Origin of the sequence: Kluyvera genomosp. 3 (assembly GCF_011765685.1) — a bacterium.
Lineage (GTDB): Bacteria > Pseudomonadota > Gammaproteobacteria > Enterobacterales > Enterobacteriaceae > Kluyvera > Kluyvera georgiana_A.
Map to the genome: position 1 here is coordinate 4274635 of NZ_CP050321.1, position 57671 is coordinate 4332305.

Genomic DNA, 57671 nt, shown 5'->3' on the forward strand with positions numbered 1-57671 from the left:
ATATTCAGCTGCACCTTGCCGCGTTTGGTGTAGTAAAGGTTGTAGTAATCAGACCCGTTGGTTGTATCGCCATCGTCTTCCCGATTGCCGTCATAACCCGACATCCTTTTCCACGTCGTTTCATCCAGCGTATAAAACGAGGAAGTCGAGTAGCGGTATCCCAGCAGTTGCAGGTTGGTACCAAGCGGATTGAGTGATTTCGCGTACAGCACGCGCAGCGATTGCCCCTGATGCTCACTGTCATCAGCCAGGGTGCTGTAAGCCTGAGTCATATCCAGCGAAATGGCCCCCCAGTCGCCCATGTTGGCCCCCGCCCCCAGCGCCGCGGCTTTATAATGCTCGGCAAACTGCGTACCGCCGTATAAGGTCAAACCGTGGGGCAGCCCCCACATCAACGTCGCCTGGCCGAATTTTACGTCCTCTTTCTGACTGCTATCGCCGCGATATTCCGCCAGCGAGGCGGCGTATTTTAATCGGCCCTCTCGTTGCAGCACCGGAACGGCGGAGTACGGCACGCTATAGCTGCTGGTGCTGCCATCGGATTCTTTCACCTCAACGATTAAATCGCCGCTGGCGGCCGTCGGGTAGAGATCGTTAATGGTAAAGGCGCCCGGCGGGACATAGCGCTGGTTAATGACATAGCCGTTCTGGCGAATGGTGACCTGCGCATTACTGCTGGCGATGCCGTGAATGGTTGGCGCAAACCCTTTCATACTGTCAGGCAACATGTTGTCGTCGGAAGCTATCTGCACGCCGCGAAACGGCAGGCTGTCAAACACGCCGCCGGGGGTATAGCTATCCCCCGCCGTCAGTTCGCTTTTCAGCGCCACAACATCCCGTTCCAGATAGGTGCTGATATGTTGCCAGTCGCTCTTGTTATCCTGGCTGCTGCTGTTGTAGTTCCAGGTGGAATCGTCACGGAGACGCCAGGCCCCCAGGTTTAGCCCACCGTTCAGTCCCAGAAAATAGTTATTTTCCGCCGAGCCATTACCGCTCTTATCGCTACTGTTGGCCCCGGTAAAGGTGTAGTTCAGCAGCAGCGCATTCACCCCTTCATCCCAGTTTTGCGGAGGAATGTAGCCCCTGGCGTTATTGACCATTGCCGCCTGCGGGATGCTGATGTTCAGCCGCTGCTGGGCAAAATCAAAACTCACCGAAGCCGCGGGAATGGCGGCTGCAATATCGATACAGTCGGTTGGCCCGGCCTTCGCCAACGTCACCAGAGCGGCGACGTTCACCCCCATATCCCGCAGCATCGCGGGGGTCAGACAAGCGCTTAACCCGCTGTTATCGCTGGCCGTTTGCCCCGGTTTGCGCGGGTTGAAGGTGATATCCCGGCTCGCCTGCCGTGTTTTATTCAGATAGATATCAACACGGTAAATACCAGGGGCCTGATTGTTATGGTTGAACGTTGAGAGATCGGCCACCGCCGATGGATCGTCGGAAAGAAAAGCGGGGTTAAAATAGTTTTCCGCCCAACCTTTTGGCGCCGCCAACGCGCTGGCTAACGCCAGGGCCAGGCTCGTCAACGCAGGTCTGGCGGTATTGTGCAAAGAGCGCTTCATGGCGTACATCCGGCGATATATCAATCTGGCAGGCAGGTTTGCGCTGGCGTCGTGGCGCCAAAATCATTGACCGTCTGAAAAACGGTGCGTCCCGCTGGCGCGTTCAGCGTCAATTGCCCTTTCGGCGACACCATGTTGTTTGCCAGCTTCTTGCCGCCGACATACAGTTCCACCAGCGACACATAGTACGGAGAGGGATTGCTAATGGTTAATCGGCCATTGTCGTTATGGCAGCGCAGCGTTGCGGGCGCTTGCACCGACGACATGGGAAGCCCGTCAGGACGGACAAACAGCTTGATCACGCTCTGGGTGGCAATCTGCAGCGAATTGCCGGAGCGGCTATTTTTGTCCACCGAAGGGATGGCCTTGCTGTTCAGGTAAAAGACGCTCTCCCGATCTGTTGGCAGCGCCGGGCCTACGTACATAATCCGCAGCAAATTCTCGCTCTTCGGCGGCATGACAAACAGCGGCGGCGTAATGATAAAATCGGGTGAACGTAGCCCTTCGCCGTTAGACACCCACGACTGAATCAAAAAGACGTTATTGGCGGCAGAGTTTATGACGGACAGAGACGCTTGCTTCGCGCCTGCCGGGTAGATTACGCGGGTCGATCCCAGCGCGATCCCCCCCGCCTGCGCCATCTGGGCGACACTCAAGGTGGCCAATAGCAGCAAGCACCGCATCATCTGTCTTGTTTGTTTACTCATGTTTTACGTACCCGGATAACGACGACGCTCTCTTTCGCGCCCCACACGCGAAAGAGAGCCAGAGAAGATCAGGAATAGACCATGCTGAATGTGGCAGTCGCGCTGACATTGCCCGCCGTCGCTTCACCGGTCGCGATATAGTCCACACTCAGTGGAATAACGTTTTCGCCGTTGTTCAGCACCACGCTGGAGGAGGTATCCCCCACGTTGAGCACCTGCCCATCCGGGCCATATAGCTGCAGCGCAACGTTGGTTGCCGAACCCGCGCCCGCCGTATTCGCCAGCGTGCCCGCCAGGTTAGCGTCCTGCTGGCCGTTAAAGATCACCGCCGCGTTCTGTTTAACGGAGGTATCGCAATCTTCCAGCTTGATCGTAAAGTTCTCCTTCTGGTTGGCTACCATGCCCGCGGTGGTCAACTTCGCGGCGCGAACCTGGCTCAACTGCACGGTCTGATTGATTGAATCAGCGGAAACAGAACAGGCGGCATCAACAACCTGACCAATAAAATTAACGGTGCCACCGGACACGGCGGTATTGGTATCGGTGAGTTGCGCAGCCGAAGCCGACATCGTTCCCCCCATGGCAATCGCGATAGCCGCCATGGCAAATAAATGCTTTTTCATAGATTTCCTTTTAAATTAACCAAAAATGGAATCAAAACACCCTGATAAAATTAAATTGAAAAACGAACCTGAAATTAAAAACAATAGCTCGTAAAGACTTAATTAAAAGACCAGGCTAATTTCATTAAACACAATGATGATGACGTATTTTAATTATTAATTAAGTCTAATAAAGGATGCAATAAACATCCTTTATCTTTAAAGGACCAAACACAACCAACTGTATTAAAAGGAAAAACAGAAAGACAAACGGCCTATGGAGCATGGCCTATTGATTTATCTAAAAAACCATGATAAGTGACCTGTCGGTATATTTCTTATTTTTGAAAAACACTCTCAACATATTAACAACAATCATTCACTAATAAGCTACAGGTAATTTCTTGAGACCAACGAGACGACCATTATCGATCTGGATATACTCCCCCTTTTTTAATTCAGACAAAATTTTCAATACCCGACTGCGAGAGATCCCGGTGCGACGTTGAATAAAGGACAGCACATTGATGTTCTTCCGGTACCCTTGCGGATAGGCCCATACCTCAATCAACAACGCGCGCACCTTCAGGTAAGAGTCAACGCCAACCAGCTCACGGTCGCGCGCGCACATGACCATTAAACGAAAGGCCAGAAAGCGGGCCACATCGTGCCAAAGGTCGCATTCATCCGCGATTCTGATAAAGTCAGACAGCAGCACGGTGCGCCCACTGCACTCGGTTTCGGCAATAAGATAGTGTTCAGGTCGGGTTGTCACATCGTAAGTAATGCCATAACAATCGACTAATCCCATCACCGAAGGCGCAAAACCGGAACTAATGTGCATATTGTCATCACGTCGGCAGTACGAGAGAATCCCCTCCTCCAATAATACAATCCGATAACCTTGTTCTGAATCGAAAAACAGCTCTTCACCCGTTTGCAAAATAAATGGTTGACCAAATGGCAGCAGCGATGAAAAAAGAGTATCGATCGCCGCATGGGGTTTAGCCTGCTGAGAAAAAATAAATGAATGCAATGCATTCTCATTACCAGAAAAGTCTAAATTCATTATTATTTCATACATATAGATGATGATTGGTCATTGAACAATATCGAGTCATTAGATCGGCTTCAATTAATAATACATAACGTAATACTTTAGAAATTATGATTAGCAACAGCACAAAAAACGTATAAATACCAAATTAAGCATATTCTTAAAACAAAAATAAAAAACAAATACAAAAATACACTTAATTTTTTTAACAAAGAAAAAAACACGCTACTGCAACCACCAAAAATGAGAGGCCGGAACCGTCAGTATCCGGCCTGTTGCATCATACGAACACCAATCCACAGAACTCAATATCAGCGGAAATAACGTGGCGCGGCATAATATTCGACCATTTTTTCAGCTAACCATCCGCCATCTTCACCGTTGGAATGGATCGTCGTAATACTAATCGTCGAACCTCCGCCCCAAAGTACAGAAAAAACGTGATAGTCAGGCAGGTTCAGCGCCTGCATTTGCCCCCAATCATAGCCACCATCCTGACGAAGAAAATCGCCCACCGTCGCCACGCCGTACGTCGCACTGTTGACCGCCGTATTCAGCAAGCCGGACGTTATCGCGCTGATATCACTGCCTATTCGCTTATCGCCCATAAAGAACGTACCGCCGGAGGCAAAGTGCGCCGCCGCAATTCTGCTGGTACCTTCCGCCGCCGTCGGCATATGTCCGCCTGGAATTTGCCAAAGCATTGCGGGTCTGCCGAGATCCCGCGCCGCCTGCTTGACCATCCCCAGATAGTTAAGCCAGCAGTTAGCATTCCAGCCATAATGCGCCAGCGCATCAGAGCTGAAACAATCACGTTCGAATTTATCAAAGGCGATAAAATCCGGGGCGTATTCACCGCGGTAAACGCCAAGTTCGTTGATAAAGGCCGCCATTGCCGCGCCAATGGAAGCAGGATTGGCATTGGCCTTCAGCACCCAATCCGCCGTACCAGTCGCCCAGACGTTGGTCTGCCAGCCGAATGCCACGTCCGGTGCAAAGTGGCGGACGATATAGTTAATCGCCTGTACGTAACCATAAATATCATTGCTAAAGGTTGGCAGCTGTGGCGCGATAAAACCGGGTATCGCTGGCAACGCATTCACTGCCGCCGCCAACTGCACGTTCACCTGCATGCTGTTCGCCTGGCGAACAGCGGTATAGCCATACGGCTCTTGCTGCATCGCGCCCAGTAAATCCGGGTTGAGTACGAAAGTCGCCGGAACCGCGTGCTCGCTATCCTTGTATGACTGCGCGGCCAGGCACTGAGTAATAAAGTTGCCAAAGTGGTTACGTAGCCGCTGGCTGTTTTGCAAATCGGCCAGTGCGCTGCCGCCGCTGGCGTTCGCGGTGTACACCACCATCACCGGCATAATCGGCCGCCCCGCCTCTTTTTCAATCTCGCGAACCAACGCAACCGTTTTATGGACCGGCAGAGAATCGTAGTCCAGGAAACCATCGCCGTTCCGGTCGACCTCTGCCGCCGGAATCGGGTCACCGCCACCGTCAAAACCATCGTATTTAAACAGGGCGCTAAACGGCACATCGCGATACAGCGATACCGTCTCCGGCGCATTCACCGTCACCCCGCCGTGCGCCAGATAGTCCGGCCAGCCTTTCACTCGCAGCGGCACCCCCTGAACAAACTCCAGCGTGATGTGGTTGATGCTTTGCCATACGCGGATCGGCGCGTCTTGTTCACAGCGCCACGGCGTTCCCTCGATGAAAACATCCGCGACCTGCAGCGAATACTGGCCCGGCTGTAAGCGCATCGGCAGCGTTTGCGGCTGGCTATCGCTGGCCAGCGTGAATACATACTGGTACTGACTATTAAAAAGTCGATAACGCTGCGGCGCGGCGCCCTTCGGTAGGCCCAGAACCGTCATCTGGACATCGACAAACTCACGGCTGTCCACGGCAGCTTGCTGGAACGCGACCTCCACCGTGTTCACCTGCCCGGCAATCGGGGTAAACACCGTGGGGGATTCAGGCGTGGTTATCGACTGATTGTTAATGACAGTCGGTTGCAGGCAAATAGCATAGTCATGATCCGCCAGCAGCTGCGTCACCCACTCCGTCTGGTTAACGCCCATCGTCAGCGTCTGTTCGCATACGCCGGCAGGCGACCAAAGCTCCACCACCATCTCGGCGCCGGTTAAGCCAACGGCATTGAAATTCAACGCCGCTGTCGCAAACTCGACAGGCGGCAGATATTCAATCGCGCATTCCTGAATGTCATCGCTGGCGGCAAGCGTCAGGGAAAACTGCGCTCGCTGCGGTGAAATCCGCATTTCATCGTCACATAGCGTCAGTACGTTAATGCCATAAATACCCGCCGCGAGATCGCCAATCGTCAACGTCTGCCCCCACTCGCCCACCAGACGCTGAACCTGAGCATCGGGGAACTGCAGGTCAATCGTCGGTTTAAGCGACGTATTTGTCGCGACTGCCGGGAAGCGCAGTGCCAGTTGCCCCTGACGGGTAGGATCGTGCGCCAGGGTGGCCGTCAGTTCGCTAATCGTGACCGGGGTTTGTGTGGCAGCGAGATAAAACTGCAATTCCGCGCTCGCGCCAGCCGCCAGCGGCAGCTCGCCGTGATGATGAATCACGATGGTGTTTTTTTCTATCGGCCAGCCACCATCACTACTCAGCGTCACCGGCTGGTTTCCCAGCATACTGCCGCTAAACGGGCTGTACTGATCGGGATGGCCCGCAGCGGTAAAAGCCAGCTGTAGCTGGTTCAAATCTATCGGCTGCGAATAGCGGTTGGTCAGCGTCAACGTGACGCGCTGGTACCAGCTCTGGGGATTCAGCCTACTGACGCTCAGCGCCGGAGCCTCGCCTTCTGCCGCTTCAGAAGAGGGCGTATCCGGCGCAACGTCGGGGATAACCGGCTCTGGCTCCTGTTCCATGTCATCGGCAGGGACAATATCGTCCTGCGCGGCAGCAGCCAGCGTGAGCGTAAAGTCGGAAATGGCGACCGGCACCCGCGTCGCCGCAAAACTAAAGAAGAATGTACCGCTCTGCCCCGGCGCTAACAGCAGCGCGCGGCTGTGATGAATGACGATCTCATTCACATCCAGCATGCCCTGCATCTGGCTGCTTAGGGTCAGCGGCATATCGCCTTTCAGCGTGCCGCCAAAATTGCCCCACGGATCCTGATGGCCGTTGCCGGTAAAACGAATCGCCGCCTGATTCATATCCACGGCGTCACTGCCATTATTCGTAAAGGTTAAGGTGATCTTCTGATACCAGTTGTTTTCATCAATACTGCTGTGCTTTATGGAGACGCTCATAAACGAGATTCCTCATTCCCTGGTGGAAAAAAGCCCCGGATACCGGGGCTTGTGCCATGCGTTATGCTGCTGCCCTATTAGTAAGCGCCAAGGTCAGTCCATGCACCGCCGTTACCGCAGTTCAGGTCCGGCTGGTCGCCAACTGACCACCATTTCACCTGGTAGTTATGGCCTTTCCAGCTAACGATTTCGAAAGCGCCCCAACTTGCGCCATACACCGTAGTGGCATCCCACAGCGCGTAAGGGGTGGTTTCGTCCGCTGCCGGCGTCTCATCGGCCGCGGGGGTCGTCTCATCTTCCGGCTCAACCGGCGGCACGATCTCGTCTTCCTCTTCTTTCGGTTCGGGCTGTACCTGAGACAGTGCAGGAACCACGGTCAGCACAAAGCGCTGCTGTGTGGACGGTTCGTTGTAGCAATCGCGAACAAACAGCGTGAACTGCATCTCGGTTTTTTCACTCACTTCCGGCACAACAAACTCAATCACTTCCGTTGTTTTATTCGCTACCGCGATATCGGAAGGCACGCCCCAGCTATAGGACAGCGCATCGTCATCTTCATCAGAAGAGCCTGCGCCAGACAGTTGTACGGTTGAACCACCCACAACCAGCAGTTCAATGGCCGCTTTCGGCGCATGGTTGATGTCGGTAACCGCGTCGTCTTTCTCCTCCTGCTCAACGTTGATGCCCTCAAAGTAGAATGGCTCCATATCGATGGTTTCAGACTCCATCTCATAACCCAGCCCTTCGCGCACCGCGTTAACCAACACGCCGTTGTCCTGGTCGATGGTCCAGGTGAACACACCGCCCAGCCCCAGCTTCGCGGCATATTCGCCTTTCGCTTTCACGGTACGCGGGGTGTCCAGAGACATAAACAGTTTGGATTCCGGGTTAAACAAGTAGTCGGCATCCGCCACCTGGTCGGTGTACACGTTGAAACCGTTACGGCCTTTCTGATTTTCCAGATCCAGGTAGTTATAAATCACGTCATACCATTCGCTGGTGCCGGATTCGAAAGATCCGGTGGTGGTTTCATACTCACCATTTGGCAGCAGTTTGCCCGGATTGTAGGAGCCTTTCAGCGGCGACAGAGACTCTATTTCCACATTACGCGCATTGCGGGTATAGCCGGCGTAACCAATATTGATGCGATCGGCAGGGAAACCTTCGGCCAGCAGATGATCGACAATCGTTTCCACAGACCAGCCGCCTTCAACCAACGCTTTACGATTGGTGTGGTGGCCCAGCGTTTCCGCCCACGGAGTGCCGAAGAAGTCATAGGTCATCAGGTTGATGCCGTACAGGCCAGCGGCCATCAGATCTTTCACTTTGGCGTAATCAAAAATCGTGGTCACTGCGGAAGCCGCGATAGAAATCTTCACGTTGCTCAGACCCGCGGAATCCAGTTGCTTACGCAGTTCACCGATCAGCAGCGCGTAGTTTGCGCCATCCTCTTCACCAAATGGGTTACCGGCGCCTTCGTTATTCGGGTATTCCCAGTCAATATCCACTTCGCTGAACATCGGGAATTGTTTGAACAGTTTCACCACGCCTTTAGCAAAAATCTTGCGTGAGGAATCTGAAGCAGCCGTTTCATGGAAGCCGTTACTCATGCTCCAGCCACCGATGCTCATCGACAGCGCCAGCGTATGGCCCTGTGCTTTCGCCTTTGCCTGTAAATCTCGCAGCGCGCCCAGCATCCCTTTCGAATTCGCTTGAGTCACCGTCATTGGGTCAACATCCCAACCGCTGACATCAAAGCCCAGATTCACATAAGACTGAAAATCGCCCCATGGATCGAGGAAGGTTGGTTCGTATTTCACTTTGCCGCAGGCCGCCGCGGCTTCCGCAACGACGTCGCGCTGCAGTTTGTCATTTTTCTTAAAACCGGTAATGCCGACAAAACCCAAAATCAGTTTGTCATAAGCAGTTGGCGAAACATTGGTTAAATCATAGCCGCGGCCACGATCTTCCGGAATATCATTCCCCTGTAAACGGCTATCGTACTGCGACCAGTCGGTGTAATAACCGAATACCTTCGGTTTAGACGCGGATGCTTTATATTTGTTGTATACCGGCTTTGCCACTCGTGCAGAGGTATAACTTAATTTACTGTCATCTTTTGCGGGATTAAAACCATCTGCTGCATTGCTGGTTTCAGTAAGCGTATCGTTCTTGATCAGTTTGCTCGTAGCCATTTTAAATTTCCTTTTAAGTCTGAAAAAATATCGCAGTTCATGCTGCGGAGCCCATCATCCCGCTGGCGATAAAAAATGGCTAATCACTAAACATCATATTTATAACACACTCCCGAGAAATGGTTGGTGATGACGCCAATGAGCCATAAACAAACATCATCTTAAATATCATTTACCTGGATATTAAATATCATTTAATTCACTACAGATAATGTGATGCATATCTCACGCAAAGATGACATTACAATAAACATGATGAGTATTAATAGCTTAGGGTGATTCCCATACCCTATATTCGGCAGCAACCCATTAAAGTGTAATAACTAAAGGACGACGTTATGAAAACTTATCTCATTAATGAAAGTTGTATTTACAATGAAGGGAAGTATGAACTGAGAACCAGCACAAACTCACAGGCCATCAAAATGACGGCGATGCGAGCGAAATGCCTCAGCTTCATTATTGAAAATGCGCATCAGGAAATCATTGAGCGTCAAAAAATAGCGGAGGAGCTATGGGGGGCTCGCAGTCAATTTGTGAATGATGCAAACCTGACGCAAATTCTGTATTTAATTCGCCGGGATTTAAAAACGCTGGGCATTAACGACCTGTTTATCACTATCCCACGTCAGGGTTTGCAGATTAATAAAGATATCGCGATCAGCATCATCGACCCGACGGCGAAAAAGAATAAAAAGCAGTTCTTCAGAAAAACGCTGGCCGCGTTAACCACCGTGTTTTCGGTGACGTTAGGCAGTGTAATGTACATGCATATTCATTAATTCAAAGGAATGAAAAATGAACCCAATTATCGATGGTATCCTGGTGATGGAAGGCAACTATAGCAACAATGGAAAAGATAAAGGAGGACTCACTCACTGGGGCATTACGGAGGCAGTAGCCCGGGCACATGGCTACTCCGGCAGCATGCAGGATCTGTCGCGTATTGAAGCGTATGCGATCCTGGAAAGCGACTACTGGATTAAACCTGGGTTTGAACACATTGCCCAGATCTCCTACCCCATCTCTTTTGAACTCTGCGATGCCGCGGTCAATATCGGTACACACTATCCGTGCACCTGGCTTCAGCGCTGGTTAAACGTATTTAATCGCGAAGAAAAAAAATATAATAATATCAAGGTAGACGGACGCATTGGCCCTCAAACGCTTGCCGCACTGGAGCATTTTTTGTCGTGGCGAGGAAAAGAAGGAGAAAGCACGTTGGTAAAAGCATTAAACTGCAGCCAGGGAGCCTGGTATTTAGACATCACCGAGAAACGCAAGGAAAATGAAGAGTTTATTTATGGCTGGATAAAAAACAGAATCACATAAATAGGCTATCAGGCTGAAGATAAAAGACTCAGGGACGAGTCTCTTATCGACTCAGCACAGTACAGCGGTTAACGCACGTTAACGTCATTGATATATTTCTTCACTCGCTCACCCAAAATTTTGAGTATTGGCGCAGCGAATACGCCACCTAAACCGGCGGCAAGCAATACCATATTAAAACTAAAGCCTTGTTCAATGGCAATGGCGCTCAGTAAAAAACTGGTAAAACAAGAGATTACCACCTGAACCAAACAGTGCGTAATACATTGATAAGCGTCCTTCTCAGACTGCTTTTCCTTGCGAATAAAATAGCTGACAAAGCCCCCCCAGGCGCCAATGGCGACAACGGTCAGTAGAATTTCAATTTCCAGTAAAACGACTTCGGTAGTCGGTAAATGATTGGGAATAGCCATATTAAACTCCTGTATAAATATGATGAGGTATTTATTCACAGAAGTGTAAGCAGCCTCCAGGAGAAACAATAATCATCAGGCATCATTTCACCTGATACGTACCGTATGGGCCGCCTTAACGGCGGAATGAGGAGAGCGTATGCAGCATCGAAACAACATCAGTAATGACGGCAAGATTTTTACTGTTTTTTTTCCATGACGCATAGACCTGAATAGAGCGGAAGGTGAGCTCCGGCGGCGGCTGCACAAACTTAATATCGTACTTACGCTGATTCTTATAAAACAGCGCCATTTTTAAAGGCATGATCGCGATTAACGAGGTACGTTCAACGGTACTCACCAGACTGTTAACGGAGTCGCTACAATAGCCCACCTCGCGCTGACCTTTATAAGGAGAATCATCTCTCAGTAAACCATTATCTTCACCCATCATCGGGTTACTGATATTCATCTTATAGAGCGCATGGCGCGATGAATAGAAATGATGCAACGTCAGCTGCGAGAGTTGACTAAACATATGATTAGCAGCACAGATACAAACAAAGCTCTTAAAGCTATCAATCATCTGATTATCAATACCGGGAACGCTAATGGGTTCCTGACTGATGACCAAATCACATTCGGCGGTAAAGAGCTGTTCAATCACCCGCTCACGACTCATATTGTGGGAAGAGAAATGATTGATTAACACACGCTCAAATACAGCGTTGTTATAAAGCTGCGAGAAATAGTAACTTTCAATCGTATCGCTGCCCAAAACGGTTATCTGAGCAGACTCTTCTTTACTGACTGGAGAATGAAACGTGCCGTTAATCAACTCCATCACCTGGCGAAAATGGTGATGAATCTCTATCGCCTTAGCGGTAGGCAGGAGGCCCTCTTTACCTCTGACAAAGAGTTCCTCTTGATAATGATTTTGCAGGCGCCGCAGCGCCAGAGAAACTGCGGCAGGCGTAATACTTAATCGTTTGGCGGCTTTTGTCGCATTGCCAGCGGAAATCACGGCATCCAGTATTTTGATTAAATTATAATCAAAATCTTTATTGGCGCCTTTTCCCCCATCCACTGTTAGCCCTTAAATATTAGAAAAGCAATAGACTCGTAATACTTCGAGCTATCTGTGTATCGACTGCAAACAGCTCCCCTCTATTCAGGCCGCCGCCCCAGAAGATGCTGTTGTATATTTATCATGCAGTACAAATCTTCCAGCCCCATAATAGCCCCATCCCTGGCCGCGAAAAGGGTCGGCTCTATCGCATTTTGACCTACAATACAAATCATTTATGCTCACAATAACTCAATTTCCTGTCGTAGCAAATATGCAGACGTGCAGAGATCTGTACCCATCGGTAACAATGGCAGTTAGCGGTATCTATTTTGTGGATTCTAAACGGGAACGGATAAACACGCACAAGGAGGTGAGTCGGTGATTAACATAAAAAAGCCTGGGCGCGAAAACCCAGGCTACAAATAAAACGGAGAATCAGTCGTCAATTAACGGGTTAAATCGTCAAAGAACTTTTTCACGCCGTCAAAGAAGCTTTTCGAACGCGGACTGTTGTTTTCACCGGTTGGGCCGCCGAAGCTTTCCTGCAGGTCTTTCAACAACTGCTTCTGCTTCTCGTTCAGACCGACCGGGGTTTCTACCACCACGCGACACAGCAGGTCGCCCTGCGCGCCGCCGCGAACGGACTTCACGCCCTTGCCGCGCATGCGGAACAGTTTGCCGGTTTGCGTTTCACCCGGAATTTTCAGCTTCACGCGACCGTCGAGCGTCGGCACTTCAATCTCACCGCCCAGCGCCGCCATGGAGAAGTTGATCGGCACTTCGCAGTACAGGTTATTACCTTCACGCTCAAAGATAGCGTGCTGTTTCACCTGTACCTGAACGTACAGATCGCCTGCCGGTGCGCCGTGCTCGCCGGCTTCGCCTTCACCGCTCAGGCGAATACGATCGCCGGTGTCCACGCCTGCCGGAATTTTAACAGACAGGGTTTTAGTCTTCTCAACGCGACCGTGACCGTGACATTTGTTGCACGGATCTTTAATCAGCGTACCACGGCCCTGACAGTGCGGACAGGTCTGCTGTACGGCGAAGAAGCCCTGGCGCATCTGCACCTGGCCGGAACCGTGACAGGTTGGACAGGTTTGAGGCTGTGAACCCGCCTTCGCGCCGCTGCCGTGGCAGACATCGCACTCTTCCAGCGTCGGGATGCGGATCTCTTTGGTCACACCGCGAACCGCTTCTTCCAGCGTCAGATCCATGTTGTAGCGCAGGTCTGCGCCACGAGATGCGCGCTGGCGACCGCGACCACCGCCGAAGATATCGCCGAATACGTCACCAAAGATATCGCTGAAGTCCGCGCCGCCGCCGAAACCACCGGCTCCGCCGCCCATACCGCCCTGTTCAAAGGCCGCATGGCCATACTGATCGTAGGCCGCACGCTTTTGCGCGTCGGTCAGGATTTCGTACGCTTCTTTGATCTCTTTAAACTTGGCTTCGGCCTCTTTATCACCCTGGTTGCGGTCCGGGTGGTATTTCATGGCCAGGCGTTTGTACGCCTTTTTGATTTCGCGCTCTTCCGCTGTTTTGGAGACGCCCAAAATCTCGTAATAGTCTTGCTTTGCCATTGGTATTGTTCAGCCCCTTAACATGCGAGCACGGGCGGAGAGGAAACCTCTTCGCCCGTGCCGATTAATTACCCTGCATCAGGGCGATTATTTTTTGTCTTTCACTTCTTCGAACTCTGCGTCAACAACATCGTCGTCTTTCGCATTGTTCGCGGAAGCATCAGCGCCTGCTGCGCCAGCCTGCTGCTGTGCGTGCTGCTGCTGAGCGATTTCCATCAGTTTCTGGGAAACCTGCGCCAGCGCCTGCATTTTCGCTTCGATGTCCGCTTTGTCTTCGCCTTTCAGAGACGTTTCCAGCGCGGTCAGCGCAGACTCGATAGCGGTTTTGTCGTCAGCCGGCAGCTGCTCGCCTGCTTCTTCAACCTGCTTACGAGTGCTGTGCAGCAGATGGTCGCCCTGGTTACGGGTCTGAACCAGCTCTTCGAACTTACGGTCAGATTCTGCGTTCGCTTCTGCATCGCGAACCATCTTCTGAATTTCTTCCTCGTTCAGACCGGAAGATGCCTTGATGGTGATCTTCTGCTCTTTACCGCTGTTTTTGTCTTTCGCGGAAACGTGCAGGATACCGTCAGCATCGATATCGAAGGTGACTTCGATCTGCGGCATGCCGCGCGGTGCCGGGCTGATACCGTCCAGGTTGAACTGACCCAGTGATTTGTTATCGGATGCACGTTTACGCTCACCCTGAATCACGTGGATGGTTACCGCAGACTGGTTGTCTTCAGCGGTAGAGAACACCTGGCTGTGCTTAGTTGGGATGGTGGTGTTTTTGTTGATGAGCGCAGTCATCACACCGCCCATGGTTTCGATACCCAGAGACAGCGGGGTAACGTCCAGCAGCAGCACGTCTTTTACTTCACCGGTCAGAACGCCGCCCTGAACCGCTGCGCCGATAGCAACAGCTTCGTCCGGGTTAACGTCTTTACGCGGCTCTTTACCGAAGAACTCAGCAACTTTCTTCTGCACCATAGGCATACGAGTCTGACCACCGACCAGGATAACGTCCTGGATATCGGATACGGACAAGCCAGCATCCTGCAGCGCAACTTTCAGCGGCTCGATAGAACGGTTCACCAGGTCTTCCACCAGGCTTTCCAGTTTCGCACGGGTCACTTTGATGTTCATGTGTTTCGGACCGGTCGCGTCTGCGGTGATGTACGGCAGGTTCACGTCGGTCTGCTGAGCGGAAGACAGTTCGATCTTCGCTTTCTCAGCGGCTTCTTTCAGGCGCTGCATCGCCAGCGGGTCGTTACGCAGGTCGATGCCCTGATCTTTCTTAAACTCGTCAACGAGGTAGTTGATCAGGCGGGTATCGAAGTCTTCACCACCCAGGTGGGTATCACCGTTGGTTGCCAGAACTTCAAAGGTTTTTTCGCCATCAACTTCGTCGATTTCGATAATAGAGATATCGAAAGTACCACCACCGAGGTCGTAAACCGCGATAGTACGGTTGCCGACTTCTTTATCCAGACCATAAGCCAGCGCGGCTGCGGTTGGTTCGTTGATGATACGTTTGACTTCCAGACCTGCGATACGGCCAGCATCTTTGGTTGCCTGACGCTGAGCATCGTTGAAGTAAGCAGGTACGGTGATAACCGCTTCAGTTACCGGCTCACCCAGGTAATCTTCAGCCGTTTTCTTCATTTTTTTCAGCACTTCAGCAGAGATCTGCGGCGGTGCAGTTTTGGTGCCTTTCACATCAAGCCATGCGTCGCCATTGTCTGCGGCAACGATTTTGTACGGCATGATAGAAACGTCACGCTGAACTTCTTCATCCTGGAAGCGGCGACCAATCAGGCGTTTAATCGCAAACAGGGTGTTTTGCGGGTTTGTCACTGCCTGACGTTTAGCCGGCTGACCAACCAGAGTTTCACCATCCTGGGTATAAGCAATGATAGAAGGCGTGGTGCGGTCGCCTTCGGCGTTCTCCAGAACGCGAGCGGTAGTGCCATCCATAATCGCTACACAAGAGTTGGTAGTACCCAGGTCGATACCAATAATTTTACCCATCTAAACGTCTCCACTAAAAATTCAGTCAACATGTGGTTGTGAATCTGTAATAAGGGCGAAACCTACGGTTTCAACTGCCCTGAATCGTTTTTTTTCAGACTCACTCACTGCGGTTGACTACAAGATGGGGTCGCAACGTCATCCATCAAGGGGCAAAATTAAAAATTTTTCATTCAGTGCGGTTTTATTTCCGACGCTTCGCTAAACGCATTCACGGTACAAATATAAAAACATCAATTTATTCAGTTAATTGCTGTCATAAGTTGTCATAATTCAGCGCTGAAAACCGAACCGACGAGGAATAAAATTTACCGCAGCATTTTGCTCACTAAAATGGCCCCTCCGGTAAGGAATACAATGAAAACCCTTTTAAACGTCTCAGTCAGTCTGGCGTTTGGTCTGCTGCTGGCCAGTTCCGCCTACGCCAACGACCACAAAACGCTGGGCGTTATCGCCCTGCCCCGCAACGAAACTAACGATCTCACCCTGAAGCTCCCGGTATGTCGAGTCGTGAAGCGCATCAAACTCAGCGTGGATCGCGGCGACGCACAGCTGAGCGGCGCTTCGGTGTACTTTAAGGCCGCCCGCAGCAGCAGCCAAAGCCTCAACGTTCCATCTTCACTCAAAGAAGGCCAGACGACGGACTGGATCAACTTCAACAGCGACAATGACAACAAACGCTGCGTGTCCAAAATCAGTTTCTCAGGCCATACCGTCAACTCTTCCGACATGGCATCGCTGAAAATCATCGGCGACGATTAATCTTGCTCCGCTAACATAAGTCACGAACGTAAATGAAAGTCTCCTATCTGAACGATGAAGATCTCGTGTTCCTCCAGCACTGTAGCGAAGAACAGCTTGCGCGCTTAGCTGTGCTGATGACCCACAATGAAAAAGGCAAACGTCGCCTGTCGAGCGCGCTGCTGCACAATGAGCTGTACATGTCGATGGAGGGCCATCCGGAGCAGCACCGTCGCAACTGGCAGTTGATCGCCGGCGAGTTTCAGCACTTTGGCGGCGATAGCATCGCCAACCAGATCCGCGGCCACGGCAAGCTGTACCGTGAAATCCTGCGCGATGTCGCCAAACGTCTGGGGCTGAAAGCCGACAAAACGATGCCGACCGCGGCCATTGAGAAACAGCTGCTGGAACAGTTTGTTCGCCATGCGTGGAAGCGGATGAACGACGAACAGAAAGCCCGCTTTCATGCGGCAATCCAGCTGAAGGTCATGGAAGTGGAAGCTTTGCTGCCGCAGCTTATCGATCACCATCGTCTGGATCACGGCATTGAACACCTGCTGGACAGCCAGCTCAGCCATATTTTGCATAAACATGCCGCCGTCAGCGTCATCGGCCACGGTTTGATGCGCGGCGCCGGTCTTGGCGGCCCAGTTGGCGCCGCGGTAAACGGGGTGAAAGCCGTCAGCGGTAGCGCCTATCGCGTCACCATTCCTGCTGTGCTGCGCATTGCCTGCCTGCGTCGAATGATTGCCCGCGCGGCGTTACAACGTGCCGGATGAGTTAAAGGGGGAAAATAGTTCATTTTCCCCTGATCAGATCATAGACAGCCCGTTTACTCCTGATTATGATGCCGCGCCCCCAGCAGTGGGGAGATTATTTCACCATTCAATGATGATTTGAGGAATTATGGGCAACACTAAGTTGGCTAACCCGGCACCGCTGGGCCTGATGGGCTTCGGCATGACCACCATTCTGCTTAACCTGCATAACGCCGGTTTCTTCGCCTTTGACGGCATTATTCTCGCTATGGGTATTTTTTACGGCGGTATCGCGCAGATTTTCGCGGGCCTGCTGGAATACAAGAAAGGGAATACTTTCGGTCTGACCGCTTTCACCTCTTACGGCTCTTTCTGGCTGACTCTGGTCGCCATTCTGCTGCTGCCGAAGATGGGTCTGTCCGACGCACCTAACGCGCAGTTCCTCGGCGCTTACCTGGGCCTGTGGGGCGTGTTCACGCTGTTCATGTTCTTCGGTACCCTGAAAGCCGCACGCATGCTGCAGTTCGTGTTCCTGAGCCTGACCGTGCTGTTCGCGCTGCTGGCGATTGGCAACATCAACGGCAACGAAGCAATTATTCACGTAGCGGGTTGGGTTGGCCTGGTTTGTGGCGCGAGCGCTATTTACCTGGCAATGGGTGAAGTGCTGAACGAACAGTTCGGTCGCACCGTACTGCCGATTGGTGAAAAACACTGATCCTCGCCTCATCCTGAAAAACGCCGGGCCTGTCCGGCGTTTTTTTTACCCATAAACTACCGATACTGGGATTATCGCTTCCTGATAATTTGCGCTATTTTCAATAACTTCTCATGATAAAAAGGATTATTGATGATGCGCCTCACCTCAGCTTGCCCCTTGATTCTGGCCTGTGGAGCCTTGATGCCCGTTGGTGCCAGTGCGCTACCAACGCCTGAAGTCAGAAGCGTTGACTGGGATAAGGAAAATACCGTACGCGTCGGGGATAGCATCAATACCGTGTATCGGATTACGATGTCAGAGGGATCACGTAATCATCTTTGGTTAAACGTTGATTGCCAAACCCATGAAAAAACGCTGCTGTATATGAACCTGCACACGGTAACCGGGAGCAATATCCGCGCCTACGGCGGTAACTCTTTCGCCCGCTATATTCCCGGCGTCCCTTTCGAGCCCGATGCCGATAGCCTGCTCAGCACCAACCCTGCACTCGATGTCTGCAAACAAAACGTCGCGCCGCCTCGTTGGGTAGGACTCACTGCCGCAGATAAGAACGGCGACCAGCCGTTTATCGACCTGAATAACAGCCATCGCGAAGGCAATATGCTCAATCTGCGCGTAGGCACGGATTACGCTCAGGTTCATCGCGAAAAGAAATATGACGCGCCCTACGACTTTAAAATCAGCCAGATGCAGGTTAATTGCGATAACCAGCAGGCGCGCATTGAACGAACGTTCTCTCTGAATGCCAACGTTGTGACTGACAACACCACAACCACGGATTCCGCCTTCACTTCCCTCCCCGCCACGCTTACCGCCCCCGTGAAGAAACTGTGTGCTCTACAGGATCTCAACGCGTTTACCGGCAGCGGCGCGTGGGTAGCCCGGCAGAAAACCGAAGCTGATGCGCCGCTGGCGATCCCCGATTTCGAGCACAACGATCCTGCGGCCTTAGGCCGTTACCCGCTTCCCGAAACGGTAAGCAAGACAGCAGCGCAGGTACTGAAAAACGGGAGTAACGCGCCTGTGTTTTCCAGCCTCACCTATACGCCGGTGTGGCCTGGCGACAGCGATATTAAGGGCAAAACGCGCATCGACAGGCTGCCGGACGGCAGTACCCTCACGCTTGATACGCTGATACTCAAAGGGGTGACGTTCTATAGCCAGTACCATCGGTTATTCAATATCGTTGATCTGAAACAGTGGGATTCGATGAAAAATAGCCCGTTCATCGCCCAGACGCTGGAAACCAACTTTAGCGTGACGCCGGAGGCTGGCCAGCCGTACCACTGGCATGCGGTACTGCAAGATGATACCGCCCCGGAGGGAAGCAAATCGAAGCGTCAGGATTGTCGTGTGGAAGGCCCGTGGCGCGATGCCTCAACGCTGAACAAGGCTTTCCCTGGGCGCTATATCGAACTTATCTGTACCGACGATCGGGGCGATGGCAGAGCAATGAGCAGCGATTACGCCTGGCTGGAAAATTTGCGCGTCTTCATTCGCATCGGTTATCAGGAAGCGGGGCAGAAAAAACGGTTTACCTTTAAAGACGTCACCATTATTCGCTAGCACACGCGACGCCGGGGTCGACGCCGCGTGGTGTCGGCTTACGCCTTGGCAGGGGCGCTGCTTACTGCGGGTATCTCTTTACGCAGCCAGATGCCGAGCCCAAGGCCAATCAACGACAGCGCCAGCACATACCAGGCTGGCGCCATCGGCGAAACGCCCATCAACATGGTGACGGCAATCGGCGTCAGGCCGCCAAAAATGGCGTAAGAGACATTGTAGGAGAAGGAAATACCACTAAAGCGCACCTCCGCCGGGAAGGCGCGCACCATCACGTAAGGCACGGCGCCAACCACGCCAACGCACAGACCTACCAGCCCGTACAACAGGAACAGTTGCTCAGGATGCGTTCCCGCGAGGTGATAGAAGAACCAGCTTGAGCAGGCCAGTAAAATACTGCCAACAATAAACGTCTTGCTCGCGCCGACACGATCGACGATTAACCCTGCCAGCAGGCAGCCAACGCACAGCATCACCGTCGCCACGCTATTAGCCTGTAACGTCAGCGCGGGGGCATAACCGTACTGCTTTTGCAGCCACACCGGTGACATCAGAATCACCACGACAATACCTGCGGAGAGCAGCCAGGTCAGCAGCATCGAAACCACCACCGCCTGCTTATGCTTGAGCACCACCGACTTGATCGGCAGTTCTTGCGCCAGCGCTTTGCGCTGCTGCATTTCGAGAAAAACAGGCGTCTCCTGCAACCAGCGTCGCAGGTACATTGCCACCAGGCCAAACGCGCCGCCCAGCAGGAATGGAATTCGCCAGCCGCCGTCGTGGATCGCCTGCACGGTAAGCTGCGTGTTAATGAGCGTTGCCACCACGGAGCCCAGCAGGATCCCCACCGTCAGCCCTGCCGTCAGCGTGCCGCAGGCGATACCAATGCGCCGCGCCGGGACGTGCTCGGCCACGAACACCCACGCCCCCGGGACTTCACCGCCAATCGCGGCCCCTTGCAAAATACGCATCAACAGCAGCAGCAACGGCGCCACCAGCCCGGCGGTGGCATACGTCGGCAGCAGGCCAATCGCCAGCGTCGGCACCGCCATTAGCAGGATGCTGAGGGTAAACATTTTTTTGCGCCCGACCAGATCGCCGAAGTGCGCCATAATGATGCCACCCAGCGGGCGAGCCAGATAGCCAGCCGCAAAGATGCCGAAAGTTTGTACCTGGCGCAGCCATTCAGGGATATCTGCCGGGAAGAAAAGCTCCCCGACCACGGCGGCAAAGAAGACGAAGATGATGAAATCATAAAACTCCAGCGCGCCGCCCAGGGCGGCCAGCGTCAGCGTTTTATAATCTTGTCGATTCAGAGGTCGGGTGTAATGTGACATAACAAACCATTCGCAAAGTTGAGCTGTTGATATAAGTTTACGATTTGTGTAAAGCAAAAATGACTATACCGTAAACCCTATCGCACTCCAGAGGAATGATAGGTTATGTCAGAAAAGCATCACATTCAGGATAAAGTCTCGCGACGCGCGCTCTTAGGACGAAATGCTGCTACAACGTGCGGATGGGTCTCAATATAGGGCCCTTCCAGCAACTGTACACAATACGGTACACTTGCAAAGATACCGTTCACCAGCACCTTACCTTCCGCATCTTTAACCCCTTCCAGCGTCTCCTGAATGGCCTTCGGCTGCCCTGGAAGATTGAGAATCAACGCCTGTTTACGAATCACGCCCACCTGACGAGAGAGGATCGCCGTCGGCACAAAGTGCAGGCTCACCTGACGCATCTGCTCGCCAAAACCCGGCATCACGCGGTCGGCAATCGCCAGCGTGGCATCCGGCGTCACATCGCGACGCGCCGGGCCGGTACCGCCGGTGGTCAGCACCAGGTGGCAGCTCATCTCATCAACCAACTCACACAGGGTTTGCTCGATAATGGTTTGCTCATCGGGGATCAGTCGGGTTTCGATTTCAAATGGCGTCGCCAGTGCGCTGCCCAACCACTCTTCAAGCGCCGGCAGGCCTTTGTCCTGGTAAACACCGCTGGAGGCGCGGTCAGAGATAGAAACTAAGCCAATGCGTAAAGTGTTCATGATTATTCCGTTAAAACTGTACTGTTGAGCAGAATGATACACGTGAATGGTCGGTAATACTAAGACACCGGAGGGGTAATCTCCTGCCGTTTCCCGAGGCTCGCCGCAAAATCAGCCTGGCGATTGATAATTTGCTATCGAGAAAATAACCGTGGTGGCAGACTCCGCCCACACGCTTCCACGGAGGGCCAGACATGCGAAAAAACAGGACACCCACGCCGCATGATTTAGTGTTTAAAACGTTTCTCTCGACGATGGAAACCGCGCGCGATTTTATCGCAATCCATCTTCCTCCTGCGCTTTTACAGCTGTGCGACCTACAAACATTGCAGCTAGAGTCTGGAAGCTTTATCGAAGAAGACTTACATCCCTATTTCAGCGATATGCTGTACTCGCTTAAAACCGCTTGCGGTGACGGCTACATCCACGTGTTAATAGAGCATCAGAGTTCACCAGACAGACATATGGCCTTTCGTCTGATGCGCTATGCGATTGCCGCTATGCAGCGACATCTGGAGGCGGGTCACAACGCGCTGCCCCTGGTGATCCCCATTTTGTTTTATCAGGGCCGAAGAAGCCCTTACCCCAATTCAATGAACTGGCTGGATGAATTCAGCGACCCGGTGGTTGCTGGGCGTATTTATAGCCAAAATTTCCCGCTGGTTGATATCACGGTTATCCCCGATGATGAAATCATGCGCCACCGGAGTATGGCGGCGCTGACTTTAATTCAAAAGCACATTCGCCAGCGCGATCTCACCCGGCTTCTCGATAAGCTCGACATCCTGTTAACCCGCAATCACATCAGCGGACAACAGGTGATTGCACTGGTAAACTATATGCTTCAGGCGGGAGAGGCTCAGGATGCCCGCACATTGCTGTACGAAATGGCGCAGCGTGCGCCTCAGTATGGAGACGAACTGATGACGTTAGCAGAGCAGTTAAAGCAGGAAGGCCGCAACGAAGGAATACAGCAGGGGATGCAACAAGGTATCCAAACCGGGGAACGCGAAGCGTCGCGTAAAATAGCGCGGGCGATGCTCGAAAAAGGTATCCCGGCAGCCGATATCATTGAAATGACCGGCGTAAGCGCCGAAGAGCTCCCCTCACTACAGCATTAAAAAAACAGCCCGCTCTCGGCAAAGAGAAGCGGGCTGTTGCGTTACGGCCTGACAAGATTACAGCAGGTCGCCGATCATTTTTTCCAGTTTTTCCTGGTCAATCGCAAACTTACGGATACCTTCCGCCAGTTTGTCTACCGCCATCGGATCCTGGTTGTGTTGCCACAGGAACTCAGACTCGGTGATGCGGCTCGGACGCGCTTTCACTTCACCGGTGAAGGTCAGTTTACGCTCCAGCGGGCCTTCGCTTTCTGCCAGCTCTTTCAGCAGTGCAGGTGCGATGGTCAGGCGGTCGCAGCCGGCCAGCTCAAGGATTTCGCCGATGTTACGGAAGCTTGCGCCCATCACTACGGTTTCATAGCCGTGCTCTTTGTAGTACTGGTAGATTTCGCTCACGGAAACCACACCCGGATCTTCCGCAGGCGCGTATTCTTTCTTGTCAGTATTGGCTTTGTACCAATCCAGAATACGACCAACAAACGGGGAGATCAGGTATACGCCCGCTTCCGCACAAGCACGCGCCTGAGCGAAGGAGAACAGCAGGGTCAGGTTACAGTTGATACCGTCTTTTTCCAACTGCTCCGCCGCGCGGATGCCCTGCCAGGTAGAAGCCAGTTTGATCAGAATGCGATCGTTGCTGATGCCAGCATCGTTGTACATTTTGATCAGACGTTTGGCTTTAGCGATGGACGCTTCGGTGTCATAGGAGAGACGCGCGTCAACTTCGGTAGAAATACGGCCCGGGACCAGTTTCAGGATTTCCAGACCGATGTTGACGGCCAGTTTGTCGGTAGCATCTACAACCTGCTGCGCACGGTCGCTGCTCTGGCTACGCGCCCACGTTACCGCATCGTCAATCAGTTTACGGTACTCAGGAATCTGTGCTGCGCCCAGAATCAGGGAAGGGTTGGTTGTCGCATCCTGAGGCTGATACAGCTTCATTGCTGCGATGTCTCCGGTGTCAGCCACTACGGTTGTGTACTGACGCAGAGATGTCAATTTATCCGTCATGATAGTGTTTCTCTTTAAACAGCTGTTAGGGGGATGTAACCGGTCTGCCTCGATAATATCACGCCGCTCTCTCAGCGCAACCGCCGACATCATGAGAGCGCAGAGTATGATAAACTCAAGCATTGGACTTTCAGACGTGGCCGTTGTGCGCGCTGAATATGGTAACGCTTACATTGGCTGAATCGAATCGTGTGAAGCACCGTTAGCTTCCGGGGTTCAGCCGCCCGTTTTGGCATAGACAAGAGGACGTTTAATGCCTGATTTCCTGTCTTTTATCAGCGAAATACTGTGGGGCTCGGTAATGATTTACCTGCTCCTTGGCTGTGGTATCTGGTTTACATGGAGAACCGGCTACATCCAGTTTCGCTACATCCGTCAGTTTAGCAAAAGTCTGAAAAGAAGCCTGAAACCGGGCGAAGGCGGATTAACTTCATTCCAGGTGCTGTGCATCAGCCTGGCCGCGCGCGTCGGCAGCGGTAACCTGGCAGGCGTGGCGCTGGCGATTACCGTCGGCGGCCCCGGCGCGGTGTTCTGGATGTGGGTCGCGGCGATTATCGGCATGGCGAGCAGCTTCGCCGAGTGCTCGCTGGCACAGCTCTACAAAGAACGTGACGCCAACGGGCAGTTCCGTGGCGGGCCCGCCTGGTATATGACGCGCGGACTGGGCATGCGCTGGATGGGCGTGCTCTTCTCCCTGTTCCTGCTGCTCGCCTACGGGCTCATCTTCAATACCGTGCAGGCCAATTCCATGGCACACGCATTGAATTATGCTTTCGACATTCCCTTCAACTTCACCGGCGTCGTAGTGGCCTTCTTCGCCCTGCTGGTCATGATGCGCGGCATGAAAGGCGTGGCGCGGCTTAGCCAGTGGCTGGTGCCGCTGATGGGACTGGTGTGGGTTGTTACCTGCCTGCTGATCTCGCTGTGGCATATCGGTGAAATGCCCGACATCATCAACATGATTATTCGCAGCGCCTTTGGCCTGCAAGAAGCGGCGGCTGGTGCCGTCGGCTACAGCGTCAGCCAGGCGATTACCAGCGGCTTCCAGCGCAGCATGTTCTCCAACGAAGCGGGGATGGGGTCCACGCCTAACGCGGCCGCCGCCGCGGCCTCCTTCCCCCCTCATCCGGCGGCGCAGGGCATCGTACAAATGATTGGCGTGCTGATTGATACCATCGTTATCTGTAGCGCCAGCGCAATGGTTGTATTGTTGTCGGGTCACGGCACCAAAACCACCGGCTATGACGGCATTCAGCTTATTCAGCACGCGATGAACGTGCTGGTTGGCAACTGGGGCGCAAGTTTTGTGGCGATAGTCATGGTGATGTTTGCTTTTACGTCGATCGTCGCCAACTACGTTTACGCCGAAAACAACCTGATCTTCTTACGCTGCAATAAGCCCTGGGCTCTCTGGCTGCTGCGTATTGGCACTCTGTTGATGGTGGTCATCGGCAGTCAGCTCAGCTTGCCTGTCGTCTGGCAGATGGCTGACGTGATTATGGCGCTGATGGCAATCACTAACTTGTCGGCCATTTTGTTGCTGTCTCCGGTGGTCAGAATCATCGCCCGTGATTACCTACGCCAGCGTAAACTTGGCGTCACGCCGGTGTTCGATCCTGACTATTATCCGGAGATCGCCCAACAGCTCGCGCCGGAAAGTTGGGATCAACCACCGCGCCAATAGCAGCAATCGATCACCTGCGGCCCTTTTTTTGTTAAAGTTGCGTGAAATTTTCTGCAAGGACTGGATATGCTGATTCTAATTTCTCCTGCTAAAACGCTCGACTACCAAAGCCCGCTGGCCACCACGCGCTATACCCAGCCGATGCTGCTGGAGCACTCTCAGCAACTGATCGGCGTTGCGCGCAAGCTTTCAGCGCCGCAGATTAAAGCGCTGATGGGGATTAGCGACAAGCTGGCGGATTTAAACGCCACCCGCTTCCACGACTGGCACCCGGACTTCACGCCGGAGAACGCCCGCCAGGCGATTCTGGCGTTTAAAGGCGATGTTTATACCGGGCTTCAGGCGGAAACCTTCAGCGAAGCCGATTTTGACTTCGCCCAGAAGCACCTGCGTATGCTCTCCGGCCTGTATGGCGTGCTGCGTCCGCTGGATCTCATGCAGCCTTATCGTCTGGAAATGGGGATTCGTCTTGAGAACCCGCGCGGGAAAGATCTGTATCAGTTCTGGGGTGAGGAAATCACCCATACGCTGAACGCCGCACTGCACGATCAGGGCGACGATATCGTGGTGAATCTGGCATCAGATGAATACTTCCGCTCGGTGAAGCCGAAAGCGTTGAAGGGGCAAATCATTAAGCCCGTCTTCCTCGATGAGAAAAACGGTAAGTTTAAGGTGATTAGCTTCTACGCCAAAAAGGCGCGCGGACTGATGAGCCGCTACATCATTGAGAACCGTCTGTCGAAACCAGAGCAGTTGACCGGGTTTGATAGCGAAGGGTATTTCTTTGATGCGGAAAGTTCGAGCGCCGAAGAGTTAGTCTTCAAGCGCCACGAACAGTAAGCAGGTAGCCCGCGGGCTACCCGAATTCGCGATTAATGATGGCCTGACGGTGGGCGATGCTCGTCGCCGCGACCGTGATTATCATGACCGTGGTCATCGTGACGATTGTCATGATGGTCATTGTGCCCACGGTTATCGTGATGCGGCGGCGGTGGTGTGTGGGCATGCCAGCGGTTGTCGCGCCATTCATAGTGATCGTTCCACCAGCCGTGGTCGCGCCAGTGGCCGCCGTCCCAGTAACGACCGTTATTGTCCTGGTCGCCAATTTGCAGTTTCACCGCCGGAACCAGCGTAATCTCTGCGGCCTGAGTGATAACCGGAGCCGCCAGCATCATTGCCAGTGCAAACATCGCAGGTTTTAACATGGGTAACTCCTTGGTTCTTCGTTCGCCAGTATGGCCGATGAAGAGAGATTACCGCCGCGGAACCCGCGTTGTTATTCTCCGCAATCCTATATTGTAACCACCCGCATTTATCGGGAAATTCTCCTTTTTTCCTGCCGAATTCCTGCATAATTTCTCCCTGATTCCCCCTCCATGCTGGAAGGGGAAACGGAGACATTACGCCTTGCTCATCATCAGATTACGCAGCGCAGCGTAGTCGGCTGGCAGGTTATGCGATAACAGCGGCAGATCGGCGCGATCCGCCAACGCTTTTGGCAGCGGCAGCGTTTCATCGAGGATCTCTTCCACACTTTCTTTGAACTTCGCCGGATGGGCGGTACCGAGGAACAGGCCGTATTCACCCGGTTGCAGCTGGTCACGCAGCGCGCGGTAGGCAATCGCCGCGTGCGGTTCAGAGGTGTAGCCCAACGCTTGCAGCTCACGCATGGTCGCTTTGGTGGTCTCATCATCCACCGCCGCATAGCCCAGCTCGTTCAGACGCCAGATTTTACGGCGGAACAGCTCTTCCACGCGCGGCCAGTTATTCGGCTGACTGACGTCCATGGCGTTAGACAACGTCGCCTGAGTGGCTTTCGGCGCCCACTTGCCGTCCTGCAGGAAGCGCGGCACGGTGTCGTTGGCGTTGGTGGCGGCGATAAAGCGTTTCACTGGCAGGCCGAGCGACCTGGCCAGCAGGCCCGCGGTCAGATCGCCAAAGTTACCGCTTGGCACGGAAATCACCAGTTGGTTACGCGCTTCCTGCGGCAGCTGCGCCACCGCTTCGAAGTAATAGCAAATCTGCGCCAGCAGGCGGCTGATGTTGATGGAGTTGGCGGAGTTCAGCCCCAGCGCGACTTTCAACTCTTCGTCGTCGAACGCCTGCTTCACCAGCGCCTGGCAGGCGTCGAAGTCACCGTCGATCGCCACGGTTTCAATGTTGCCACCCAGGGTACAGAACAATTTTTCCTGCAGCGGGCTGATCTTACCGCGCGGGTACAGGATCACCACTTTGACGTTCGGCAGGCCGTAGAACGCGTGCGCCACGGCGGCGCCGGTATCGCCGGAGGTCGCCGTCAGGATAGTCACCGGCTTGTCGCCAGCGATATGAGTCAGCATCTGCGCCATAAAGCGGCCGCCGAAGTCTTTGAACGCCAGAGTCGGGCCGTGGAACAGTTCGAGACAGCCAACGTCTTCCTGCACCTTATTCACCGGCGCCGGGAAGGTGAACGCCGTCGCGATACGCGCGGCAAGCTCGGCTTCCGGGATCTCATCGCCGATAAACGCGGAGAGAATTTTCGCACTGCGGGTGACGAAATCCTGCGTCAGCAGTTCATCAATGTCGGTCAGGTTGAATTCCGGTAAATCTAACGGAAAGAACAGCCCCTGTTGCTTGCCAAGCCCTTGAGTCACGGCCTGCGCAAAGCTGACCTGCTCATTGTGATCTTTTAAGTTATAGAGTTTCATCGGTTATCCCACTACTCGTGCGCCCGCCGTGTCCAGCCGGCAAATATGAACGAAGCCTTCTTGATTCTGCAAATAATGCTGACCGAGCCAGTCCGCCACGCGCTGCGCGGTCTCGGTTTTGTCGCACAGGGCAAACAGCGTCGGCCCGGAGCCGGAGATGCCACAAGCCACGGCGCCAATGCCGGCTACCGCCTGACGTGCTTCGCTGAAACCCGGTAACAGTTTGGTTCGGTACGGCTCGGCAATCACGTCTTTCATCAGTTTTGCCGCCAGCTGCGGCTGACGGGAATAGCAGGCGTGAATAAAGCCCGCCAGATGACGGCCGTGAGCCACGCAGTCCTGACGACGATACTGAGCGGGCAGAATCGCCCGCGCTTCCGCGGTAGAGACCTTAATGCCCGGATAGGCCAGCACCCATAGCCAGTCGTCAAAGCACGGCACCTGCTGGCTGATAATGTCGTTCTCTTCGATCATCAGCTGCATTCCGCCGAGATAGCACGGCGCGACGTTGTCGTAATGCACGCTGCCGGAGATACGTCCTTCCAGCTCGCCCATCAGGGCCAGCATCCGGGTTTCATCGAGCGGCCTGCCGCAGTGTTCATTCATCGCCACCAGCGCGGCGACCACGGAACAAGCGCTGGAACCCAGCCCTGAACCAATCGGCATGTTTTTTTCCAGCGTCATCGCCACCGGGATTTCTTTGCCAATCTCCTGGCAGAAGCGTTCCCAGCACTGATACACGATGTTTTCGTGCGGTTCGCTCGGCAGTTTATCCGCAAAGCGCCCTAAATTTTGCAGGCTGAAGCGGTCTGCCGCCTCAACCGATACGTTGTCGCCCAGCAGGCTGCCGTCGATCGGCGTGACGGCGGCACCCAGTACATCAAACCCGACGCTCATATTGGCACTGGAAGCCGGGGCATACACCTTAACCATTTTAAACTCCTAACTTCCATGACAATGTGCGCAGAAGATCGGCAAATACCCCTGCCGCCGTAACATCGTTGCCTGCGCCATAGCCGCGCAGCACCAGCGGCAGCGGCTGATAGTAGTGGCTGTAAAACGCCAGCGCGTTCTCGCCGTTTTTCACTTTGAACAGCGGGTCGTTGCCGTCAACGGCGGCAATTTTCACCCGGCAGACGCCGTCTTCTTCGATGTTGCCAACATAGCGCAGCACTTTGCCTTCATCACGCGCTTTCGCCACGCGGGCGGAAAATTCATCGTCAAGCTGCGGCAGACGCGCCATAAAGCTCTCAGTATCGCCGGTGGCGTCAAAACTTTCTGGCAGCACCGATTCGACCACAATATCACTCAACTCGAGGCTACGCCCGGTTTCGCGAGCCAGAATCAGCAGCTTACGCGCCACGTCCATACCCGAGAGATCATCACGCGGATCCGGTTCGGTATAGCCCATCTCACGCGCCACTTTAGTTGCCGCCGACAGGCTCATGCCCTCGTCCAGCTTGCCAAAGATAAACGACAGTGAGCCAGAAAGAATGCCAGAGAAGCGCTGTAGCTCATCGCCCGCGTTGAGCAGGTTTTGCAGGTTTTCAATGACCGGCAGCCCCGCCCCGACGTTGGTGTCGTAGAGGAATTTGCGGCGCGACTGGCCAGCCGCGTGACGCAACTGGTGGTAGTAGTCCATCGACGAGGTATTGGCCTTTTTGTTCGGCGTCACCACGTGGAAACCTTCGCGCAGGAAATCAGCGTACTGATCGGCTACCGCCTGGCTGGAAGTACAGTCAACGATCACCGGGTTCAGCAGGTGATACTCTTTCACCAGACGAATCAGACGCCCAAGGTTAAACGGCTCTTTAGCTTCCTCCAGCTCCGCCTGCCAGTTTTCCAGATTCAGCCCATGCACGCTGGTCAGCAGCGCGCGGGAGTTCGCCACGCCGCAGACGCGCAGGTCGATGTGCTTTTTCTTCAGCCACGCCTGCTGACGTTTAATCTGCTCAAGCAGCGCCCCGCCGACGCCGCCGACGCCCACCAGGAAGACTTCAATCACCTGGTCGGTGTTAAACAGCATCTGATGCGTGACGCGAACGCCCGTGGTGGCGTCGTCGTTGTTGACCACCACGGAGATTGAACGCTCAGAGGAACCCTGGGCAATCGCTACGATGTTGATGTTAGCCCGGGCCAGCGCGGCAAAAAACTTCGCCGAGATGCCGCGCAGCGTGCGCATACCATCGCCGACAACGGAGATGATCGCCAGACGCTCCATGATCGACAGCGGCTCCAGCAGTTCTTCTTTCAGCTCCAGATAGAACTCATCTTCCATCGCCTTCTTCGCCCGCGCACAGTCGCTCTGCGGCACGCAGAAGCTGATGCTGTACTCAGATGAGGATTGAGTAATGAGCACCACGGAGATGCCCGCGCGCGACATGGTAGCAAACACGCGAGCGGCCATGCCGACCATGCCTTTCATCCCCGGGCCGGAGACGTTGAACATCGCCATATTATTGAGGTTGGAGATGCCCTTGACCGGCAGCGCGTCATCGTCGCTGCTGGCGCCGATTAGCGTACCTGGAGCCTGCGGGTTGCCGGTGTTTTTAATCAAGCAAGGGATTTGGAACTGGGCGATAGGGGCAATGGTACGCGGGTGAAGCACTTTGGCGCCGAAGTAGGAAAGCTCCATCGCTTCCTGGTACGACATGCTCTTCAGCAGCACCGCGTCCGGTACCTGACGCGGGTCGCAGGTATAAACGCCGTCGACGTCGGTCCAGATCTCGCAACAGTCTGCGCGTAAACAGGCGGCCAGCACGGCGGCGGAGTAGTCGGAGCCGTTACGCCCCAGCACCACCAGTTCCCCCTTATCGTTACCGGCGGTAAAGCCCGCCATCAGCACCATATGGTCCGCCGGGATCTGGCTGGCGGCAATGCGGCGAGTAGATTCAGCAATATCGACTGTCGATTCAAGGTAGTGGCCAACGGCCAGCAGTTTCTCAACCGGGTTAATCACCGTCACCTTGTGGCCACGGGCGCTCAGCAGCCCGGCCATGATGGCGATAGAGAGCTTTTCGCCGCGGCAGATCAGGCCAGCGTTGACGCTGTCCGGGCACTGACCGAGCAGACTGATACCGTGGAGAATGTGTTTGATCTGGGCAAATTCGAGCTCAACGGCCGCCTTCAGTTCCGCCAGCGGAAAACCCAGCTGGGCGGTAGCAAGCCCTTGAAGAAGTTCAGCAAAGATACGTTCGGCGTCGGCGATGTTGGTCAGCGCGTCCTGGCCGCCAATGGTTTTTTCAATCATCGCCACCAGATGGTTGGTGATTTTTGCCGGGGCAGAAAGCACGGTTGCTACCTGCCCCTGCCTGGCGTTGCTTTCCAGGATGTCGGCAACACGCAGAAACCGTTCCGCATTTGCCACTGATGTACCGCCGAACTTCAAGACTCGCATGGTTTTTACCCCTTGATCTTCAGTCGAAAAAAAAGCCCGCACTGTTCAGGTGCGGGCTTTTTTCTGTGTTTCCTGTACGCGTCAGCCCGCACCGTTACCTGTGGTAATAGTGGTGGTGGTAATGGTCATAATGCTGCTGATGCGAATCATGGATGTTGTGTGCTCTGTCATTTAGCTGTCTGTGCCTTATACCCCTATTGGTTAAAGTATCTGGCCCACTAAGTCAATGAATTTCTAACTTCGTCACGTTTCGCAATCAATTCACATCCGCCCGTTCATTCGCCGACAAACCACCACAACGGCCATAAGTTTTGCAAAATACCAACCAATAACACCATACGAAAATACAATGACAGAATTTTACTCTGTCATATTTTTTTCAATATCATGCAGCAAACGATGCAACATTGCCGTATCGCGTTGCTCAAGTAAGCCAATACGTTGTTGCAGCCAATCGGCCAGTTTTACATCTCCGGCTACCTCGAGCCGCTCGAGCAATTTGCTGATACGCGCCCTTAACGCAATCAGCTGATTTTCGTCACCTGTCGTTGCTGGGGGGTTCGCGTTTTGTAACAGTGAGGAAAGCTGATAACAATACACCATCACCGCCTGCCCGAGATTCAGCGACGGATAATCCGCCACCATCGGCACACCGGTTAACACATCCGCTAACGCCAGTTCATCATTGGTTAACCCGGAATCCTCACGGCCAAACACCAGCGCGGCATGGTCCATCCACTGCGCTTTTTCGGTCAACATTGGCACCAGTTCCTGCGGCGTGGCGTAATAGTGGAATCGGGCACGGCTGCGCGCGGTAGTCGCTACGGTGAAATCCACATCGTGCAGCGCCTCCGCCAGCGTTGGGTAGCAGGTGATGCCGTCAAGGATGTCGGTAGAGCCATGAGCCACCCATCGCGCGGCGGGTTCCAGGTGCGCAACGCTATCAACGATACGCATGTCATTAAATCCCATGGTTTTCATGGCGCGGGCGGCGGCACCGATATTTTCGGCCCTTGCTGGCGAAACCAGCACAATAGATAAGTGCATTTAAAGTTCTCTTAACTTACTGTTCTCAGGCAATAATGTGATGTACATCAACATATTGCGCAGCGCGAATTTACAAAAATGCAACAAAAATCACTGAAATGATGTTTCATAACATATAAAAAACGCTAAACTATTCAGTGCGAAATCTTTCGTTTTATATGTTAACAGACAGCGGATATCTTACTGTTTATATGAACTATTTTCATTCGCACATGGTGATAGTAATTGGATTCATCACATTTATCAGTTAACCTGTGCAACTAGTTGAGTTGTGGAAAAAATGTGATAGGCGTTATCATTCCAGAGCGATGATTTCACCAAACTGTTAACGTGCTACAATTGAATTTGATATATGTCAACGAAGCGTAGGTTTATTGGCAGTCTGGTGTCTCTTTGCCTGTTATGTTGCTGTTAAAATGGTTAGGATGACAACCGTTTTTGACACTGTCGGGTCCAGAGGGAAGAGTACCCACGACCAAGCTAATGATGTTGTTGACGTTGATGGAAAGTGCATCAAGAACGCAATTACGTACTTTAGTCACGTTACGCCGATCATGTTAATTTTCGACATGCATCAGGCAGGTCAGGGACTATTGGTACTTCCTGTTTCGATTTAGTTGGCAATTTAGGTAGCAAACATGCAGACCCCGCACATTCTTATCGTTGAAGACGAGTTGGTAACACGCAACACGTTAAAAAGTATTTTCGAAGCAGAAGGCTACGATGTTTTCGAAGCGACCGATGGCGCGGAAATGCATCAGATCCTGTCTGAAAATGATATCAACCTGGTAATCATGGATATCAACCTGCCGGGGAAAAACGGCCTTCTGCTGGCACGCGAACTGCGCGAGCAAGCAAATGTCGCCCTGATGTTCCTGACCGGCCGCGACAATGAAGTCGACAAGATCCTCGGTCTGGAAATTGGTGCAGATGATTACATCACCAAGCCGTTCAACCCGCGTGAACTGACTATCCGTGCACGTAACCTGCTGTCCCGTACCATGAACCTGGGTACCGTCAGCGAAGAACGTCGTAGCGTAGAAAGCTACAAGTTCAACGGCTGGGAGCTGGACATCAACAGCCGCTCTCTGGTGAGCCCGAACGGTGAACAGTACAAGCTGCCGCGCAGTGAATTCCGCGCCATGCTGCACTTCTGTGAAAACCCGGGCAAGATTCAGTCTCGTGCTGAACTGCTGAAGAAAATGACGGGCCGTGAGCTGAAGCCGCACGACCGTACGGTTGACGTAACCATTCGTCGCATCCGTAAACATTTCGAGTCTACGCCGGATACGCCGGAAATCATCGCCACCATTCACGGCGAAGGTTACCGCTTCTGCGGCGAGCTGCAGGAATAAGAAAACAAAACGGCGCGTTAAGCGCCGTTTTTTTTGCTCCCTACTTTGCCGCAGTGCCCCACGGCATAATCGGTACGGCGCTAATCGCATTTTTTGGCGAACCGTCCACCACCTTGTCGGAATAGGCCAGATAGGCGAGCACGTTGCGTTTTTCGTCATAGAAACGCACAACCTGTAGCGATTTAAACACCAGCGACGTACGCTTTTTAAAGACCACGTCACCGTCCGCTTTACCGCTCTTAATTTTGTCGCTGAGCTCAACCGGGCCAATCTGCTGGCAGGAAATGGCCGCATCCGAGGTGTCTTCAGCCAGCCCCAGCCCGCCTTTAATGCCGCCCGTCTTCGCCCGGCTGACATAGCAGGTCACGTTTTTGACATCGGGATCGTCAAAGGCCTCCACCACGATTTTATGATCCGGCCCAAACATTTTGAATACCGTATCCACAGAACCAATCTGCTCCGCGTGAACCGCCAGGCTGGAGACGCCGAGTAACAGACCTGCCATTAATTTCTTGTATTTCATATTGTTACCATTTCCGTCGATTGAGTTGTGTGATTATTCAACATCTAATTAGAAAGTGTTTAAAGATCACAGCTTTACAAAAAACAGCGCCGAATCTTATGTAAAAACGCATTTATGCATAAAAAAAACACTGAATGCTAAAACAGCAAAAGATGCTATTATCCGCTACTTTGGTAACAGGCACATAAGATTTTAAGGATGAGGGCACTTTATGGATCAGGCTGGAATTATTCGCGATCTCCTCGTTTGGCTAGAAGGGCACCTGGATCAGCCTTTATCGCTGGATAATGTGGCGGCAAAAGCGGGTTATTCTAAATGGCACCTGCAACGCATGTTCAAAGATGTCACCGGCCATGCCATCGGCGCTTACATTCGCGCCCGCCGTCTGTCTAAATCTGCCGTCGCACTGCGTCTGACTGCGCGTCCTATCCTGGATATCGCGCTGCAGTATCGTTTTGACTCCCAGCAGACGTTCACCCGCGCGTTTAAAAAGCAGTTTACGCTAACGCCGGCGCTGTATCGTCGCTCGCCGGACTGGAGCTCCTTCGGGATGCGTCCACCGTTGCGCCTGGGTGAGTTCACGATGCCAAAATACGAATTCATTACCCTGCCCTCCACCCACCTGGTGGGCGTCACCCAGAGCTATACCTGCAAGCTGGAAGAGATTTCCGACTTCCGCCAGCAAATGCGAGTTCAGTTCTGGACTGATTTCCTCGGCAACTCACCCTCTATTCCGTCAATGCTGTACGGGCTGCATGAACCGCGCCCGAGCCTCGAAAAAGATGATGAGCAGGAAGTGTTCTACACCACAGCGCTCACACCGGAGCTGGCTAACGGCCACATCAACGATGCCCATCCGGTCACGCTGGAAGGCGGCGAGTACGTCATGTTCACCTATGAAGGGTTGGGAACCGGCCTGCAGGAGTTTATCCTGACGCTGTACGGCACCTGCATGCCAATGCTCAACCTGACCCGCCGTAAGGGCCAGGATATCGAACGCTTCTTCCCACAGGACGAAGCACGGCATCAGGAACCGCCAATTATGCTGCGCTGCGAGTACCTGATCCCGATTCGTCGCTAACGCTGTAGCTCATCCAGAGCAGGGGTATCGAGATGCGAGATATCCCCTGCCGTTTCCACCACCCATCCCGGCGCCAGCCACAGACTTTCCTGATAGTCCACCCGTGAGATAGAACAGTTACGTAGACGCAGACGACGCTCCGCGTGCGCGGGCAACCCCAGAATCGTACTCACCAGACAGCCCAGCGCAATCCCGTGGCTCACCAGCAACGGGCGACTGCCCGGCGGCAGATCCAGACAGGCAGCCAGCCCCGCGTGCATACGCTCGCTCAGCTCCTGCATCGACTCGCCCTGTGGAATACGACCATCCGGCGTGCCGTTGACCACCAACCGACGCCACTCTTCTTCTTCTGCGGTCAGAGAATCAAGATGACGCTGCTCCAGCACGCCCATATCCAGCTCGCGCAGGCGCGCGTCCAGGGTCACGCCGCAGCCGCAGGCATCGGCAATGATCTCGGCGGTACGGCGCGTACGGCCCAGATCGCTGGCGATAACATGCGTGATGCCGTAGGTGCGCACGCGCTCCCCCACCTGCACCGCCTGCCGCTCTCCTTTAGCCGTCAGGGGGCTATCGGACTGGCCTTGAATACGCCGCTCGGCGTTCCAACGGGTTTCGCCATGGCGAACAAGATATACCTGTAACATGTTTTTTATCCGTTATACTGCGATGACATTTTATTATCTGAGTTGTGTAGATTATGCATCAAGTTGTCTCCGCTACCACCAATCCTGCTAAAATTCAGGCAATTCTTGCGGCTTTTGAGCTGATCTTTGGCGAAGGTACCTGCCAAATCGACGCCATCTCCGTCGATACGGGCGTACCAGAGCAGCCCTTCGGCAGCGAGGAAACCCGCGCCGGGGCGCGTAATCGTGTCGCGAATGCCAAAGCCGTACGCCCGGATGCGGATTTTTGGGTGGCAATTGAAGCAGGAATTGATGAAGGTGCGACCTTCAGTTGGGTGGTGATTGAAAGCCGCGACCAGCGTGGTGAAGCGCGTTCAGCAACGCTCCCGCTGCCAGAGATGATTCTCGAACAGGTGCGGGCGGGAGAAGCGCTCGGCCCGGTGATGTCGAAGTACACCGGGATCGATAAAATTGGTAATAAAGAAGGGGCGATTGGCGTCTTCACCGCCGGCGTGCTGACCCGCAGCAGCGTATACCACCAGGCAGTCGTACTGGCGTTAAGCCCGTTCCATAACGCGCTCTACCGCGAGTAGGCCTGGTAAGGCGAAGTCGCCATCAGGCACAACGGCGCACGTTGCCGGATGGCGGGCCTACCGTTGCGTTTTGGGCAGGGTTTGCTCCAGCCACTGGCGCAGCTCTACCGGTGCCGATTTGAGGCTGTTCGATCCACGGGTGATCGTCGCGATCCCCGCGCCCAGCTCGTTTTTCAGCTCACGCTGGCTCATTTCTCCGCGCAGCAGTTCTTCGATAATCCGCACGCGGGTGCCCAGCGCTTCGCGCTCATCCGGGGTCATCATTAGATTGAGCAACGGTAGCGCAAGGTCGTCGGTATATGCCAGACGCAGAAGCTCCACAAAGCGAAGCCACTCCTGGTTACGCTGCTCAGCCACTGTCGCTGAATAAGGGGATTGTTGGGTCATCTCGGGCCACCATGTTATGCATGTACTCTTAAACGAGTACAAGCATAACACAGGTCTAACCTATCAGTAACGCCGTTGCCATTCATTACTGCTGAGCACGTCTTCTTTCTGGCCCATAAAGTGGCGATAGTAGGCGTCGTAAGCCAGCACGTTTTTGACATAGCCGCGCGTTTCCGAGAACGGAATACTCTCGATAAAGGCTACCGCATCAATGCGCCCGGCGCTGTTGCCAAGCCACGTGCGCACGCGCCCAGGACCGGCGTTATACGCCGCTGAAGCAAAAATACGGTTATTTTCAAACTGCTGGTATACATACTGCAGGTAGCTAGTGCCAATATTGATATTGGTCTCAGGATCCAACAACTGCGCCGGATTGCTGTAGCCCGGCAGATTAAACATTTTCACCGTATGGGTCGCGGTACCCGGCATAATCTGCATCAGACCGCTAGCGCCAACCGGCGACTTTACCTTCGGGTTCCAAGCGCTTTCCTGGCGCGCAATCGCCATGGCGTAGCTTTGTGGGATGTCTTTACCGGAGGTATAACGCACAAACAGGTCGTTATAAGCCAGCGGGAAACGCTCCTGTAGGTTGTCCCACAGTTTACCCGCAATCGTCGCCTGCACGCTCAGATCCCACCAGTGTTGATCGAAAGCGTAACGTGCTAACTGTGCCTGCTCCGTCTGGGTGCGGCTGCTCACCAGGTTGGCCCACTCGCTGCGCGCCGTATTATCCTGATTCCAGTACATTAACTCGCGTACGCGCGCCATTTCCGCCCCGCCGGTGAGCGCGGAGGAAATGGCCCCCGGCGCTTTTTCTACCCGCAGCGCGTAAGGTTCGCCCAGACGCTGCGCGGCCACCATCGGATAGAAGCCGCGCTGCTGCATCAGCGACAGCAGGATACTGCGCGCTTCGTCATCGCGCCCCCGCTCCATCAGCAAGTCGGCCTGCCAGTAACGCCATTCATCCTTCTCTTTCGCTTCCATCGGCAGCCGCGCCAACCACGTATTCAAACCAGAACGATCTCCCGTGCCGAGCGCCATACGTACCCGACGTTCAACCAACGAGGTCGACTGCGAGCGCATAATGGCATCATCACGCCAGCGCGCCTGTTCGTCGGTCACATCCGTTCCCATCAGACGCCAGGCAACGGTATCGCGCAGCTCCTGAGCTTGTTCGTCATTGAGTTGTTGCGCCTGAACCAGCATCGGGATCATCAGACGCGCATTTTCCACATCCTGACGCGCGACGCTGGTAAACGCTACCGCCGCCAGTTGACGGGTGAAATCCGTCGCCCCGGTTGTACGCGCAAAGGTCAGCACGGTATTTGGGTTATTGGCCAAATCAGTAATCGCCGTCGCGATAGTTTGATACTCAGCAGGCATTTGCGAGGCTAGCGCTTTCACCAGACTGGTGTTGCCCGCCTTCATTGCCAGACGAATGCGTTCAAGGTATGCCAGCGGATCCTGCGTCCCGGATGCCCGCCAGGCGCTGAACAGCGGATCGCAGGCATTAGGCCGACTCTGCCCGGTCAGCCACAGGGTTTTCGCGCCCTCCCAGGCTCCCTGGGTATCGCCCACATTGTATTTGGCATAGTAATAGTTGCACTGCGCCTCGGCGGTACCGGGCTTATCGGGGCTAAAAGCCAGCAGGCCGCGCCAATCCTGGCGGCGCGCCAGCTCGTTGACGAAGCGGTTTTTAAGGGTACGGGCCGGAGGCAACGTTGGGTTAGCCTGCACAAAGTTGCTGACCGCTAACGTCGGAGTATTCATCAGGTCGCTGGTTATCTGGCGATATTGCAGGTACGGGTACAGCGGGTAATCCCGCAGGGTCGGCATCAGTTGCTCGACCACGTCCATCTGGCGGTTATCCCAGGCCTGTTTGATTTGCGCATAACGGCTACGTTGTTGATCCAGTGAATCGGCGCGGGCAACGCTACTGATTGTCAGCAGGCAGACACTGGCTGCCAGCAGACGCCACGTAAATTGTTGGGCTTTTTGCACAAGCTCTTCCTCGTTGTCACGTTACGTCGGTGCAGCATCATGCCGCGTAATCATTTGATGCTAACGACTGATCGGCTAATGCGCCACGCCATGAACACTTTTTTACGTTTTATCTGCGATGTCGCGCACCTGAATTTGCCTGCTGGGATTGGTCGGGGAAAACAGCTACACTTCGCCTTTGAAAACTCTATTCATCACGATAAAAAAGAGGCGAAGTCCACGTGGCTCAATTCGTTTATACCATGCATCGTGTCGGCAAAGTTGTTCCGCCGAAACGTCATATTCTTAAAAACATCTCGCTGAGCTTCTTCCCTGGCGCAAAAATCGGTGTTCTGGGTCTGAACGGCGCCGGTAAATCCACCCTGCTGAAAATCATGGCTGGTATCGATACCGATATCGAGGGCGAAGCGCGCCCGCAGCCGGGCATCAAGATTGGCTACCTGCCGCAGGAGCCGCAGCTGAACCCTGAGCATACCGTTCGTGAATCCGTTGAAGAAGCGGTCTCCGAAGTGGTTAACGCGCTGAAAGGCCTGGATGAAGTGTATGCGAAGTACGCTGAACCGGATGCCGACTTCGATAAGCTGGCCGCGCAACAGGGCAAGTTCGAAGAGATTATTCAAGCGCACGACGGTCACAACCTGAACGTGCAGCTCGAACGTGCCGCTGACGCTCTGCGCCTGCCGGACTGGGATGCCAAAATTGCTAACCTCTCCGGTGGTGAACGCCGCCGCGTCGCGCTGTGCCGCCTGCTGCTGGAAAAACCAGACATGCTGCTGCTCGACGAACCGACTAACCACCTGGATGCCGAATCCGTGGCGTGGCTGGAACGCTTCCTGCACGACTTCGAAGGCACCGTCGTAGCGATTACCCACGACCGTTACTTCCTCGACAACGTCGCAGGTTGGATCCTGGAGCTTGACCGCGGTGAAGGCATTCCGTGGGAAGGCAACTACTCCTCCTGGCTGGAGCAGAAAGATCAGCGTCTGGCACAGGAAGCGTCTCAGGAAGCGGCTCGCCGTAAATCCATTGAGAAAGAGCTGGAGTGGGTTCGTCAGGGCGCGAAGGGCCGTCAGTCTAAGGGTAAAGCCCGTCTGGCGCGCTTTGAAGAGCTGAACAACACCGAATACCAAAAGCGTAACGAAACCAACGAACTGTTTATCCCACCAGGAGCTCGTCTGGGCGATAAAGTCGTTGAGGTCAGCAACCTGTGTAAATCCTACGGCGATCGCGTGCTGATCGACGATCTGAGCTTCTCTGTACCGAAAGGCGCTATCGTCGGCATCATCGGTCCAAACGGCGCGGGTAAATCCACTCTGTTCCGCATGATGTCCGGTCAGGAACAGCCTGACAGCGGCACTATCTCGCTGGGCGAAACCGTCAAGCTGGCCTCCGTTGACCAGTTCCGCGACGCAATGGATAACAGCAAAACCGTGTGGGAAGAAGTCTCCGGCGGGCTGGATATCATGAAGATCGGCAACACCGAGATGCCAAGCCGTGCCTACGTGGGCCGCTTTAACTTCAAAGGTGTGGATCAGGGCAAACGCGTCGGCGAGCTGTCCGGTGGTGAGCGTGGCCGTCTGCATTTGGCGAAGCTGCTGCAGGTTGGCGGCAACATGCTGCTGCTCGATGAACCGACCAACGACCTGGATATCGAAACCCTGCGCGCGCTGGAAAACGCCCTGCTGGAATTCCCGGGCTGCGCGATGGTTATCTCGCACGACCGTTGGTTCCTTGACCGTATCGCCACCCACATTCTGGACTACCAGGATGAAGGTAAGGTTGAGTTCTTCGAAGGTAACTTTACTGAATACGAAGAGTACAAGAAACGCACGCTGGGCGCCGATGCGCTGGAGCCGAAGCGTATCAAGTACAAACGTATTTCGAAGTAATGACTCCCAAGCGGATGGCGCACGCCATCCGCTTTAATAATACTTAATAAACAACAAAGAAATAATTAAAATATTCAGCAATAGCCTGAATTATCATTTTTAAATCGATTATACCCCCTATCCTCCGCCTAAATATAGCTCAATCAAATACAACTCTATTAAGAAAATCCCGTCATATATAATCACTATTGTGATGCTTTAACGACTGTGCTAAAAATGCCGCATGAATCAGGCCTTGCCATAATTCATGATAGTTATTCATGGACAGGAATCCATCGAATATAAAAACGTATATTGATATATACATAAAGGAATGCGATGTTTTATCACCTCATCTATCGTGCGACATTCAGATTGAACAAGCGAAATAAATGGTGCGGATAGCCCTATTCATCATTTCAAGAAAATCTATTCACCATATTAATTAAGCTCACTGAATAGCTCATGAAAATAAATAATGTACTATCCAGCCGTTTTATTGCCAGGAAAAAAAAACTGGCCCGCGCGGCGTTAAAAAAAATCCGCCAGGTTGATATTCAGCATCATCTGTGGAAAGCGGTTATCGCGGCACCAATGTGTCTGCTGATTATTTATCTGGTGATTTTCAGCCAGCCCCGCTACGTCAGCGAGTCTAAGGTCGCGGTCAAGCGTCCTAACGATCTCGACAGTTCCAGCCTGAATTTCGGCCTGCTGCTGGGGGCATCTAACCCCTCTTCCGCCGAAGATTCGCTGTACCTGAAAGAGTACATCAACTCGCCGGATATGCTGCAAACGCTCGATAAGAAACTCGATTTCCATCAGGCGTTTAGTCAAAGCGGCTGGGATTTTCTGTTCCATTTGCCTGCCGACATTACCGCTGAACGCTACCTTGAGTACTACCGTTCTCGCCTGACCGTCGACTACGACGAGAAAACCGGGCTACTGTCGATTCAGACACAGGGCTTTACCCCAGAGTTCGCCCAGGCGTTTAACCAGGCGGTGCTGAAGGAGTCCGAGCGTTTTATTAACGAGCTATCGCATCGAATCGCCCGCGAGCAAATGCAGTTTGCCGAGCAGCAGTTAGAAGAAACAAAGGCGCGTCTGAACACCAGCAAGAGCCAGCTTCTGGCCTATCAGAACAGTAATAACGTGCTGGACCCTGCCGCCTCCGCTGAAGCAGCAACCACGCTGGTCAACACGCTGATTGCCAAAAAGATTGAGATGGAAGCCGACCTGCGCAACCTGCTGACCTATTTACGCGAAGATGCCCCGCAGGTGGTCAGTACTAAAAATGCGATTAAATCGTTACAAGCGCAGATCGATGTTGAGCAAAATAAAATTACTGCACCGGACGGCAAAAAACTCAACAGCATGGCGGCAGATTTTGAAGATCTTAAAACTACGGTGAAATTTGATAACGACCTGTATGCGCTCGCACTGCAGGCTATCGAAAAAACCCGACTGGAAAGTGCGCGAAAATTAAAAACGCTGTCTGTCATTAGCTCGCCGCAGCTACCGCAAGAATCGCGTTTCCCGAACGTGCCGTATCTTTTAGCCAGCTGGTTATTGGTGTGTTGTCTGCTCTTTGGCACGGCCAAATTATTGATCGCCATTATTGAAGATCACAAAGACTAATTAACCGCCAATATCATTAACAGAGTCTATTATGAAATTAGTTAAAACGATTCTTGTATTGAGTATCCTGCAATCCTGTCAGGCGCTGGCGGTGGGAATTACCGCCGATCCGCAGTTGACAGGGGCCGCTGGACTGCCTCAACTGCTGGCAGCAAAAGCACAGAGCACCGATAGTAACGGATTCGACAATACGCCGATCGCACTGCCCGCGCCGCCGCTAAGCCGTATGTTTGGTGCGCAGCTATTTAATGGTTCCACCGCCGACAGTGGTACCAGCATTGGTTTTAATCCGGGCTATATCATCGGATTAGGCGACACCATCCAGATTCGACTCTGGGGTGCGTTTAATTTTGACGGCGCGCTGACCGTCGATCCGAAAGGGAATATTTTCGTCCCTAATGTCGGGCCGTTAAAGGTCAACGGCGTCAGCAACGGCCAGCTTAACAGCCTGGTGACGACTAAAATTAAAGAGGTATATCAGTCTAACGTTAACGTATATGCCTCTTTGCTACAGGCTCAGCCGGTAAAAGTGTTCGTCACTGGCTACGTGAGAAATCCGGGGCTGTACGGCGGCGTGGCCTCCGATTCTCTGCTCTCTTATCTGAGCAAAGCGGGTGGCGTAGATAGCGATCGCGGAAGCTACGTCGATATCACCGTGAAACGTGGTAAAACCGTGCGTTCGCACATTAACCTGTACGATTTCCTGCTCAACGGCTCGCTAAACCTGTCGCAGTTCGCTGACGGCGACACTATCGTCGTTGGCCCCCGTCAGTACACCTTCAGCGTTGAAGGCGACGTCTATAACAGCTATGACTTCGAATTCCATGACAGCAGCATCCCCGTCACAGAAGCGCTGGCATGGTCACGGCCAAAACCAGGCGCGACGCACTTTACCATCATCCGCCAGCAGGGAGCGATGAAACGGACGGAGTATTATCCGCTCAGTAGCGCTGCGGGGAAAATGCTGCAGGACGGCGACAAGCTGATCATCAGTTCAGACCGCTACGCCGGTACCATCCAGGTACGGATTGAAGGCGCGCACTCCGGAGAACACGCGGTGGTACTGCCGTACGGTTCGACGATGAAACAGGTGCTGGCGCAGCTAAAAACCAACAGCATGTCGCAGCTCAGCAGCATCCAGCTGTATCGCCACTCGGTCGCGGTACGCCAGAAAGAGATGCTCAACACCTCTTTGCAGAAGCTGGAAGAAGCCTCCCTCTCCTCACAGTCAGCTACCCAGGAAGAAGCTCGCCTGCGCGTACAGGAAGCGCAGCTGGTCAGCCGCTTCGTTGCTAAAGCGCGCAACGTAGTGCCGAAGGGCCAGGTCGTGCTTAACGAAAGCAATCTCGACAGCGTGATTCTGGAAGATGGCGATGTCATTACCATCCCGGAAAAAACGTCGCTGGTGATGATCCACGGCTCAGTGCTATTCCCCAACGCCATCTCCTGGGAGCAAAAGCTCGATGTGGATGATTACATTGAGAAATGTGGTGGCCTGACGCAAAAATCCGGGCAGTCAAAAATTATCGTCATCCATCAGGATGGCTCCGCGGTGGATGCTGACGACGTCGATGACATTCGTCCGGGTGATGAAATCATGGTACTGCCGAAGTACGAAACCAAGAACCTGGAAGTCACGCGCGGCATTTCCACCATTCTTTACCAGATGGCTGTGGCAGCGAAAGTCATTCTGGATTTGTAACAACTTGGGGGTGCAGAGGTTTCTCCACCCCATTAAAATCAAAATGGAAGCAATTCAGGATGATAGGCATCTACTCCTCGGGTATCTGGCAAATCCCTCACCTTCAAAGCTTTTTGGGAGAAACTTGCTGTAAGTTATCCTCTTTCTCCGACATACCAACAGAAGTCAATGCTATTGCCGTCTGGGGTGAACGTCCTTCAGCACAGCGACCGATCGAGAAAGCGGTAAAAACTGGGCTGCCAGTTTTACGCCTGGAGGATGGATTTACCCGCTCATTGGGGTTGGGTGTGAATGGCGCACCTCCACTTGGATTAGTTATCGATGATTTAGGAATTTACTATGACGCTAGCCATCCTAGTCGTCTGGAAGTGTTGATCAAAGAGGAAGCCAGGACGCAGGGGTTACAAGGTGATGCGGAGCGGGCGATCCAATTCATTGTTGAAAATGATCTGTCAAAGTACAACCATGCACTTCCGTTTACGGAAATTCATGATTCCGACATTGTTTTAGTAGTAGATCAAACCTATGGTGATGTTTCAGTCACTTTAGGTGGTGCAAGCGAAAAGCAGTTTGCAGCAATGCTTGCCTGCGCAAAAAAAGAAAATCCTCAGAGTGAGATTTGGGTAAAAACACATCCAGACGTCCTTACAGGCAAGAAAAAAGGATATTTCGATAAGTTAACCAATGACCAACATATCCGACTGATTACTGAAGATTTAAGCCCACAGTCACTTCTTAGTCAGGTATCGTCGGTATATACAGTCACTTCACAATACGGTATTGAAGCTCTACTTGCAGGGAAAAAAGTCACCTGTTTTGGGCTGCCCTGGTATGCTGGCTGGGGACTCACCGATGACAGACACCCCTTAGCTTCAGACCTGGCTAATCGCCGCGGCTCTGCCCCATTAACGGCTCTGGTCGCCGCAGCCTGGCTACAATATACCCGATATATCGTCCCTGCAACCGGTGAACCAGGATCACTCTTTGATGTTCTAAATTACTTATATCTTTATAGAAAACAGAATATTAGCCTGCGTGGACATTTATGGGCGCCAGGTATGACATTATGGAAAAGAAGCATCGTTAAACCATTTCTAAAGATACCTGAGAATAAGGTCAGTTTCTCGACTCATTGTAAAAAATCAACTGCTTGCGTGGTATGGGGCGTAAAGGGAGAACAAACATGGTCCCAGAAAGCTTCCCAAGTTGGCATTCCCGTCTGGCGTATGGAGGATGGATTTCTACGTTCCTGCGGTCTGGGTTCAGAATTACTTCCCCCTCTTTCTTTAGTTCTTGATAAAACAGGAATTTACTACGATGCGAGCAGACCGAGTGACCTGGAGCACTTACTGAATACCTCTACATTGACAGATGCGCAAAGATTTCTCTCGGCAGAAATCAGAAAAAAAATAATCACAAGCAAATTAAGTAAATATAATTTAGGTAGCAAATGGGTATTACCAAAACAAGCTAAAAATAAAAAAACCATTCTTGTCACCGGACAGGTCGAAGATGATGCATCTATTGCAACAGGTACATTTTCAATAAAAACCAATATGTCATTATTAAGTATTGTACGTGAACGTAACGCTAATGCTTTCATCATCTATAAGCCACATCCTGATGTACTAGCTGGAAATAGGCCTGGCCATATTCAGGAGCAAGATATACTCCAGTTAGCAGACTGCATAGCTATTGATGCCGATATAATTGAGTGTATTCAACAGATAGATGAAGTACATACTATGACATCCCTATCTGGATTTGAAGCATTGGTCCACGGAAAGCGTGTATTTTGCTACGGCCTGCCATTTTATGCCGGATGGGGACTAACCACAGATGAACATAAATGCGAGCGAAGAAAGAGGGTATTGAAACTTGATGACCTTTTCTATCATACAATAATCTCTTACCCAATATACATACACCCAAAAAATAGAAATCTAATAGATATTAATAATGCAATAAATTTTTTAAGTGAAGGGCCACGAAAAAACATCAATCAAGTGAGTAAAAAAAGAACTCGTATAGAACGATATATTCGCAAAGCGATAAATTTACATCAACTATACAAAAAATAAATTAGAGAGTTACCGCATGGAAAGCAACGCACTAAGAAATTTATTAACAGGCAAACGCTATCTATTACTCCAAGGGCCTATGGGTCCTTTTTTTAATGACATGGCGGAATGGTTAGAATCTCAAGAAAGAGAAGCTATTAATGTTATATTTAACGCGGGAGATCGTTTCTACTGCAGAAAAAGAAATTATCTAACATTTAAGGAAACCCCCAAGGAATTCCCTCACTGGCTAAAAGTAACCTGGAGCGAATATCACTTCGATACAATCATTTGTTTTGGTGATTGTCGTCAATTACACCAAGCAGCCAAACGCTGGGCACAATCGAAAGGTATCCGTTTTCTTGCTTTCGAGGAAGGGTATTTACGACCTCATTTTATTACTCTGGAAAAAGATGGCGTGAATGCATACTCTTCCATACCTAGAGATCCAGAATTTTATCGAAATTTACCAGACCAGAAAGAGCTTCAGGTTCACAGCTTAAAGCCATCAACTAAGTTACGTATCTGGCACGCTATGTGGTATTATTTGATTAGCTGGTGTTATCGAAAACAGTTTCCTCTCTACCGGCATCATAAAGTCTTATCTCCATGGTATGAAAGTAAATGTTGGATCCGTGCAGGATGGAGAAAACTATGGTATCGATTCAAGGAGAGACATGTTATGAGCTTATTAGAAACTAAGCTCGACCAACGCTATTTTCTGGCTATTCTACAAGTTTATAACGACAGCCAAATCCGTAATCACAGCCCTTACAAGGATGTCCGAAACTATATCAATGATGTAATGTACTCTTTCTCCAGAAAGGCTTCACCAGCCGATTTCCTTGTCTTTAAACATCATCCAATGGATCGCGGCCACCGTCTATACAGACCATTAATCTCGAAACTAGGTAAACAGTATGGGATAAGCGATCGGGTTATGTATGTTCATGATCTATCGATGCCTCAATTATTGTCCCATTCAAAAGCTGTTATAACAATAAACAGCACAGCAGGGCTTTCAGCACTCATACATAATAAGCCATTAAAGGTTATGGGGCGAGCACTGTATGATATTAAAGGCTTAACTTATCAAGGAAGTTTAAATCAATACTGGACTTCAAATTTCAAACCAGATAAGCATCTATTTAATAAATTTAATTCTTACTTAAGAAAAAACACACAAATCAATGCCGTGTTTTACGGCAGAAAATCTCCAGAAATGCTCAAATACCAAGCTAATCATCATGACAAAATAACTATTGGGAAGTGGTTCTTGCAATAGATACTGTATCCTCACAAGACAAAGTATAAAGCCAAAACAAAAATAGGTGATTAACCGCAAGATTACTTGCGGTGGATACTCATTAAAATTACGACCAATAAATATATACACATATTAAACATAATATTCAATGAATATAATTAATGTAATAAGTAGAGACTTTTCTCTCTGTCTGGATGGAGATTCAGAGAACGATAAATCTGAATTCATATCTCCCCTGAAGTATCATAACATCAAATAAACATTCTTGAACGTGGGTTATTAAAGTTTTTAAGTATATAATCAATTCGTTCTTGTGTGTTTTCTATACTCATAATATTTCTCTCAAAATCATCAATAGGAATACTTTTCTCATCAAAAAAAACAGGGAAAGGGTCTTCTTTAATTAAATATTTATTCGTCTCAGAATTAGTCCAGGCATGTACACACTCTCCTGACCAATAAATATTTTCACGTACTTTTTTAGCCGGGTTGCCAGCCCACGCGGAGTTTGATGGTATACGCTTATTAGAAACAACACTTGCGGCACCTAATATACTCCCGGAACCTATTTGACATCCTTTTAACACGAGGACATCTTGCCCCAACCAAACATGATCACCAATATAAATACTTTCTGACTCATTTATCCTTTTTTTTGTTGTTTTATCATAAATAAGATGAGCATCAGAATTCCTTACTGTTATACCACTAGAAAAAAGCCCCCCCTCCCCAATAAAAATGTTTTTTGATTCTGATGATATAAAGTTTACAACTCCATTGAAATAATTATTTTTACCAAAAAAAATAATATTGTTATTATTGATATATAAATTAACAGTATAAGGTTTATAACTCTCACTCAAATATAGAATACTATTACTTCCATTAAAGTATATATTTGTTCTTTTTAAATTAACGCCCTTATCTATGAATAGAATATTACCAGCACCGGAAAATCTAATTGTTGAATTCTCAAATGAAACAAACTCCCCGACAATTTTATTATTTTCAGAATTAGTTATAGATAGATTCAATGAAGCCTCCTCGACAATATAATTACCCAATAAAAACAAAGGGTTGCCAATATCGCAATCCATTTATTCTAATATAAAATATTACGCAACACTATTTAATAATATTTTTTTAACTTTATATAAGTAATATCCTTCATTATAATGATATGGGTGAGAACCCCATTGGTGATGTACATCACCAAAGTTGAGATAAGCCGGAGCCCCCACAAATGTCAATTCATTAAATTCTTTTTTAAGAGCATCGATAATTTTTACATGCATTAAATTATATCTTGCATAATTGTATTTTTCTTCATCAAAAATATTAAAAACATTATCATCAAAGAAAAAAGTAGACATGACCGATTCATTGATAACAATATTCTTCAGTGGAATATAGTTAGAGAGGAATACAATCATTTTTTTTGCATTCTCTATCACAGAGTGGATTTTACTCTCGTCATCAAATGGTATTGTTGTTGTATCTTTCAGCTTCTTATACAATTTTGTATTCATAAAGTCCCAGGATTTAGTGACTTTACTGCTTTTATATTCAACCAGATCAAACCTCTCATCCATGAAATCCAGGATCACGATAGAATCAGATTTTAAAGATTGGACAATTGCATTTGGTATAGCTTTTATCAGATCTACAGACAACGTATTCTTAATATTTTCCTTATTAATATTAAGATCATCCATACTGAACTTTAAGGGGAGATCAAATAACGATGAGTACGATACATTCATTGTTAAAAGTTCCACTTTAAAATTTGATGACTTGTTATATTTATGATAGTAGTTCAACATATCCCTGGAACAACAACTACCCAGTATTGAAGTTGGTACTGGTTTAATTTTATAGTTACTTTTTATTAATCTGGTAAGACTGCGATTAGAGGATACAACTTTAGATATATTATTAAATATTGAACACTCGAGCTTAGCGCCAAGTCCCTTCTCATCAAAATCAGGCTCAATTATCTCAACATTGACTCTTTCAGGAATAAGAGTTATAAAATCAACAAGGTTATCAAACAACTTTGAATAATCGAGCTCAGTCTTAGGGGAAACAATATCAAAAACAACATCATCAATCTTCGATATATTAACGAAAAACCTTGCCATCTCTATATTAAATGGAGAATTTTCAAAGGTATTTGCTCTACCACTTAAGTAATCATCAAGCCTCAACAAAGATAATTTAACACCACTATCAAAGCCTTCACCATACTCTACATCAGAAGATATTGATGACGTAAATACGTATTTTGTAAACATTTTCATCCCTCGATTACACTAACAATCCGTTTGCAATTTTTGTTATCACGATACTTAAAAAACTGTTTATACATTGAATGATATTGTTTAGGAACCATAGCTTTATTCTCAAAAAGAGAGGCTAAAGTAGCGGCAATATCATTCACATTACGGCAAACAGGTCCTGGCATTTCTTTCAATGGGTCAATCAAAGGCCCTCCCCTTTTTGCAAAAAATGAAACTTCATCAAACCAGTAGTATATAACTGGTTTATTTTGATAAACCATATCGAAGCTAGCAGATGAAAAGTCGGTAATCATAATATCAGAACCGATTAACAAATCCTGAACATTAACCTCATTCATACTGTAGACTTTGAAAGTACTTTCACCATTGGTGGTTGTGATAAACTGACTCATCTTATGGTGTAGACATGCCTCTATGGTATAACCATAGTTAAGTAAAATTGATTTTAAATTCTCATCATTCAATACTTCCATAAGTTTCTTATAGTACTTAGATTTAATAAATCTGTCTTGACTAACCGAACTAAGTTCATCACGCCATGTAAACAACAATAATACTTTCTTATTTTTAACATTGTTATTTTTAGGGAGCCGGTCAAACCGAGAAAGCCCCGTGACACAAATTCTCTCTGGTTCAAAGTCAAAATTTTTGCACACCAATCTTTTTTCAATATCGGAACTGACTATAAACTTATCAGGTAATTCATTTCTTCTCATCATTGAGTTACAATCATAGTAACCAGCAGCCCGACTCGTAGCAAAAACACCATGCTGAAGAAAATATTTTCCCTTTGAATCATACTCTTCAGCCACATCCTTCCAATGAAAAAAGACATCTCTCATACTATCGCTGAAAATATATTTTTTCGCCGCATGAAAAACCATGAAATGCTTAAAGGATCCATATGACAATACATTTTTCATTCCCTTTAAGTTAACAGCAGTTCGAGCACCTTTTTTAATAACATAGTAATACTCATCTCTAACTTCAGTTCTATTCTTTTGTATATAATCAAATAGAAAATAGCTCGAATCATTAGCAGTATTTCCCAAACGCTCACCGATTAGAGAAATATTATTTTCCTTGTATATTATATTAGAGGTCCATTTAGCTAAATTATATTTAACGTCCCAATAAACATGGGCTATTTTTTTCTTTTTATCTTTTAGTTTTTTTCTAAATGATTTTATTTCTTTCTGTTTGTTAACTAATGAATAATAATCAGATACAATATTATCACAGGCGACTGCCTTTCCCTTTTGAACACACCCATCAGTATACTTCAAATTCATTACCCTATGCGCTTCCGAGTAAAAACCATAGTAAATGAGGAGGAGAGGCAAACGTCTTATTGGAGTAAAAAGATTTATCTTATCGATACCAATAACGTCATGCAAGAATCCTCTTACCATTTTATAGATCGCTTTGCACTCGCCTATTGGATTATCGATTGAAAACTTAGATAGCCTATATAATATACTGCGCAATATAAACATCTGAGCATAAGCTATTTGCTGTGGTGCAAGTCTGAATTCTTTCGATAATTCATAAACCTTCAACAAATCAGTAAAAACCTTCTTGTTTACTAATTGTGTACATGATGGGTTATCTTCATCATCTCGCCCTCTATAAAGATAGGTTACTTCATGGGTGGAGGATACATGATTAGCTCTATACATAGCATGTATCACAAAAATCCAGTCCTCAGCTAATTTAATACCCTCCGGAAACGTAATTTTATAATCCATTAAAAGTTTTCGACTATACATTTTCCCCCAAGGAGGAGAACTATTAATTAAAATAGCTCTATGAGTAAATTTCACTTTCCGGAACGATGAGCAGGCAACCTCAGCATGAGGCTCTATATACCATGAACGCCGTGAATTAAATGCTTTCGCATGTGATACAATAACATCCGAACCAGTATCTTCAGCAACACTCAACAACGCTGTAAATGAATCAGGTGGCAATAGATCATCAGAATCAAGAAATATTATATAACGCCCTTTGGCAATTAAAATAGCATTATTCCTTGCAACAGACTGACCTTGGTTTAATTGATGGAGTAATATAATGTTATTATTTTCTCGCATTAACCCTGAAATTATAGATGCTGAATTATCTGGAGAACCGTCGTCAATACATATAATTTCAACGTAATATTTTTTTTTCCACTTTCCAAGTTTCTGTGACAAAACTGAATCGAGACATTCCTTTATATATTTCTCTACTCTATATACTGGTATGATTACAGTAATGATTGCTTCCTTACAATTAGATTTCATCTCCATCTCACTATATTGAATCACTTTGAACAAATTTCATTAAAAATTCATATAATATCGCCAGTATAATATCATCAACTATAGATAATATTATATTAAGGTTTTTATAATCTTCGTATTATACTTATTTAATAAACAATATTACATTCAAGATATGTTTCTGTTATCTTCGGAAAAATGAGTGCTAAGCATGTGCTGAAGTCTTTTCTCGTAATTGTTAATTTTTTTATTTTCAACAGAATTAAAATCATTGGCACAAAAAGAATGAGGCATTGTCTTTGTTTCACTGGCTTTTTTTATTGTTTTATAAAAATCTGCTGCACTTGGAGATCTAACATTAAAGTAATAACAAATATCTCTCTTGGGATAAGCCTTTCCCAAGCAGTATGACATCCATGGAACTAAAAATGTGGCTAAATTTAGGTCATCTTCTGCTCTAAATTTATTGCCAAGAAATGACTCAATCTGTTCATTATAATTACTCCATAAATATTCATATGTTGATTTATGCAGTGGCACATACGTATGTACTAATGGATTATCCACATCCAGTCCAAATTCTTTGAGGATTTTTTTTGAATTGAACGATGCTGAGAGTGTCGGTGTTATAGCCCCCCGAGATCGCATTACACTCAAACTTTTATGAGCAATAAATAATGATGATATGCCATTACGGCCGAAGAAATGGCTTGGAAGTAAAGGTCTACCGACAAAAACATCATCATTGAAATAAATGAAATGCTCCGATAGATTTTCTATCTTATGTAAATTAGCCTCTATCACATGCGAATTAAAAGTTGGCAAATACTCAGTGCTTATTATGTCCTTATGGTCAACGATAATAATATTACTTGTTTCATTACCTTCATACCATAGAGGTATTTGTTTGTCAGTAACGATAAATATTTTTCTAACCCACGGCATATTCTCTAATACACTAATCACTGAATAATAAAGCTCATCATGATTACTGAATCTCGCTTCGTCCGTTGCATATGCAGCGTAGGATATTTCATCATTTTTATTATTTTCCATTTTCTGTTTCCAGCAGGAATCTTTGTTGTTTACCCATGTGTAAACAACATCAATTGGAAAATTTGTTGGTATCATACTTTCCAATTCCATATCATGGCGTAATAGTATGTTCTCCTCCTCTTCTGAACATCTAATCTCATTCCTTATAATTGGCTTCTTTTTTAAAAAATAGTCTCTAAAAAATATACTTGGGCATTTTATGAATTTCTTTATCTTCCTGCTTATGTTTTTAACCACATGCCCTCCAATTGAATACTGACAATATCTAAACATATTTATTTTTATATATTGCAATTGCCTCGTCTATGTTTTCGAATAACTCAAAACCATGTCCATCAAGCATTAAACACGCTATATCACAATACTCTTTAAGTGAATAAAGATTATGAGACACCATTAAAAAGCTTGACTCTTTCCTTTTTTCATTAAATATATCAAGGCATTTATTTCTGAATCTAGCATCGCCAACAGCTGTAACCTCATCAACAAGATAATAGTCAAATTTGAATGCCATACTTAACCCAAATGCCAAACGTGATTTCATGCCTGATGAGTAAGTTTTTATTGGCATATCAAAATATTTTCCCAACTCAGAAAACTCTTCTACATAGGAAATTTTTTCTTTCAGATCTTTCTTCAATGCATATAGTCTAGATACAAACTTAACATTCTCTCGGCCAGTTAGACTTCCCTGAAAACCTCCAGATAATCCCACCGGCCATGAAATACTTTTACTGGTTTCTATACGACCGCTATCAGGCCGATCAATCCCACCTATAACTCGGAGTAGTGTTGATTTTCCAGCACCATTTCTCCCGATGAGTCCAACACTTTTGTTCTCTGGAAATTCCATATTAATATTTTTGAAAACATAATGGCGTCCTTTTTTTGTCATATATGATTTAGTTAAATTATTTATTCTTATCATGATGTCAACATTTTCTCCTCACGGCATGAGTAAAAAGCTAGCCCAAAAAACATTACGAACAATGCCACGATAGCAATATAATTTAGACTTACACCATCACTATAATAACCAACGACCACGGAGGCTCTTGTAAGCTCTACAATATGAACAATTGGGTTCCATAGAAGATATGGCCAATACTCTTTCGGTACTGCATGCAACGGGAACATGACACATGATATGAAATAAAATGGTTTTATCACTATCGGTAAGAATTTTTCCGTTTCTGGAAATAAATTACCAATGACCATAAAAATCAGACCAATACCTGTCGAAAAGATCAACAAAATACACCAGGTTGCCAAAAATATGACCATATTAGGGAAAAATACTGGCTCCCCGAGCCACCATAAAATAGTCATCAGAACTATATATACAAATAGATAGATGAAAAACTCGAGAATTGCTCTTGCTATAACAGTGTCAATAGGTTTCACAGGACGGTAATTAAACAACCCCTGATTAGCATCTATCGCAGCAATTGAACGATTTGTTATATCGCTAAACATAAAGTAGGGAATTATCCCATTAATCAGAAAAACAGGAAATGAAATATCCGGCATGGTTCGATGCATCACAAACCCGAAAATAACCACCAACACCATCAAATGTGCCGCTGGCTCCAGCACCGCCCACAAATACCCAAGTCTATACTTCCCAAACCGCGTTTTTATTTCCCGCATGAATAATGCTTTGATCACTGCCTGCTGGACTTCCAAGCCACTTCTTGCCATACAACCTCTATCCATAATTTTATTTTTGGCACGCTACCGCCCATGGCTCATAGCAACCAGTCCGCTAACAGGGAAAGATTTATATTTTCAGGAAATGTTTTAGTGGCGAGAGACAAATATATTAAATACTTGCCTTATATATTTCAGCTATTGAAGAGACCCGAAATATCACTCCATTGAACATTTCAGAAGGCACTACGACCTTACTACATTGTACTCAATATGATGTTATTTCGTAGTCTATGTGATTTAATTAAATTAAAAAAATGTTTTAAAATAAATAATGACTAATGATTTTTTATTATAAAAATACAGTGTAGCAATAAGAGTACACTTTATGATTGGTTTAAAATATTAATAATCAAAATAAATAAAATTTATAGCACAGGAATTAATATAATATTGATAGTAGCAAGGTCTCATTCAATATATATAATGGGGTTTCTCATCTGAAAAACCCCAATAACGGTCAATCTCCCATCAACTCCCTGACCAACTCCACACACCGCAAAAACCGCGAGTCATAGTCCGCTTCCTCAACGTGCACAAACGCAATATTGTTCTTCTCAAGCAGCGATACCAGCAGCGTCTGAAACTCTTTGCGGTCTACCGAACTCCCCAGACTGCGCAGCCCATCAGCCACCCACGGTGTGTTGTTCTCCAGCAGAATAACCAGATCAAAGCGATACTCATCAATCAGCGCCTGTACAAATGGATGTTCACGTCCTTCATACTTTTTACAGAAGGCCTGAGTGCTGACAAAGTCAGTATCAATAAACGCCACCTTGTTAGCGTACTTCACCGCAAAGTCGATATACTGCGCATGACCGAGCGCGATTTTGTCGTAGTCGGAATATTGCAACGCCATCTCATCGCCGCCGAGATGAGAAAAAACGTAGTCACGGCCATATTCCCACGCACTGGTGGTGTTGAAGATATTCGCCAACTTGTTGACCAGCGTCGATTTGCCGCTGGACTCACCGCCGAGAATCGCCACCGTACGCACGAAGAACGGCTTCACTTCCGTAGGGATGTAATCCCAGTAGCGGAACGGGTTCTCACGGATCTGTGCGCCGCTGATATTCATAAACGTCCGTTTCGGGTCCACCAGCACCGTTTCAATCCCCAGATGTTCGAGGTATTGCGGCGCATCGGACTCCTCAGAAGTGTAGATCCAGTTAGGCTGAATCCCCTTCTCCTCCATAAAGGTTTTCATCCCCGCGCTCCATACGTCCCAGCCGTGGGGATATGGCTCCATGCCTTCTTCGTTAAAAGCATGAATGCGAATGTTCTTCTGGTATTTAAAGGTCTGGAGCAGCCAACGCAGACGATCAGGCACCGTAGGCTGTTGCGACATCGCGCTATCTTCAAACAGCGCGCGATCGCGCGTGTCGTCGTAACCCATGATGATATGCAGCTCATCCACTTGGCTACAGGCGCGCTGAATCAAATAAATATGTCCCGTATGCAGGGGATAGAATTTACCGAAGACCACGCCGATATTTTTTTGCTGACGAGGAAACTCAAGGCCAAGAAAACGATGTAGCGCCTCCAGCTTTTGCGCGCTGGGGCTTTTAATTTTGGCATTGAGAAGCTGGCTTAAATAGCCCTTGGTCATGCCGCTTGCGTCTGCAACCTGCTGCAACGTGCAGCCTTTTTGACGAATTGCGGTTTTGAGATAGTCGAACGACGACACAAGAGCCTCCTGCTGAATTGGGGTAAACCATCTACCCATTATACAAAAAACCCGGATGTACTCACGGTACTATCCGGGGAAAGAGAGCGGCGTCGCAGTACGACGCCAGAGTCAGACATTATAAATCGTCAAAGACGTTCAGCGCATCGGAGAGTTTTTTCACGCCAAATACCTTCATCCCCTCCGGGACTTTTTTCGGCACGTTGGCGGCCGGAACGATTGCCCGACGGAAACCATGCTTCGCAGCTTCTGAAATACGCTCCTGCCCGCTTGGTACGGGACGAATTTCACCGGCCAGCCCGACTTCGCCAAACACCACCAGATCCTGCGGCAGCGGTCGATCGCGCAGGCTGGAGACCATCGCCAGCAGCAGCGCAAGATCGGCGCTGGTTTCAGTCACCTTCACGCCGCCCACCACGTTAACAAACACGTCCTGGTCGGCCATCTGTAGGCCACCGTGGCGGTGCAGAACGGCGAGCAGAATCGCCAGACGGTTTTGCTCCAGACCAACGGCGACGCGTCGCGGGTTGCCCATCATCGAATGATCGACCAGCGCCTGAATCTCGACCAACAGCGGGCGGGTACCTTCCCACACCACCATCACCGAGCTGCCGGAAGTGACCTCATCACCGCGGCTGAGGAAGATGGCGGACGGGTTACTCACCTCGCGCAGCCCCTGTTCGGTCATGGCGAACACGCCCAGTTCATTCACCGCGCCAAAGCGGTTTTTATGGCTGCGCAGGGTACGGAAACGCGAGTCGGCATCACCGTCAAGCAGCACCGAACAATCGATGCAGTGTTCAAGCACCTTCGGGCCCGCCAGCGAGCCGTCTTTAGTGACGTGCCCCACCATGACGATGGCGACACCGCGCGTTTTAGCAAAGCGCGTCAGATAGGCAGCGGTTTCACGCACCTGTGCGACGCTGCCCGGCGACGACTGAATATCCGCCATGTGCATCACCTGGATGGAGTCGATC

The 57671-nt window shown here is 50.0% G+C and carries 48 protein-coding genes, 1 pseudogene and 1 other annotated feature (2 of these 50 only partly in view); of the genes and pseudogenes, 17 read left to right on the forward strand and 32 right to left on the reverse strand.

Going from position 1 to position 57671, the window contains the following annotated elements; genetic code table 11:
* The 6 genes from GY169_RS19990 to GY169_RS20015 all read right to left on the reverse strand — a co-directional run.
* Positions 1-1574, reverse strand: partial view of a fimbrial biogenesis usher protein gene (locus tag GY169_RS19990; RefSeq protein WP_167576869.1) — the 5' portion only. 1030 nt of this gene lie to the left of the window's left edge; 1574 of the gene's 2604 nt are visible here — the first part of the coding sequence; its start codon is at positions 1572-1574; the stop codon falls past the left edge of the window.
* An 11-nt stretch (positions 1575-1585) separates the two neighbouring features.
* Positions 1586-2272 (reverse strand): fimbria/pilus periplasmic chaperone, encoded by a 687-nt coding sequence (locus tag GY169_RS19995; protein ID WP_167576871.1) that lies wholly within the window; start codon positions 2270-2272, stop codon positions 1586-1588.
* Between the two features lie 68 nt (positions 2273-2340).
* The gene (locus GY169_RS20000) at positions 2341-2895 is read right to left on the reverse strand and encodes a fimbrial protein BcfA (RefSeq protein ID WP_167576873.1); all 555 of its coding nucleotides are present in this window, start codon (positions 2893-2895) and stop codon (positions 2341-2343) included.
* 361 nt (positions 2896-3256) lie between these two features.
* Positions 3257-3943, reverse strand: coding sequence for a winged helix-turn-helix transcriptional regulator (locus GY169_RS20005; RefSeq protein ID WP_167576875.1), 687 nt, complete (start codon positions 3941-3943; stop codon positions 3257-3259).
* Between the two features lie 299 nt (positions 3944-4242).
* The gene (locus tag GY169_RS20010; RefSeq protein WP_167576877.1) at positions 4243-7224 is read right to left on the reverse strand and encodes a chitinase; all 2982 of its coding nucleotides are present in this window, start codon (positions 7222-7224) and stop codon (positions 4243-4245) included.
* Between the two features lie 77 nt (positions 7225-7301).
* Positions 7302-9419: a glycosyl hydrolase family 18 protein gene (locus GY169_RS20015; RefSeq protein ID WP_167576879.1), complete on the reverse strand. Its 2118-nt coding sequence runs from the start codon at positions 9417-9419 to the stop codon at positions 7302-7304.
* Between the two features lie 338 nt (positions 9420-9757).
* Between GY169_RS20015 and GY169_RS20020 the strand changes: the two genes are divergently transcribed.
* Both GY169_RS20020 and GY169_RS20025 read left to right on the forward strand, forming a co-directional pair.
* Positions 9758-10201, forward strand: a complete 444-nt coding sequence (locus GY169_RS20020; RefSeq protein ID WP_163449288.1) for a transcriptional regulator — start codon at positions 9758-9760, stop codon at positions 10199-10201.
* A gap of 16 nt (positions 10202-10217) precedes the next feature.
* Entirely contained in the window at positions 10218-10751 is a 534-nt protein-coding gene (locus GY169_RS20025) for a glycoside hydrolase family 108 protein (protein ID WP_163449289.1), read from the forward strand.
* Between the two features lie 68 nt (positions 10752-10819).
* Here GY169_RS20025 and GY169_RS20030 read toward each other — a convergent pair whose 3' ends face one another.
* From GY169_RS20030 to dnaK, 4 genes are all read right to left on the reverse strand, one after another.
* Positions 10820-11164: a phage holin family protein gene (locus tag GY169_RS20030; protein WP_167576881.1), complete on the reverse strand. Its 345-nt coding sequence runs from the start codon at positions 11162-11164 to the stop codon at positions 10820-10822.
* 115 nt (positions 11165-11279) lie between these two features.
* Positions 11280-12230: a LysR family transcriptional regulator gene (locus GY169_RS20035; RefSeq protein ID WP_167576883.1), complete on the reverse strand. Its 951-nt coding sequence runs from the start codon at positions 12228-12230 to the stop codon at positions 11280-11282.
* 428 nt (positions 12231-12658) lie between these two features.
* Complete coding sequence (gene dnaJ / locus GY169_RS20040; RefSeq protein ID WP_163449292.1) at positions 12659-13795, reverse strand: molecular chaperone DnaJ; 1137 nt, start codon at positions 13793-13795, stop codon at positions 12659-12661.
* 87 nt (positions 13796-13882) lie between these two features.
* Entirely contained in the window at positions 13883-15805 is a 1923-nt protein-coding gene (gene dnaK, locus GY169_RS20045) for a molecular chaperone DnaK (protein ID WP_064547267.1), read from the reverse strand.
* Positions 15806-16162: 357 nt separating this feature from the next.
* On the opposite strand from dnaK, the gene GY169_RS20050 reads away from it, so the two are divergent.
* From GY169_RS20050 to GY169_RS20065, 4 genes are all read left to right on the forward strand, one after another.
* Positions 16163-16567, forward strand: a complete 405-nt coding sequence (locus tag GY169_RS20050) for a DUF2541 family protein (protein ID WP_167576885.1) — start codon at positions 16163-16165, stop codon at positions 16565-16567.
* A 32-nt stretch (positions 16568-16599) separates the two neighbouring features.
* Entirely contained in the window at positions 16600-17325 is a 726-nt protein-coding gene (gene msyB, locus GY169_RS20055; RefSeq protein ID WP_167576887.1) for an acidic protein MsyB, read from the forward strand.
* 127 nt (positions 17326-17452) lie between these two features.
* Complete coding sequence (gene satP / locus GY169_RS20060) at positions 17453-18019, forward strand: acetate uptake transporter (RefSeq protein ID WP_163449296.1); 567 nt, start codon at positions 17453-17455, stop codon at positions 18017-18019.
* 183 nt (positions 18020-18202) lie between these two features.
* Positions 18203-19588 (forward strand): hypothetical protein, encoded by a 1386-nt coding sequence (locus tag GY169_RS20065; protein WP_167576889.1) that lies wholly within the window; start codon positions 18203-18205, stop codon positions 19586-19588.
* Between the two features lie 38 nt (positions 19589-19626).
* Here GY169_RS20065 and GY169_RS20070 read toward each other — a convergent pair whose 3' ends face one another.
* Positions 19627-20922, reverse strand: a complete 1296-nt coding sequence (locus GY169_RS20070; RefSeq protein WP_167576891.1) for an MFS transporter — start codon at positions 20920-20922, stop codon at positions 19627-19629.
* A 125-nt stretch (positions 20923-21047) separates the two neighbouring features.
* Positions 21048-21635 carry a molybdopterin adenylyltransferase gene (gene mog / locus GY169_RS20075; protein WP_167576893.1) on the reverse strand — a complete coding sequence of 196 codons (588 nt, stop codon included), beginning with the start codon at positions 21633-21635 and terminating at the stop codon, positions 21048-21050.
* A gap of 194 nt (positions 21636-21829) precedes the next feature.
* Here mog and GY169_RS20080 point away from each other — a divergent pair, with 194 nt between their 5' ends.
* Positions 21830-22756, forward strand: coding sequence for an Rpn family recombination-promoting nuclease/putative transposase (locus tag GY169_RS20080; protein WP_167576895.1), 927 nt, complete (start codon positions 21830-21832; stop codon positions 22754-22756).
* Between the two features lie 57 nt (positions 22757-22813).
* Here the strand turns inward: GY169_RS20080 and tal are convergent, their stop codons facing one another.
* Complete coding sequence (gene tal / locus GY169_RS20085) at positions 22814-23767, reverse strand: transaldolase (protein ID WP_163449301.1); 954 nt, start codon at positions 23765-23767, stop codon at positions 22814-22816.
* Between the two features lie 253 nt (positions 23768-24020).
* Here tal and GY169_RS20090 point away from each other — a divergent pair, with 253 nt between their 5' ends.
* Entirely contained in the window at positions 24021-25451 is a 1431-nt protein-coding gene (locus GY169_RS20090) for an alanine/glycine:cation symporter family protein (protein ID WP_163449302.1), read from the forward strand.
* 66 nt (positions 25452-25517) lie between these two features.
* Positions 25518-26291: a peroxide stress protein YaaA gene (gene yaaA, locus GY169_RS20095; protein ID WP_167576897.1), complete on the forward strand. Its 774-nt coding sequence runs from the start codon at positions 25518-25520 to the stop codon at positions 26289-26291.
* Between the two features lie 32 nt (positions 26292-26323).
* Here yaaA and GY169_RS20100 read toward each other — a convergent pair whose 3' ends face one another.
* The 7 genes and pseudogenes from GY169_RS20100 to yjjY form a co-directional block, all read right to left on the reverse strand.
* Positions 26324-26656, reverse strand: coding sequence for a DUF2502 domain-containing protein (locus GY169_RS20100; RefSeq protein ID WP_167576898.1), 333 nt, complete (start codon positions 26654-26656; stop codon positions 26324-26326).
* A 195-nt stretch (positions 26657-26851) separates the two neighbouring features.
* Positions 26852-28138, reverse strand: coding sequence for a threonine synthase (thrC, locus tag GY169_RS20105; RefSeq protein WP_167576900.1), 1287 nt, complete (start codon positions 28136-28138; stop codon positions 26852-26854).
* A 3-nt stretch (positions 28139-28141) separates the two neighbouring features.
* The gene (gene thrB, locus GY169_RS20110; RefSeq protein ID WP_167576902.1) at positions 28142-29071 is read right to left on the reverse strand and encodes a homoserine kinase; all 930 of its coding nucleotides are present in this window, start codon (positions 29069-29071) and stop codon (positions 28142-28144) included.
* Between the two features lies 1 nt (position 29072).
* Positions 29073-31535, reverse strand: coding sequence for a bifunctional aspartate kinase/homoserine dehydrogenase I (gene thrA, locus GY169_RS20115; protein ID WP_167576904.1), 2463 nt, complete (start codon positions 31533-31535; stop codon positions 29073-29075).
* 25 nt (positions 31536-31560) lie between these two features.
* Positions 31561-31678, reverse strand: a sequence feature (Thr leader region).
* Positions 31617-31706, reverse strand: a complete 90-nt coding sequence (gene thrL / locus GY169_RS20120) for a thr operon leader peptide (protein WP_074398816.1) — start codon at positions 31704-31706, stop codon at positions 31617-31619. Its footprint overlaps the feature before it by 62 nt.
* A 189-nt stretch (positions 31707-31895) precedes the next feature.
* Positions 31896-32582, reverse strand: a complete 687-nt coding sequence (locus GY169_RS20125) for a tRNA/rRNA methyltransferase (RefSeq protein ID WP_163449308.1) — start codon at positions 32580-32582, stop codon at positions 31896-31898.
* A 400-nt stretch (positions 32583-32982) separates the two neighbouring features.
* Positions 32983-33124 (reverse strand): annotated as a pseudogene (gene yjjY, locus GY169_RS20130) (protein YjjY).
* A gap of 96 nt (positions 33125-33220) precedes the next feature.
* Here yjjY and arcA point away from each other — a divergent pair.
* On the forward strand, positions 33221-33937 hold the full coding sequence (arcA, locus tag GY169_RS20135; protein WP_015966004.1) for a two-component system response regulator ArcA: 717 nt from the start codon (positions 33221-33223) through the stop codon (positions 33935-33937).
* Positions 33938-33977: 40 nt separating this feature from the next.
* Here the strand turns inward: arcA and creA are convergent, their stop codons facing one another.
* Positions 33978-34460, reverse strand: a complete 483-nt coding sequence (gene creA, locus GY169_RS20140) for a protein CreA (RefSeq protein ID WP_163449309.1) — start codon at positions 34458-34460, stop codon at positions 33978-33980.
* 211 nt (positions 34461-34671) lie between these two features.
* On the opposite strand from creA, the gene robA reads away from it, so the two are divergent.
* A complete protein-coding gene (gene robA / locus GY169_RS20145; protein ID WP_163449310.1) occupies positions 34672-35541 on the forward strand; it encodes an MDR efflux pump AcrAB transcriptional activator RobA in 870 nt (289 codons plus the stop codon).
* Here the strand turns inward: robA and gpmB are convergent.
* Complete coding sequence (gene gpmB / locus GY169_RS20150) at positions 35538-36185, reverse strand: 2,3-diphosphoglycerate-dependent phosphoglycerate mutase GpmB (protein WP_167576906.1); 648 nt, start codon at positions 36183-36185, stop codon at positions 35538-35540. The two genes, robA and gpmB, sit on opposite strands and share 4 nt — an antisense overlap.
* 53 nt (positions 36186-36238) lie before the next feature.
* Here gpmB and yjjX point away from each other — a divergent pair, with 53 nt between their 5' ends.
* Positions 36239-36757 carry an inosine/xanthosine triphosphatase gene (gene yjjX, locus GY169_RS20155; RefSeq protein WP_167576908.1) on the forward strand — a complete coding sequence of 173 codons (519 nt, stop codon included), beginning with the start codon at positions 36239-36241 and terminating at the stop codon, positions 36755-36757.
* A gap of 57 nt (positions 36758-36814) precedes the next feature.
* Here yjjX and trpR read toward each other — a convergent pair whose 3' ends face one another.
* Together trpR and sltY are read right to left on the reverse strand one after the other, a co-directional pair.
* Entirely contained in the window at positions 36815-37144 is a 330-nt protein-coding gene (gene trpR / locus GY169_RS20160) for a trp operon repressor (protein WP_163449313.1), read from the reverse strand.
* Positions 37145-37207: 63 nt separating this feature from the next.
* Entirely contained in the window at positions 37208-39145 is a 1938-nt protein-coding gene (sltY, locus tag GY169_RS20165) for a murein transglycosylase (RefSeq protein WP_167576910.1), read from the reverse strand.
* A 221-nt stretch (positions 39146-39366) separates the two neighbouring features.
* Here sltY and ettA point away from each other — a divergent pair, with 221 nt between their 5' ends.
* The 5 genes from ettA (at position 39367) to GY169_RS20190 (ending at position 47695) form a co-directional block, all read left to right on the forward strand.
* Positions 39367-41034 carry an energy-dependent translational throttle protein EttA gene (gene ettA / locus GY169_RS20170; RefSeq protein WP_163449315.1) on the forward strand — a complete coding sequence of 556 codons (1668 nt, stop codon included), beginning with the start codon at positions 39367-39369 and terminating at the stop codon, positions 41032-41034.
* A gap of 444 nt (positions 41035-41478) precedes the next feature.
* Positions 41479-42648 carry a capsule biosynthesis protein gene (locus tag GY169_RS20175; RefSeq protein WP_223882119.1) on the forward strand — a complete coding sequence of 390 codons (1170 nt, stop codon included), beginning with the start codon at positions 41479-41481 and terminating at the stop codon, positions 42646-42648.
* Positions 42649-42679: 31 nt separating this feature from the next.
* Positions 42680-44350, forward strand: coding sequence for a polysaccharide biosynthesis/export family protein (locus tag GY169_RS20180; protein WP_167576912.1), 1671 nt, complete (start codon positions 42680-42682; stop codon positions 44348-44350).
* Between the two features lie 59 nt (positions 44351-44409).
* Positions 44410-46431, forward strand: a complete 2022-nt coding sequence (locus GY169_RS20185) for a capsular polysaccharide biosynthesis protein (RefSeq protein ID WP_163449317.1) — start codon at positions 44410-44412, stop codon at positions 46429-46431.
* A gap of 16 nt (positions 46432-46447) precedes the next feature.
* Positions 46448-47695 (forward strand): capsule biosynthesis protein, encoded by a 1248-nt coding sequence (locus GY169_RS20190; RefSeq protein WP_167576914.1) that lies wholly within the window; start codon positions 46448-46450, stop codon positions 47693-47695.
* Between the two features lie 233 nt (positions 47696-47928).
* Here GY169_RS20190 and GY169_RS20195 read toward each other — a convergent pair whose 3' ends face one another.
* The 8 genes from GY169_RS20195 to radA all read right to left on the reverse strand — a co-directional run.
* Positions 47929-48711 (reverse strand): acyltransferase, encoded by a 783-nt coding sequence (locus tag GY169_RS20195; protein ID WP_167576916.1) that lies wholly within the window; start codon positions 48709-48711, stop codon positions 47929-47931.
* Positions 48712-48792: 81 nt separating this feature from the next.
* Positions 48793-49971 carry a DUF6270 domain-containing protein gene (locus GY169_RS20200; RefSeq protein ID WP_167576918.1) on the reverse strand — a complete coding sequence of 393 codons (1179 nt, stop codon included), beginning with the start codon at positions 49969-49971 and terminating at the stop codon, positions 48793-48795.
* Positions 49972-49973: 2 nt separating this feature from the next.
* Complete coding sequence (locus GY169_RS20205) at positions 49974-52262, reverse strand: CDP-glycerol glycerophosphotransferase family protein (protein WP_167576920.1); 2289 nt, start codon at positions 52260-52262, stop codon at positions 49974-49976.
* A 147-nt stretch (positions 52263-52409) separates the two neighbouring features.
* Positions 52410-53534: a stealth family protein gene (locus GY169_RS20210; protein ID WP_223882120.1), complete on the reverse strand. Its 1125-nt coding sequence runs from the start codon at positions 53532-53534 to the stop codon at positions 52410-52412.
* Between the two features lie 28 nt (positions 53535-53562).
* Entirely contained in the window at positions 53563-54225 is a 663-nt protein-coding gene (locus tag GY169_RS20215) for an ABC transporter ATP-binding protein (RefSeq protein WP_163449576.1), read from the reverse strand.
* Complete coding sequence (locus GY169_RS20220) at positions 54222-54998, reverse strand: ABC transporter permease (RefSeq protein WP_167576922.1); 777 nt, start codon at positions 54996-54998, stop codon at positions 54222-54224. Before GY169_RS20220 ends, GY169_RS20215 begins: the two co-directional genes overlap by 4 nt.
* 469 nt (positions 54999-55467) lie before the next feature.
* Positions 55468-56694 (reverse strand): multifunctional transcriptional regulator/nicotinamide-nucleotide adenylyltransferase/ribosylnicotinamide kinase NadR, encoded by a 1227-nt coding sequence (gene nadR, locus GY169_RS20225; protein WP_163449610.1) that lies wholly within the window; start codon positions 56692-56694, stop codon positions 55468-55470.
* A gap of 118 nt (positions 56695-56812) precedes the next feature.
* On the reverse strand, positions 56813-57671 hold the 3' portion of the coding sequence (gene radA / locus GY169_RS20230) for a DNA repair protein RadA (RefSeq protein WP_163449611.1). The gene runs 524 nt beyond the window's last position; only the last 859 of its 1383 coding nucleotides appear in the window; its start codon lies beyond the right edge, outside the window; the stop codon is at positions 56813-56815.

What these genes read in the sequence shown, in the direction of transcription:
- GY169_RS19995 (WP_167576871.1), bottom strand. Translation starts at nt 2,272, where the DNA reads ATGAGTAAACAAACAAGACAGATGATGCGGTGCTTGCTGCTATTGGCC.
- GY169_RS20000 (WP_167576873.1), bottom strand. Translation starts at nt 2,895, where the DNA reads ATGAAAAAGCATTTATTTGCCATGGCGGCTATCGCGATTGCCATGGGG.
- GY169_RS20005 (WP_167576875.1), bottom strand. Translation starts at nt 3,943, where the DNA reads ATGAATTTAGACTTTTCTGGTAATGAGAATGCATTGCATTCATTTATT.
- GY169_RS20010 (WP_167576877.1), bottom strand. Translation starts at nt 7,224, where the DNA reads ATGAGCGTCTCCATAAAGCACAGCAGTATTGATGAAAACAACTGGTAT.
- GY169_RS20015 (WP_167576879.1), bottom strand. Translation starts at nt 9,419, where the DNA reads ATGGCTACGAGCAAACTGATCAAGAACGATACGCTTACTGAAACCAGC.
- GY169_RS20020 (WP_163449288.1), top strand. Translation starts at nt 9,758, where the DNA reads ATGAAAACTTATCTCATTAATGAAAGTTGTATTTACAATGAAGGGAAG.
- GY169_RS20025 (WP_163449289.1), top strand. Translation starts at nt 10,218, where the DNA reads ATGAACCCAATTATCGATGGTATCCTGGTGATGGAAGGCAACTATAGC.
- GY169_RS20030 (WP_167576881.1), bottom strand. Translation starts at nt 11,164, where the DNA reads ATGGCTATTCCCAATCATTTACCGACTACCGAAGTCGTTTTACTGGAA.
- dnaJ (WP_163449292.1), bottom strand. Translation starts at nt 13,795, where the DNA reads ATGGCAAAGCAAGACTATTACGAGATTTTGGGCGTCTCCAAAACAGCG.
- dnaK (WP_064547267.1), bottom strand. Translation starts at nt 15,805, where the DNA reads ATGGGTAAAATTATTGGTATCGACCTGGGTACTACCAACTCTTGTGTA.
- GY169_RS20050 (WP_167576885.1), top strand. Translation starts at nt 16,163, where the DNA reads ATGAAAACCCTTTTAAACGTCTCAGTCAGTCTGGCGTTTGGTCTGCTG.
- msyB (WP_167576887.1), top strand. Translation starts at nt 16,600, where the DNA reads ATGAAAGTCTCCTATCTGAACGATGAAGATCTCGTGTTCCTCCAGCAC.
- satP (WP_163449296.1), top strand. Translation starts at nt 17,453, where the DNA reads ATGGGCAACACTAAGTTGGCTAACCCGGCACCGCTGGGCCTGATGGGC.
- GY169_RS20065 (WP_167576889.1), top strand. Translation starts at nt 18,203, where the DNA reads ATGCCCGTTGGTGCCAGTGCGCTACCAACGCCTGAAGTCAGAAGCGTT.
- GY169_RS20070 (WP_167576891.1), bottom strand. Translation starts at nt 20,922, where the DNA reads ATGTCACATTACACCCGACCTCTGAATCGACAAGATTATAAAACGCTG.
- mog (WP_167576893.1), bottom strand. Translation starts at nt 21,635, where the DNA reads ATGAACACTTTACGCATTGGCTTAGTTTCTATCTCTGACCGCGCCTCC.
- GY169_RS20080 (WP_167576895.1), top strand. Translation starts at nt 21,830, where the DNA reads ATGCGAAAAAACAGGACACCCACGCCGCATGATTTAGTGTTTAAAACG.
- tal (WP_163449301.1), bottom strand. Translation starts at nt 23,767, where the DNA reads ATGACGGATAAATTGACATCTCTGCGTCAGTACACAACCGTAGTGGCT.
- GY169_RS20090 (WP_163449302.1), top strand. Translation starts at nt 24,021, where the DNA reads ATGCCTGATTTCCTGTCTTTTATCAGCGAAATACTGTGGGGCTCGGTA.
- yaaA (WP_167576897.1), top strand. Translation starts at nt 25,518, where the DNA reads ATGCTGATTCTAATTTCTCCTGCTAAAACGCTCGACTACCAAAGCCCG.
- GY169_RS20100 (WP_167576898.1), bottom strand. Translation starts at nt 26,656, where the DNA reads ATGTTAAAACCTGCGATGTTTGCACTGGCAATGATGCTGGCGGCTCCG.
- thrC (WP_167576900.1), bottom strand. Translation starts at nt 28,138, where the DNA reads ATGAAACTCTATAACTTAAAAGATCACAATGAGCAGGTCAGCTTTGCG.
- thrB (WP_167576902.1), bottom strand. Translation starts at nt 29,071, where the DNA reads ATGGTTAAGGTGTATGCCCCGGCTTCCAGTGCCAATATGAGCGTCGGG.
- thrA (WP_167576904.1), bottom strand. Translation starts at nt 31,535, where the DNA reads ATGCGAGTCTTGAAGTTCGGCGGTACATCAGTGGCAAATGCGGAACGG.
- thrL (WP_074398816.1), bottom strand. Translation starts at nt 31,706, where the DNA reads ATGACAGAGCACACAACATCCATGATTCGCATCAGCAGCATTATGACC.
- GY169_RS20125 (WP_163449308.1), bottom strand. Translation starts at nt 32,582, where the DNA reads ATGCACTTATCTATTGTGCTGGTTTCGCCAGCAAGGGCCGAAAATATC.
- arcA (WP_015966004.1), top strand. Translation starts at nt 33,221, where the DNA reads ATGCAGACCCCGCACATTCTTATCGTTGAAGACGAGTTGGTAACACGC.
- creA (WP_163449309.1), bottom strand. Translation starts at nt 34,460, where the DNA reads ATGAAATACAAGAAATTAATGGCAGGTCTGTTACTCGGCGTCTCCAGC.
- robA (WP_163449310.1), top strand. Translation starts at nt 34,672, where the DNA reads ATGGATCAGGCTGGAATTATTCGCGATCTCCTCGTTTGGCTAGAAGGG.
- gpmB (WP_167576906.1), bottom strand. Translation starts at nt 36,185, where the DNA reads ATGTTACAGGTATATCTTGTTCGCCATGGCGAAACCCGTTGGAACGCC.
- yjjX (WP_167576908.1), top strand. Translation starts at nt 36,239, where the DNA reads ATGCATCAAGTTGTCTCCGCTACCACCAATCCTGCTAAAATTCAGGCA.
- trpR (WP_163449313.1), bottom strand. Translation starts at nt 37,144, where the DNA reads ATGACCCAACAATCCCCTTATTCAGCGACAGTGGCTGAGCAGCGTAAC.
- GY169_RS20175 (WP_223882119.1), top strand. Translation starts at nt 41,479, where the DNA reads ATGAAAATAAATAATGTACTATCCAGCCGTTTTATTGCCAGGAAAAAA.
- GY169_RS20180 (WP_167576912.1), top strand. Translation starts at nt 42,680, where the DNA reads ATGAAATTAGTTAAAACGATTCTTGTATTGAGTATCCTGCAATCCTGT.
- GY169_RS20185 (WP_163449317.1), top strand. Translation starts at nt 44,410, where the DNA reads ATGATAGGCATCTACTCCTCGGGTATCTGGCAAATCCCTCACCTTCAA.
- GY169_RS20190 (WP_167576914.1), top strand. Translation starts at nt 46,448, where the DNA reads ATGGAAAGCAACGCACTAAGAAATTTATTAACAGGCAAACGCTATCTA.
- GY169_RS20200 (WP_167576918.1), bottom strand. Translation starts at nt 49,971, where the DNA reads ATGTTTACAAAATACGTATTTACGTCATCAATATCTTCTGATGTAGAG.
- GY169_RS20205 (WP_167576920.1), bottom strand. Translation starts at nt 52,262, where the DNA reads ATGAAATCTAATTGTAAGGAAGCAATCATTACTGTAATCATACCAGTA.
- GY169_RS20215 (WP_163449576.1), bottom strand. Translation starts at nt 54,225, where the DNA reads ATGATAAGAATAAATAATTTAACTAAATCATATATGACAAAAAAAGGA.
- GY169_RS20220 (WP_167576922.1), bottom strand. Translation starts at nt 54,998, where the DNA reads ATGGCAAGAAGTGGCTTGGAAGTCCAGCAGGCAGTGATCAAAGCATTA.